At 51.0% G+C, this 57,671-nt stretch carries 49 protein-coding genes (2 of these 49 running past the window's edge); 7 read left to right on the forward strand and 42 right to left on the reverse strand.

What is annotated here, in order from left to right:
- A protein-coding gene (locus tag M2298_RS14425; RefSeq protein ID WP_173599031.1) for an L-threonylcarbamoyladenylate synthase crosses the window boundary here: on the reverse strand, positions 1-383 show its beginning. Its footprint begins 697 nt before the window's first position; 383 of the gene's 1,080 nt are visible here — the first part of the coding sequence; its start codon is at positions 381-383; its stop codon lies beyond the left edge, outside the window.
- 229 nt (positions 384-612) lie between these two features.
- Between M2298_RS14425 and M2298_RS14430 the strand changes: the two genes are divergently transcribed.
- A complete protein-coding gene (locus M2298_RS14430) occupies positions 613-1,407 on the forward strand; it encodes a DUF3298 and DUF4163 domain-containing protein (RefSeq protein WP_122962581.1) in 795 nt (264 codons plus the stop codon).
- Positions 1,408-1,469: 62 nt separating this feature from the next.
- Here M2298_RS14430 and spoIIR read toward each other — a convergent pair whose 3' ends face one another.
- The 15 genes from spoIIR to M2298_RS14505 all read right to left on the reverse strand — a co-directional run bounded on the left by spoIIR (position 1,470) and on the right by M2298_RS14505 (position 15,613).
- On the reverse strand, positions 1,470-2,312 hold the full coding sequence (spoIIR, locus tag M2298_RS14435; protein WP_280648650.1) for a stage II sporulation protein R: 843 nt from the start codon (positions 2,310-2,312) through the stop codon (positions 1,470-1,472).
- A gap of 138 nt (positions 2,313-2,450) precedes the next feature.
- Entirely contained in the window at positions 2,451-3,341 is an 891-nt protein-coding gene (gene prmC, locus M2298_RS14440; RefSeq protein WP_242773911.1) for a peptide chain release factor N(5)-glutamine methyltransferase, read from the reverse strand.
- Positions 3,325-4,401, reverse strand: coding sequence for a peptide chain release factor 1 (gene prfA, locus M2298_RS14445; protein ID WP_063228973.1), 1,077 nt, complete (start codon positions 4,399-4,401; stop codon positions 3,325-3,327). Before prfA ends, prmC begins: the two co-directional genes overlap by 17 nt.
- Before the next feature lie 170 nt (positions 4,402-4,571).
- Positions 4,572-5,072: a sporulation protein gene (locus tag M2298_RS14450; protein WP_122962578.1), complete on the reverse strand. Its 501-nt coding sequence runs from the start codon at positions 5,070-5,072 to the stop codon at positions 4,572-4,574.
- Between the two features lie 91 nt (positions 5,073-5,163).
- Entirely contained in the window at positions 5,164-5,739 is a 576-nt protein-coding gene (locus M2298_RS14455; protein ID WP_122962577.1) for a thymidine kinase, read from the reverse strand.
- Between the two features lie 30 nt (positions 5,740-5,769).
- Positions 5,770-7,227, reverse strand: coding sequence for a cryptochrome/photolyase family protein (locus M2298_RS14460; protein ID WP_280648651.1), 1,458 nt, complete (start codon positions 7,225-7,227; stop codon positions 5,770-5,772).
- 93 nt (positions 7,228-7,320) lie between these two features.
- On the reverse strand, positions 7,321-7,521 hold the full coding sequence (rpmE, locus tag M2298_RS14465; protein ID WP_005827805.1) for a 50S ribosomal protein L31: 201 nt from the start codon (positions 7,519-7,521) through the stop codon (positions 7,321-7,323).
- 104 nt (positions 7,522-7,625) lie between these two features.
- Entirely contained in the window at positions 7,626-8,891 is a 1,266-nt protein-coding gene (locus M2298_RS14470; RefSeq protein WP_122962575.1) for a radical SAM family protein, read from the reverse strand.
- Between the two features lie 70 nt (positions 8,892-8,961).
- Complete coding sequence (locus tag M2298_RS14475; protein WP_122962574.1) at positions 8,962-9,864, reverse strand: LysM peptidoglycan-binding domain-containing M23 family metallopeptidase; 903 nt, start codon at positions 9,862-9,864, stop codon at positions 8,962-8,964.
- Between the two features lie 69 nt (positions 9,865-9,933).
- A complete protein-coding gene (gene rho, locus M2298_RS14480) occupies positions 9,934-11,214 on the reverse strand; it encodes a transcription termination factor Rho (RefSeq protein WP_063228969.1) in 1,281 nt (426 codons plus the stop codon).
- A gap of 53 nt (positions 11,215-11,267) precedes the next feature.
- On the reverse strand, positions 11,268-12,230 hold the full coding sequence (gene glpX / locus M2298_RS14485) for a class II fructose-bisphosphatase (RefSeq protein ID WP_063228968.1): 963 nt from the start codon (positions 12,228-12,230) through the stop codon (positions 11,268-11,270).
- 28 nt (positions 12,231-12,258) lie between these two features.
- Positions 12,259-13,542 carry a UDP-N-acetylglucosamine 1-carboxyvinyltransferase gene (locus tag M2298_RS14490; RefSeq protein ID WP_122962573.1) on the reverse strand — a complete coding sequence of 428 codons (1,284 nt, stop codon included), beginning with the start codon at positions 13,540-13,542 and terminating at the stop codon, positions 12,259-12,261.
- A gap of 79 nt (positions 13,543-13,621) precedes the next feature.
- Positions 13,622-14,266: a fructose-6-phosphate aldolase gene (fsa, locus tag M2298_RS14495; protein WP_122962572.1), complete on the reverse strand. Its 645-nt coding sequence runs from the start codon at positions 14,264-14,266 to the stop codon at positions 13,622-13,624.
- Between the two features lie 14 nt (positions 14,267-14,280).
- Positions 14,281-15,135, reverse strand: coding sequence for a class II fructose-1,6-bisphosphate aldolase (gene fba, locus M2298_RS14500; protein ID WP_063228965.1), 855 nt, complete (start codon positions 15,133-15,135; stop codon positions 14,281-14,283).
- Between the two features lie 103 nt (positions 15,136-15,238).
- The gene (locus M2298_RS14505) at positions 15,239-15,613 is read right to left on the reverse strand and encodes a response regulator (protein ID WP_023555166.1); all 375 of its coding nucleotides are present in this window, start codon (positions 15,611-15,613) and stop codon (positions 15,239-15,241) included.
- 168 nt (positions 15,614-15,781) lie between these two features.
- On the opposite strand from M2298_RS14505, the gene M2298_RS14510 reads away from it, so the two are divergent.
- The gene (locus tag M2298_RS14510; RefSeq protein WP_063228964.1) at positions 15,782-16,576 is read left to right on the forward strand and encodes a lipid II flippase Amj family protein; all 795 of its coding nucleotides are present in this window, start codon (positions 15,782-15,784) and stop codon (positions 16,574-16,576) included.
- A gap of 58 nt (positions 16,577-16,634) precedes the next feature.
- Here the strand turns inward: M2298_RS14510 and M2298_RS14515 are convergent, their stop codons facing one another.
- Together M2298_RS14515 and rpoE are read right to left on the reverse strand one after the other, a co-directional pair.
- On the reverse strand, positions 16,635-18,236 hold the full coding sequence (locus M2298_RS14515; protein ID WP_122962571.1) for a CTP synthase: 1,602 nt from the start codon (positions 18,234-18,236) through the stop codon (positions 16,635-16,637).
- 208 nt (positions 18,237-18,444) lie between these two features.
- Positions 18,445-18,999, reverse strand: coding sequence for a DNA-directed RNA polymerase subunit delta (rpoE, locus tag M2298_RS14520; protein ID WP_122962570.1), 555 nt, complete (start codon positions 18,997-18,999; stop codon positions 18,445-18,447).
- A gap of 240 nt (positions 19,000-19,239) precedes the next feature.
- Between rpoE and M2298_RS14525 the strand changes: the two genes are divergently transcribed.
- From M2298_RS14525 to M2298_RS14535, 3 genes are all read left to right on the forward strand, one after another.
- Positions 19,240-19,782: a DUF1572 family protein gene (locus M2298_RS14525; RefSeq protein ID WP_173596358.1), complete on the forward strand. Its 543-nt coding sequence runs from the start codon at positions 19,240-19,242 to the stop codon at positions 19,780-19,782.
- 350 nt (positions 19,783-20,132) lie between these two features.
- Positions 20,133-20,810: a hypothetical protein gene (locus M2298_RS14530; protein ID WP_122962568.1), complete on the forward strand. Its 678-nt coding sequence runs from the start codon at positions 20,133-20,135 to the stop codon at positions 20,808-20,810.
- 106 nt (positions 20,811-20,916) lie between these two features.
- Complete coding sequence (locus M2298_RS14535; RefSeq protein ID WP_122962567.1) at positions 20,917-21,534, forward strand: hypothetical protein; 618 nt, start codon at positions 20,917-20,919, stop codon at positions 21,532-21,534.
- Positions 21,535-21,603: 69 nt separating this feature from the next.
- On the opposite strand, the gene icmF is transcribed toward M2298_RS14535, so the two are convergent.
- The 14 genes from icmF to speE all read right to left on the reverse strand — a co-directional run bounded on the left by icmF (position 21,604) and on the right by speE (position 39,971).
- Entirely contained in the window at positions 21,604-24,855 is a 3,252-nt protein-coding gene (gene icmF / locus M2298_RS14540) for a fused isobutyryl-CoA mutase/GTPase IcmF (protein ID WP_122962566.1), read from the reverse strand.
- Between the two features lie 33 nt (positions 24,856-24,888).
- Positions 24,889-25,521 (reverse strand): TetR/AcrR family transcriptional regulator, encoded by a 633-nt coding sequence (locus M2298_RS14545; RefSeq protein ID WP_063228957.1) that lies wholly within the window; start codon positions 25,519-25,521, stop codon positions 24,889-24,891.
- Positions 25,522-25,726: 205 nt separating this feature from the next.
- Positions 25,727-26,869, reverse strand: a complete 1,143-nt coding sequence (locus M2298_RS14550) for an acyl-CoA dehydrogenase (RefSeq protein ID WP_063228956.1) — start codon at positions 26,867-26,869, stop codon at positions 25,727-25,729.
- A gap of 72 nt (positions 26,870-26,941) precedes the next feature.
- The gene (locus tag M2298_RS14555) at positions 26,942-28,084 is read right to left on the reverse strand and encodes an acyl-CoA dehydrogenase (protein WP_173596356.1); all 1,143 of its coding nucleotides are present in this window, start codon (positions 28,082-28,084) and stop codon (positions 26,942-26,944) included.
- Positions 28,085-28,115: 31 nt separating this feature from the next.
- Complete coding sequence (locus M2298_RS14560) at positions 28,116-28,967, reverse strand: 3-hydroxybutyryl-CoA dehydrogenase (RefSeq protein ID WP_063228954.1); 852 nt, start codon at positions 28,965-28,967, stop codon at positions 28,116-28,118.
- Between the two features lie 12 nt (positions 28,968-28,979).
- The gene (locus M2298_RS14565) at positions 28,980-30,158 is read right to left on the reverse strand and encodes an acetyl-CoA C-acetyltransferase (RefSeq protein WP_173596355.1); all 1,179 of its coding nucleotides are present in this window, start codon (positions 30,156-30,158) and stop codon (positions 28,980-28,982) included.
- A 228-nt stretch (positions 30,159-30,386) separates the two neighbouring features.
- Positions 30,387-32,462 carry a heterodisulfide reductase-related iron-sulfur binding cluster gene (locus tag M2298_RS14570; protein ID WP_280648652.1) on the reverse strand — a complete coding sequence of 692 codons (2,076 nt, stop codon included), beginning with the start codon at positions 32,460-32,462 and terminating at the stop codon, positions 30,387-30,389.
- A gap of 278 nt (positions 32,463-32,740) precedes the next feature.
- Positions 32,741-34,099 (reverse strand): lysine 2,3-aminomutase, encoded by a 1,359-nt coding sequence (kamA, locus tag M2298_RS14575; protein WP_122962561.1) that lies wholly within the window; start codon positions 34,097-34,099, stop codon positions 32,741-32,743.
- 172 nt (positions 34,100-34,271) lie between these two features.
- A complete protein-coding gene (locus tag M2298_RS14580) occupies positions 34,272-35,708 on the reverse strand; it encodes a sigma-54 interaction domain-containing protein (RefSeq protein WP_122962660.1) in 1,437 nt (478 codons plus the stop codon).
- Positions 35,709-35,784: 76 nt separating this feature from the next.
- Positions 35,785-36,177, reverse strand: a complete 393-nt coding sequence (locus tag M2298_RS14585) for a hypothetical protein (RefSeq protein WP_122962560.1) — start codon at positions 36,175-36,177, stop codon at positions 35,785-35,787.
- A gap of 77 nt (positions 36,178-36,254) precedes the next feature.
- Positions 36,255-36,668: a YwiB family protein gene (locus M2298_RS14590; protein ID WP_242773876.1), complete on the reverse strand. Its 414-nt coding sequence runs from the start codon at positions 36,666-36,668 to the stop codon at positions 36,255-36,257.
- 62 nt (positions 36,669-36,730) lie between these two features.
- Positions 36,731-37,975, reverse strand: coding sequence for an MFS transporter (locus M2298_RS14595; protein WP_122962558.1), 1,245 nt, complete (start codon positions 37,973-37,975; stop codon positions 36,731-36,733).
- Positions 37,976-38,248: 273 nt separating this feature from the next.
- Positions 38,249-39,118: an agmatinase gene (gene speB / locus M2298_RS14600; protein ID WP_122962557.1), complete on the reverse strand. Its 870-nt coding sequence runs from the start codon at positions 39,116-39,118 to the stop codon at positions 38,249-38,251.
- 19 nt (positions 39,119-39,137) lie between these two features.
- A complete protein-coding gene (gene speE / locus M2298_RS14605; protein ID WP_063229042.1) occupies positions 39,138-39,971 on the reverse strand; it encodes a polyamine aminopropyltransferase in 834 nt (277 codons plus the stop codon).
- Between the two features lie 614 nt (positions 39,972-40,585).
- On the opposite strand from speE, the gene M2298_RS14610 reads away from it, so the two are divergent.
- Entirely contained in the window at positions 40,586-42,637 is a 2,052-nt protein-coding gene (locus M2298_RS14610; protein ID WP_280648653.1) for a transglycosylase domain-containing protein, read from the forward strand.
- A 72-nt stretch (positions 42,638-42,709) separates the two neighbouring features.
- Here the strand turns inward: M2298_RS14610 and M2298_RS14615 are convergent, their stop codons facing one another.
- The 9 genes from M2298_RS14615 to M2298_RS14655 all read right to left on the reverse strand — a co-directional run bounded on the left by M2298_RS14615 (position 42,710) and on the right by M2298_RS14655 (position 54,561).
- On the reverse strand, positions 42,710-42,964 hold the full coding sequence (locus M2298_RS14615) for a hypothetical protein (protein ID WP_122962555.1): 255 nt from the start codon (positions 42,962-42,964) through the stop codon (positions 42,710-42,712).
- A gap of 275 nt (positions 42,965-43,239) precedes the next feature.
- Entirely contained in the window at positions 43,240-43,737 is a 498-nt protein-coding gene (locus M2298_RS14620) for a YwhD family protein (RefSeq protein WP_122962554.1), read from the reverse strand.
- Between the two features lie 81 nt (positions 43,738-43,818).
- Positions 43,819-44,178 carry a hypothetical protein gene (locus M2298_RS14625; RefSeq protein ID WP_173596351.1) on the reverse strand — a complete coding sequence of 120 codons (360 nt, stop codon included), beginning with the start codon at positions 44,176-44,178 and terminating at the stop codon, positions 43,819-43,821.
- A 125-nt stretch (positions 44,179-44,303) separates the two neighbouring features.
- Positions 44,304-47,099 (reverse strand): lipase/acyltransferase domain-containing protein, encoded by a 2,796-nt coding sequence (locus M2298_RS14630; protein ID WP_280648654.1) that lies wholly within the window; start codon positions 47,097-47,099, stop codon positions 44,304-44,306.
- 67 nt (positions 47,100-47,166) lie between these two features.
- Complete coding sequence (locus M2298_RS14635) at positions 47,167-50,694, reverse strand: ABC transporter permease (protein ID WP_280648655.1); 3,528 nt, start codon at positions 50,692-50,694, stop codon at positions 47,167-47,169.
- Between the two features lie 480 nt (positions 50,695-51,174).
- Positions 51,175-52,086, reverse strand: a complete 912-nt coding sequence (locus M2298_RS14640) for an S-layer homology domain-containing protein (protein ID WP_280648656.1) — start codon at positions 52,084-52,086, stop codon at positions 51,175-51,177.
- A 37-nt stretch (positions 52,087-52,123) separates the two neighbouring features.
- Positions 52,124-52,510 (reverse strand): thioredoxin family protein, encoded by a 387-nt coding sequence (locus M2298_RS14645; RefSeq protein ID WP_280648657.1) that lies wholly within the window; start codon positions 52,508-52,510, stop codon positions 52,124-52,126.
- Between the two features lie 238 nt (positions 52,511-52,748).
- Entirely contained in the window at positions 52,749-53,273 is a 525-nt protein-coding gene (locus M2298_RS14650) for a YwgA family protein (protein ID WP_063228939.1), read from the reverse strand.
- Positions 53,266-54,561, reverse strand: a complete 1,296-nt coding sequence (locus tag M2298_RS14655; RefSeq protein ID WP_280648658.1) for an HD domain-containing protein — start codon at positions 54,559-54,561, stop codon at positions 53,266-53,268. The genes M2298_RS14650 and M2298_RS14655 overlap by 8 nt, the downstream gene beginning before the upstream one ends.
- Before the next feature lie 208 nt (positions 54,562-54,769).
- On the opposite strand from M2298_RS14655, the gene M2298_RS14660 reads away from it, so the two are divergent.
- Positions 54,770-55,630, forward strand: a complete 861-nt coding sequence (locus tag M2298_RS14660; RefSeq protein WP_280648659.1) for a CPBP family intramembrane glutamic endopeptidase — start codon at positions 54,770-54,772, stop codon at positions 55,628-55,630.
- A 107-nt stretch (positions 55,631-55,737) separates the two neighbouring features.
- Here the strand turns inward: M2298_RS14660 and M2298_RS14665 are convergent, their stop codons facing one another.
- Positions 55,738-57,671: the 3' portion of an efflux RND transporter permease subunit gene (locus M2298_RS14665; RefSeq protein WP_173596347.1), read on the reverse strand. Its footprint extends 1,177 nt past the window's final position; 1,934 of the gene's 3,111 nt are visible here — the last part of the coding sequence; the start codon falls outside the window, past its right edge; its stop codon occupies positions 55,738-55,740.

Raw genomic sequence — 57,671 nt, forward strand, 5'->3', positions numbered from 1 at the left:
CCGACAGAATCCAGGCCCGCTGTCACCAGGGAAGCAACGTGCTCGTTTTTCGGAACAATGACGGTGAGTGGCCCAGGCCAGAAGGCATCCATCAGCTTCTGTCCTTTTTCCGGCACTTCCCCGGCAACTGTGGACAGCTGCTGCCGTTCGCCAATATGCACGATCAGCGGATTGTCACTCGGCCTGCCTTTCGCTGCAAATATTTTCTCCACTGCTTCATTAGACAATGCATTGGCTCCCAGGCCATAGACCGTCTCTGTTGGAAAAGCGACAGCTTCCCCAGCGTGCAGCAACCGGGCTGCATCCACAATCTGTGTACAACTCTGGATGTTTTCCACATCGTTATCCACAGACCAGACTTTCGTCACTAAATTGATTTCCATCGTAAAAAAATCCTTTCTCTTGCTCGTTTCTTTGTAATGAGTGCCTTTAGTATAGTTGTGCCTCGAAAAGTTTTCAACAGCCTGTGGGTAACTTGTGAATAACTTCGGGAAAAGCCGTGGAAAACGTGTTTGTTACCATTTTTTAACCTCAACCGTCAAAATGATGTAGTAGAATGAATCCATAGAAACGCAGAACTCTTCCCTTACCTCGAAAGGATTGTGAATGAATATGACATTGCTTAAATCCGTTACTTCCAGCCTGCTCGGCACCGCTGTTCTGCTGACAGCAGTTGCTGCGCCTGTTTTGGCAGCTGCTCCTGCCGCGCCAGCGAAAGCTGCTCCTGTCGTTCAAACCAAACAACCTCAAGCTTCCGGTGTCGTATTCACACCGAAAACCATCACGGTGAAAACAAAAGAATTTGAAGGCAAAGTGACCATCCCGGTCATTAGCGGTTTGAAAGATAAAGCGTTCGAAGCCCAATTGAATGCGACCCTGCTCAAGCAAGCACAAACTGGCCTCGCTGACGGACAACAAGCTGGCAAGGAAGATGCCGCAGATGCCAAAAAATACGGCTGGGAACCTCGCCCGCATGCACTCGACATTTCCTATGAAGTGCATCAGGCTGGCAAGCTCGTATCCTTCTCTGTTCAAACCTATCTGTACACAGGCGGAGCGCATGGCATGACTGACGTGACTTACTACACAATCGACAACCAGCCTAAAGCCAAAACGCTCAAGCTCGGCGATTTGTTCCAGTCCAGCTACAACTACCGCAGCGTGATCAACCAACTGATCAGCCAGCAAATCAAAACACAGACAGATCGCGACGGCTTCAATCCGTACAGCTTCGAGAGCATTACGGATGACCAAGGCTTCTCTTTTGAAAACGGAAATCTCGTCATTCATTTCGGACAGTACGAAATTGCTCCGTATGCAGCGGGAATGCCTTCTTTCGCCATCCCGGCCCACCGCTATCAAAACTTGCTGAAACCGGAAATCCTCGCAGCCCTGACGCAAAAGTAAGCGGCTCGCCAGTCAAAACGACACCTTCGCTATAAGCGGGGTGTCGTTTTTTTAGGGAAAGCTCAGGAGAACCAGCTTTCCAGCTTTTCCAGGAGGTAGAACCGTACTTGTACTTGTGGAGCCGGATTTTGCTCGCTCATTTCTGGCGTCTTGTCCGCTTGTCCCTCGGCTTGGGCTTGCTCCAGCGCTTCGTCTTTACTGTTATTCTCTACGGCTACAGCATTTTGTGCGCCGGGCATTTGCGAAACTGCGCCAGTGTCAGCGCTGTCCAAACGTCTTTCCAAACGCTCCTGCCGCCAGTCTGTGCGCTCGATTTCTTTTTGATCAAGCTTGAACACCGAAGCCGGTTCTGACTTAGCCACGCTCTGCTCTGTTTCTTTTCCCGCTGCTGTCGTTGCCGCAGCAGCTTGTACAGCATCGCCGTTGGACATATCGATAAAGCAGAGCGGAGGGAAAAGTACGCACCACCAGTTTTGCCCTTTTGCCTCGCCGATCTGCACGCGGAGCGCTTCGTAGTTGCCAGCGGGATAGACGTACGAGCCGTACAGCTTCGTCGGAAACGGAACCTGACCGAAATCGACTACCGCTTTATAGGAAAAGCCGCGTTCACGAATCGTTTTGTCCACTACTTCCTGAAGGACAGGCAACTGGGATGCCACCATGTCCTGTGCTTGCTCAAACGATTTGATATCTTCCGCCCACGTGTTCATTTGCGCAATCAGCGCATCGCGCACTTCCCGCTTCAGCCACTGGTCAGCAACCGAGTCACTGTTGGCAATGATGCGCAGGCGAATCGATTCTTGAGGGATCGGACCATTATCCAGAACATTGGCCGACGTAAGCTGTCCCTCCCAGCACATCATCAACATGAACAGGCTAAATACGATCAACAACATCCGTTTCATTTTAACCGTCTCCCTCTCGACTGAGTCTTCCAAACCTTTTCTCTGTATAGCCTCAGTATGGACAGGGAGCCCCGGTTTCAAACGGTCGAATCACAAACATTCATACAATTTTAGCAAAACGGCGAGAGGAGCTTGCCGTTACCGCCTGACACCGATAACAACCCGCTCGATTCCCGCCAAATCCGGCACGATCCGCACCTCATCTATTACCCCTGATTCCCGCATCAAGGCAGCCACATCTTTTGCCTGATAAATCCCTACCTCGAAGGCGACAACCGCTTTGTCCTTGAGCAGTTCAGGCAGCGCCTCGCACAGTCGGCGATAGCAATCCAATCCGTCATCGCCCCCGTCCAGCGCCAAACGCGGCTCATGCAAGCGGACTTCTTCGTCCAGCTCGTCCACATCCCGACTCGGTATATACGGCGGATTGGAGACGAGGATGTCCACCTTTTCGCCAGCTATCAAAAGCGGTTGCACCAAATCCCCTTGCAAAAAGCGCACAGCAGCTCCCAGGCGTTCCGCGTTTTCTGTAGCAACTGCGGTAGCATCCGGGGATAAATCTACTGTCGTCACTTGCCAATCCGGCTTTTCCAGCGCGAGCGTGATGCAGATGGCGCCGCTGCCTGTCCCGATATCGGCAACAGTCAAACCCTCTTGCTCTGACCAAACAGTTGCGGCGGCCGCCAACACTTGCTCGACGAGTATCTCCGTCTCGGGACGAGGGATAAGAACGCCAGGACGAACGGCAAAAGAGCGCCCGTAAAACTCTTGCTCACCAAACATGTACTGCAACGGCTCGTGCGCACTTCTGCGCTGGCACAACTCATCCAGCTGCGCAAGCGTCTCTTTGGCAATCGGCTCCATCATCGAAATCAAATACTTCGTGCGATCCCAGCCCAAACAGTGGCGAATCATCAGTTCCGCTTCGAATACAGGGTCTTTTGCCCCTTTTTCCCGCAAAAAGGAAGAAGCCCGTGTCAGGGCTTCTCGAATCGTCGTGACATCAGACCAATCAAGCTGAGTGTGCATGGCTCTTCAAAAGCTCCGTTTGTTCATGCAAAATCAGGTTGTCGATCACTTCATCCAGTTCGCCTTCCAGCACCGATTCCAAACGGTGCAAAGTCAGACCGATGCGGTGGTCGGTCACGCGGCTTTGTGGATAGTTGTACGTGCGGATGCGCTCGCTGCGATCCCCGGTTCCCACCAGGCTTTTGCGCGTAGCGTCAGCTTCCGCATTTTGCTGCTGCATATAAAAGTCGTACAAGCGCGCGCGCAAAACGCGAAGCGCCTTGTCTTTATTGGAGTGCTGCGATTTTTCATCCTGACAGGAAACCATGATCCCCGTCGGAATGTGCGTAACGCGAACAGCCGATTTGGTCGTGTTGACGCTCTGGCCGCCAGCGCCGCTGGAGCAGAACGTATCGATGCGAATGTCTTTTTCGTGTACTTCCACTTCCACATCTTCCGCCTCAGGCAATACCAGTACAGTAGCGGTAGAAGTGTGAATACGTCCGCCGGATTCTGTCGCCGGAATGCGTTGCACGCGGTGTGCGCCGCTTTCGAACTTCATTTTGCTGTATGCGCCGCGACCGGACAGCGAAAAGACGATTTCCTTGTAGCCGCCGATGTCTGTCGGACTTGCTTCCAGCACTTCGATTTTAAAGCCGTGACGTTCAGCAAAGCGTGTGTACATGCGGAACAAAACAGCCGCAAACAGAGCTGCCTCATCGCCGCCTGCTGCGCCGCGCACTTCCACGATCACGTTTTTCTCGTCATTTGGATCTTTTGGCAGCAGGAGAATTTTCAGGCGTTCTTCCAGCTGTTCCTTGCGGGCAGACAATTCGCTGATTTCAAGCTTGACCATTTCGCGCATTTCATCGTCCAGCTTTTCTTCCAGCATGGCTTTGGCATCATCCATTTGACTCACAACTGATTTATATTCACGGTAGGTCGTCACTGTCTCTTCCAACGAAGACTGTTCCTTGGACAGTTCACGCAAGCGTTTTGTATCGCTGATGACGTCGGGGTCACATAGGAGATTCGTTACCTCTTCAAAACGCTCTTCAACTGCGGATAAGCGTGTAAACATTGTACTTCACCCCATCGCAAAGAATACTAAAAATCGATTATAACAGATAAATTATAGGAGGAAAGCGAAAATAAGTCAAAGCGCATTATTTGGCTGGAAATTTCTGCTTTTTGCGATGCAAAACAGGCCCGGCGATGCCGAGCCTTGCCATACCAGTTCCAGTCACACGATCAACGGTGAAAGCCCTCATTAGAGGTGACGTGGAAGTCATAGCGCGGGATTTTTTGCTGCAAAAGCGCAATAACTTGCTGCTCCACCGATCGCGCCTGACTCGCCGTAATGTTATGCACAAGGTCAAGAGTAACATATGCATTGCCGCCATTCAGTGTGATACGGGCGTTCTCGACGCCTTTTACCGACTTCGCCATCATTTCCATGTTGTTCATGTCGATTTGCGTATTGCGCACGTTGGACTGGCCGATGATCAAGTTCGGGTTTTGATTGCGCCCCATCAAAGTGTCACGATCGGCGGCAGGCGGCGCAGGATGGTGCAAAACTTCCCCGCTCCGCTCCCCTTTGATCGAAGCAGGGTGCTGACCGTCCAGCGCTTGCGTGTTGGAACCTTTTTCTTGAGTAGTATTGCGGCCGCCGCACCCGACAGTCAAGGCAGAAGAGAGGACGAGAATGCCCAGCACTGTCAGTGAGCTTTTCCCAAAAGACGTGATTCGCACGAAAAAGCCACCTCCTGTTTTGCTTAGTCTGCGCAGTGCCTTTTCGGCTCATGCACAGCGAAAAACAAGGGTGGCTTTTCCTGTTCGGCTTCTAGCGAGCTGCCGGAGGGTTGTAATAATGCTTGCGACAGACGCTGCTGTACGTGTCGTTGCCAGCGATCTCAATCGTCTCTCCGGAGTATACAGGTTGTCCATTTTTGAATTTGAGGATATGCGTCGCTTTTTTGTTGCAGTAAACGCACACCGTTTTGATCTCTTCCACCTTGTCCGCTTCACACAACAACGCGGCACTTCCCGGGAAAAGCTCGTTCTTGAAGTTTTTCAGCAAGCCGTAGACGATGACGGGGATTCCGAGCTGATCGACAATCGCCACCAGCTGGTCCACATGATGGCGGCTGATGAACTGCGCCTCGTCCACCAGTACACAGTGCGGTTTTACCGTTTCGGCCGCGACAATCTCATACAAATTGGTTTCCTCGCCAATCGGAATCGCTTCTCTGCTGATCCCTACCCGCGATGCCACTTTCCCCACGCCGTACCGATCATCGACCGCCGGCGTGAACACGACTACTTTTTTGCCGGATTGCTCGTAGTTGTGAGCGACCGTCAGCAACTGAATAGATTTGGAGGCATTCATTGCCCCGTAACGAAAATATAATTGTGCCACGTCTCTATCTCCCTTTTGCCTAGAACTGATTCATTTTCGCGTCCTGGCGTAGCTGTCTTTCGCCTCTTGAAACAACGACATCGCCAGCTTCCGTCTGCTCGCATGATCGACGCAAGGAACAGGATAATCCAGGCCGAGCCTGCATCCCGCCTGCTCCTGCACATGCTCAGGCATCTCCCAAGGCTTATGGATATATTGTAGAGGGACTTCGCTTAGAACGGGAAGATATTTTTTGACAAAAGTCCCGTCCGGATCGAATTTCTCGCCTTGCGCAACCGGATTGAAAATGCGGAAGTACGGCTGCGGGTCCGTCCCGGTAGAAGCGCTCCATTGCCAGCCGCCGATATTGGCCGCCTCGTCGAAGTCGACAAGCTGCTTCGCAAAATAGCGCATCCCCCACCGCCAATCCACCAGCAAATCCTTGGTCAAAAAAGAAGCCGCAATCATGCGCAGGCGGTTATGCATCCAGCCTGTTTCGTTCAGTTGCTTCATCGCTGCATCGACGATCGGATAGCCCGTCTCACCGTTACACCAAGCCGAAAACAGCGCTTCGTCATTTTCCCAGGCGACCGCTTCAAACTGCGGCAAATACGCGTGATCGGTCGTGTGCGGGTGATGATACAGCACTTGCTGATAAAACTCTCTCCAGACAAGCTCCGTGACAAACGCTTCCACGGAGGCGACTTCTTCTCCCCTGGCTTCCTCCATGGCCTCCAGCGCCTGGTGATACACCGTACGAATCGACAACGTGCCTGCATTCAAGGCAAAAGACAAGTGCGAAGTCGCATCCAGTCCGGGGAAATCGCGCCGTTCTTTATATCGATGCACAGCTTCGTGCATAAATTGCTGCAATCGCTCGCGAGCTGTCCGCTCTCCAAACAGAGCCGTCGCCCATTCACTGCCAACGGGACGTTTGCGCCCAAAAGCTTCGACCAAAGGAGCCGATTCCCCTGGCAAATCGGCCAGTCCTTCACACATTCGCCATGATGTCGGCTGTGGAAAAGGGCGGTCTTTCGGAAGGGTGAGCCACACCCGTTTATAAGGGGTAAACACCGCATACGGCGTCCGCTGCCTGGTTAAAATGTCGCCTGGCTCATGCATGAGCAAATCTTTGCAAGCATGAACGCGCATGCCTTGCCGCTCCAAAGCTTCCGTTACAGTCGCATCGCGTTTTCGCGCTTCGGGAGTGTATGCGCGATTGTAAAAGACTTTGTCTGCCCCCGTCTCGCGAGCGACCTGACAAAGCACGTCAGCCGGATTCCCCCGGCGAATCAGGAGCCTCCCGCCAGCTTCTTGCAAGCTGCCCGCCAGGTTGTCCACAGCCGATAAAAACGCATGCGATCGCTTGTCTGCAACCGCGTCAGGCTGGCAAAAGGCATCGTCCATAATGAACAACGGGACAACCGGTTCGCCCGTAAGCGCTGCCGTATGTAAAGCCGCGTGGTCGTGCAAACGCAGATCGCGCCGAAACCAGATGATGGCTGTCATCGATTGCCCCCCCTTGCTGTCCGTGATAATTTTGTTCCAGAAAAAGACAAAACCAGGCAGATCGCTCTACCTGGTTGCTCCAATCCCGTCTGATTAGGACAGATTGTATTTGCGTTTGAAACGGTCTACACGGCCGCCAGCATCCACGAATTTTTGTTTTCCAGTGAAGAAAGGATGGCAGTTGGAGCAGATCTCCACTTTCAACGCTTGTTTCACGGAACCGGATTCAAATTCGTTACCGCATGCACATGTAACAGTTACTACGTTGTACTTAGGATGAATACCTTGTTTCATCTCACTACACCTCTTTCCGCCCTGAATCGTTTGCCGAAACAGAGTTATATAAACACATAAAAGATAGTAGCATGCTGTCAGCTGAAATGCAACAGGTTGACCGATCAGGCCATGTTTTTCCTGCGGCGCAGTTCTGCCGGCGGAATGTGCGTAAACGATCCGATTACGACATCCGGCAGTTCTTCCTGATAAATCTCAATCGCCTGCTTCATTCCGAAGACTTCGCCCCGCGCTTTTGGAATCATCGCCAGGTAGCTTTCCGGATCGATGTTCAGGTTGCGCATTTGAATCAGCTTGATTCCCGTCCGGCGAATGAAGTTGATCATCGCTTCCATCTCTTCTTCGCGGTCGAACACGCCCGGGAAGCACAAGTAGTTGATCGAGGTGTACACGCCCTTGGAAGCAGCGTATTCGGCCGATCGGGCTACATTTTCCAGCGTGTAGTTGCGCGGACGATAGTAAGCGTTGTAATGCTCGTCAATCGCACTGATAATGCTGACACGCATCAAGTCCAGTCCGGCGTCCACAATCCCTTTGATGTGATCGGTCAAGCCAGCATTGGTATTGATGTTGATGAAGCCCATGTCTGTCGTCTCCCGCACACGACGCATGGCTGGCACAATAATTCCTGCCATGGTGGACGGCTCGCCCTCGCAGCCTTGACCGAAGCTGATGATGCTTTCCGGTGTTTGCAGGTGGTGCAGCATCACTTCGACCAGCTCGTCCTCTGTCGGCTTGAAGTTCATCCGTGTCTGTGGAGACGGGAAGCCGCTGTCGTCAGGTTGCTCGGAAATACAGCCATAGCAACCCGCATTACAGGTGTAGGAGACAGGCAGACTGCCTTCCCAGCGGTTGAAAAAGTTATTGGAGGCGGTCAAGCACTCGTACTCCAGCGCACAGTGAGACAGGTGATTCAAAATCCGGTTTTGCGGAAACAGCTCCAACGTCTTTTCCACACGCTGTCTCAACTCATCCATCGGGAAATTGAGCGGGTCCCATTTGTAAATATCGTCACTCGCTCTGCCTGCCACCCAAAAACGATTGTCTTTCCACACCACTGCCGAATAGCCGAACAGCGGCAGCTTGCTCTCCCGGTTTGTTTTCACATAGCCAGGCAGCAAAAGACGGGTAATTCCTTGTGGAACAAGCGCTCCAACCGCTGTACAGCCGTCGAGCTTGATCATTTCGCCCGTATCGGGGTCCATCCCGATCGGCACCGTATCTGGCAAACTGACCAACGTCGCTCCTTCCGGCAGCGGAATCAGTTCTTCTTCCAGAATTTCTGTCAATATATCGCCGTTGCGCGCCACCGAGAACAATCCCGGGTGGTCGTAAACATTGCCGTTTTCATCTGCGTATACTAAATACATGGGAAAATCGCCTCGCTTCTTTGCTTTGCCCATTGTAACGCATTGAAAAAGCAATGTAAATTGTGAAGGGTTACCTGCCGAGATACGGGAGCGGGTTGATCGGCACATCGTCCTGTCTGACTTCAAAGTGCAGGTGATACCCGGTCGAATCGCCCGTCTGACCCATGTAGCCGAGGACGTCGCCCGCTTCTACGCTTTGGCCGGACGTGACCAAAATCGTGCGCATATGGGCGTAAAAAGTTTGCAAACCGTCTCCGTGGTCCAGTACGACCATCCGCCCGTACCCGGATCGATTGGCGCCCGCCTCGACCACCTTCCCTGCTTTCGCTGCCAAAATCGGCGTTTTGGCCTCCTGCTCGTTCCACAAATCCACACCTTTGTGCACCTTGCCCCAGCGTGTTCCGAAGCCGCTTGTAATCGTCGCTCCCTCTACAGGCCAATCCATTCGGCCGCGAATCCGCGCCACTACTTGCCTGCTTGCCGCCTGGGTGGTGTTCCGCTTTTGCTGCAGCTCTTCTGCCTGCATCGGCGGCCCTCCGGCAACAGGAATGTACACAACCTGTCCCACATACAGGTTGTCCGACAGCCATTTTAACAGCGGATTGCGATCCAGCAACAATTCCTTGCTGACTCCATACCTTCTTGCTATGTAATCGATCGTCTCTCCTTGCTTCACCATATGGGTCACTTCATCTTTGGCAATAACCAGCTTCATCCCGACCGAAAGCAGACCCGGATTGCTGATTTGATTCGTCTCTACCAGCTTTTTCAGCGTAAGGCCATACCGCTCGGCAATTCCAGACAGAGTGTCTCCTTCGCGGACAGAGTACACCATCGCATTGCTTTTAGCCGAAGGCGCTTGCTTGGTCAAACCTGCGTAAGGATTGAACGCTTGAAACAGCGCTTGCTCCACGACAACCTTTTTCGCTTCAACCTGGCTCTCAATGGGCGCAGGAACATGCACATACTCCACAGATTCTCTCCTCCTTTTTCCTCCAACTCTCTTACGGTATGCAAAACAGGCAAAAAAAATGACGGCGAGTCATGAACTCACCGTCGTGCCAGCAGCTTTTCCCCGTCCTTGTTGCTTCGTTTCCAGGGTCTGCAAAAATTCTTCGTTTGTTTTCGTGTCCGCAAGCTTCTTGATGAACGAGTCGACAAATTCGTTCGTTTCGTTCATGTTCTTGCGGATCATCCACAGCTTATCCAGCTCTTCTTTGGTCAGCAGCAGTTCCTCGCGACGCGTTCCCGAACGGCGAATGTCGATCGCCGGGAAAATGCGGCGTTCAGCCAGCTTGCGATCCAGATGAAGCTCCATGTTGCCCGTTCCTTTGAACTCCTCATAGATCACATCGTCCATGCGCGAGCCTGTCTCGACCAAAGCTGTAGCCAAAATCGTCAGGCTGCCGCCCTCTTCGATATTGCGTGCCGAACCGAAAAAGCGCTTGGGACGGTGGAACGCAGCCGGATCGATACCGCCGGACAATGTACGGCCGCTTGGCGGAATCACCAAGTTGTAGGCGCGTGCGAGCCGGGTAATGGAATCCAGCAGGATCACAACATCTTTTTTGTGTTCGACCAAACGTTTTGCCCGCTCCAGCACAAGCTCTGCCACTTTGATGTGATTTTCCGGCAGCTCGTCAAAAGTCGAAGCTACCACTTCTCCCTTGACGGAACGCTGCATATCGGTTACCTCTTCCGGACGCTCGTCGATGAGCAAAACAAACAGATGAATATCCGGCCGGCTTTCCGTAATACTGTTGGCAATTTCTTTCAGCAGCATGGTTTTACCCGCTTTCGGCGGGGCGACGATCAATCCACGCTGTCCGAGTCCAACAGGGGCAAGAAGATCCATCAGGCGGGTGGAAACTCGCTCTGGCGCAGTTTCCAGCACTAGCTTGGTTTGAGGATACAGCGGTGTTAAAGCGGGGAAATGCAGACGCTCCGAAGCAGTCTCAGGGTCTTCTCCGTTCACTGCCTCTACTTGCAACAACCCAAAGTAACGCTCGTTTTCTTTTGGCGGCCTCGCCTTGCCCGACACCACATCCCCCATGCGCAGATCAAAACGGCGAATCTGCGACTGGGAGATGTAGATGTCTTCCGAGCTTGGGAGATAGTTGATCGGACGGAGGAAGCCGTAGCCCTCCGGCAAGATTTCCAGCACGCCCTCCATAAACATCAGGCCATCCCGCTCTGCCCGTGCCCGAAGTATCGCGAAGATCAATTCCTTCTTCTTCAGCTGGGAGTAATACGGGATGTGGTACTCTTTGGCCAGTTTATAGAGATCGGTCAGTTTCTTCTCTTCTAGTTCAGAAAGTAACATACATCCACCACTCTTTATTTACTCTTGAAAGTTCATCTGTCTAAACTCGTTTCTTACAAGCCGAGCGAAGGCTTGCGTTCCAGGCGGTGGTTCCCTTCGATGAAGCGTACCGTTCCCGTTTTTGCACGCATAACAACAGAATGCGTCGTGGCACGGGTTCCTTGAAAACGAACCCCTTTCAGCAATTCGCCATCTGTTACGCCAGTTGCTGCAAAAATGGCGTCGTCACCCTTGACCAAATCATCCATGAACAATACTTGGTGCGGGTTGGTCAGCCCCATTTTAACACAACGTTGAATTTCTTCTTCGCTTTGCGGCAGCAGCTTGCCCTGGATTTCTCCTCCGAGGCATTTCAAGGCAACCGCAGCCAGCACGCCCTCTGGTGCTCCGCCAGAACCGAACAAAATGTCTACACCCGTATCAGGGAATGCCGTATTGATCGCCGCAGCCACATCGCCGTCCGAAATGAGGCGGATGCGCGCGCCAGCCTCGCGAATTTCGTGAATGATGCGGGAATGGCGGTCACGGTCGAGGACAATCGCGACCAGGTCGCTGATATCTTTGCCTTGTGCCGCAGCTACTGCTTTCAGGTTGTCGCGGATCGGAGCGTTGATGTCTACTTTCCCGACCGCTTTTGGCCCTACTGCCATTTTCTCCATATACATGTCAGGAGCATGCAGCAAATTTCCGCGATCGGCAATGGCAATGACAGAAATCGCGCCCCATGTCCCTTTTGCGAGAATATTGGTTCCTTCCAACGGGTCGACAGCCACATCTACCGCTGGCGCTACTCCTTGACCGAGGCGCTCGCCGATATAAAGCATCGGAGCTTCGTCCATTTCGCCTTCCCCGATTACAACTACGCCATCCATCGGAACTTTTTCAAATTCCTTGCGCATGGCAGTCGTTGCCGCATCGTCAGCCTCATCTTTTCGTCCTAACCCCATCCAACTGGCGGAAGCCAAAGCAGCCGCTTCGGTTACACGCACCAGTTCCAGTGTCAAACTGCGCTCCATTCTGGAAGACTCCTCTCCTGATGATTGGTTAACGTTGTGGGCTTTCCGTGTGCTGCAAGCCTACCCGAATCACGTCGGCACCGAGCGTTTGCAGCTTGCCCACCAAATTTTCATAACCACGGTCGATATGCTCAAGACCTTCCAGCTCGGTCGTGCCGCTCGTTGCCAACCCGGCGATAAACAGCGCCGCTCCTGCCCGCAGATCAGAAGCCACGACTTTCGCTCCGTTCAGCTTGCTGCCGCCTTCGATCACAGCCGAGCGTCCTTCTACCTTCAGTGTCGCCCCCATGCGCCGCAATTCATCCACATGGCGAAAACGCGAGCTGTAAATATTGTCTGTGACGATGCTCGATCCTTTGGCAAGAGTCAGAAGCGTTGTGATCGGCTGCTGCAAGTCTGTAGGAAAACCCGGATACGGACTTGTCTTCACATCGATAGAACGGTAAGAATCCCGGCCCATCACCTGAATGCAATCGTCCATTTCCATCACTTGTGCGCCAATCTCACGCAACTTGGCGGTCAGCGACTCCAGATGCTTCGGAATCACGTTTTCCACCAGCACGTTGCCATTCGTAGCCGCTGCCGCGATCATGTAGGTGCCGGCTTCAATCCGGTCCGGAATAATCGTATGACGGCAACCCCGCAGACGCTCCACGCCCTGGACGCGAATGACGTCCGTACCCGCGCCTTTGATGTTTGCTCCCATATTGTTGAGCAGAGTCGCCACATCGACGATCTCCGGCTCACGGGCAGCGTTTTCAATAATGGTCACGCCATCTGCCTTGGAGGCAGCAAGCATGATGTTGATCGTAGCTCCTACGCTGACGAGATCAAGGTATATTCTCGCACCTTGCAGACGACCGCGCTTGGCCCGGATGGTCATCACGCCGTTTTTGTTCTCGACCTCGGCGCCCATCGCTTCAAAGCCTTTGATATGCAAATCGACAGGTCTTGGCCCCAAATCGCATCCGCCAGGCAATCCTACCTGTGCCTCTCCGAATTTGGCAAGCAAGGCTCCCCACAAATAGTAAGAGGCGCGCAGCTTTTTGATTCTGCCGTTAGGCATGAGCATCAGCTTCATCAAGCGCCCGTCGATTTCCATCCAGTCTTCTTCGAACAGCACGTCAGCTCCCATTTCCCGCAGGAGCTCGTGATAGATATCTACATCCTGAATACGGGGCAGATTTTCAATAACAACAGGTCCATCCGCCAACAATGCGGCAGGAATCAGTGCGACTGCGCTGTTTTTTGCTCCGCTGATGGTCACCGTTCCCGCTAGCGGTTTTCCACCATTGATGATCAGCTTATCCATGCATCGCTCTCCTCAGGTGTAATCGGGAAAGAAGCACCTTCCCCAATGAGAAAGGTGCTTGAACTTTCGGTACGTGTCCTTATTTTTGCATGCTTGCCCAGTCAGCGAGGAACTTCTCCAAACCGCTGTCTGTCAATGGGTGAGCAATCAGTTGCTTGAATACTTTTGCCGGAATGGTAGCGAAGTGCGAACCACGGCGAGCGGCTTCTGTCACATGAACAGGGTGACGAACAGATGCTGCGATGATTTCCGTATCGATGCCATGCACAGAGAAAATCTCTGCGATGTCTTCGATCAGCTGCATGCCGTCTTGACCGATATCGTCCAGACGTCCCAGGAACGGAGACACGAAGCTTGCACCTGCGCGAGCAGCAAGCAGCGCCTGGTTAGCGGAAAACACCAGCGTTACGTTCGTTCTGATCTTGCGCTTGGCAAAATACTTGGTTGCCTTCAGACCTTCAGCCGTCATCGGCAGCTTGATCACGATGTTTTTGGAGAGAGAAGCCAGCTTTTCGCCTTCTTCAATCATCCCTTTGGCATCGGTGCTGATGACTTCCGCACTGATCGGTCCATCTACGATATCGATGATCTCTTTGAGGGTTTCGACAAAGTCACGGCCTTCTTTTGCAACAAGAGAAGGGTTCGTCGTTACTCCAGCCAAAACGCCCCATTCGTGAATCTCGCGAATTTCATCTACATTTGCCGTATCAATCAAAAAACGCATGATTATCCTCCTAGTTACGCGCGGTTGCTACTTCCGAACAGGCGCATTTTTCCTTTTACGACTTCCTTGATCGCATCGCGAGCAGGACCCAGGTATTTGCGCGGATCGATTTCGTTAGGTTTCGCAGCCAACGCTTTGCGAACCGTTTCGGTGCATGCGACTTGGCTTTCTGTATTTACGTTGATTTTTCCTACGCCCAGTCTGATCGATTCCACAATCGCATCGTCTGGTACGCCGGAACCACCGTGCAGCACGATTGGCGCTCCGATGTTGCTTGCTACTTTTTCGATAATGTCGTAGCGAATTTTTGGCACGCCTTTGTACATGCCGTGAGCTGTTCCCACTGCAATGGCTACGTAGTCTACTTTTGTTTCTTCCCAGAAGCGGATCGCTTCTTCCGGATTCGCCAGAGTAGCGTCTTCCTCGTCAACAGACAGGTCGTCCTCTACCCCGCCGATGGTACCGAGTTCACCTTCTACAGAAACGCCTACAGCGTGAGCAGCCTCAACAACCTGTTTGGTCAAGCGAAGGTTATCTTCAAACGAATGGTGGGAACCATCGAACATAACCGAAGAAAATCCTGCGCGAATGCACTTCATGACAATGTCAAAGTTGCTGCCGTGATCCAGGTGCAGCGCAACAGGTACTCCTGCGCGTTCTGCCGCCACTTTTGCAATGGCTACCGTGTAATCAAGACCCATGTATTTAAGCGCTCCCTCGGAAACACCAAAAATCACAGGCGATTTTTCTTCCATCGCAGCTTCCGTAATCGCTTGAGTAAACTCGAGATTGTTCAGGTTAAATTGTCCGACGGCGTATTTATGCAATTTGACGTCTTCGGTAAAAGCGGTCATAGGTACCAGTGGCATTTGGGAAATCCTCCTCTGCTAACTTCAATCACGTGGCTTATTATATCACAGACAGGCGTATGTTAACAGGTACGCTTGTCCCCACGAAGACTTGTCCAAAGCACTAGCAGGCAAGCTGCTGCTGAACAGCCATTCGCAATTCGTCGATATCAAACGGTTTGGTGAAATGGGTAAGCGCTCCCAGTTGCGTCGCTTCCTTGATCATGTCCAGTTCGCCATAAGCGGTCATCATGATTACCTTGATTTCCTGATTGATCTTCTTGATATGCTTCAAAATCTCAATCCCGTCCATGCCTGGAATCTTCATGTCGAGAATGACCAGATCAGGCGATTCTTTTTCCACAATCTCCAGGGCCATCTTCCCGTTTGCAGCCTGGAATGTTTTGTATCCCTCTTTGCCCAGTACCTCGTACAACAAAATGCGAATCCCATACTGGTCATCGACAACCAGTACCTTTTTATCATGTTTGTCGAACACGGTTACTCCCCCCTGACGAATCCATTTCCTTAATTAATTATGGTTTCGCCTAAAATCAGGAAACTCCTGCCCGTTTTGCGCTTCGTCTATTGAAAATTTCCCGCAGTGTCCATTTCGAGTATAATTAGGAATACCATTTTTGCACTACGCAAGGAGCCGAAAAACAAGATGGATGCGCTCTGGTTGATTTGCCTGTTAACGTTTGTTATCCATACGACAGAGACACTTTCCTACGCCATTCGCTTCGCTGGCGTACAAACAGGGAGAATCGCGGTCGCCCTGTCGCTTGTCGGCATTACGCTGCTTCTCTCCCGCACCTCCAACCTGATCCAAGGTCCGTTCACTGGCGGACTGATGGATCAGGCTGCCATGCTGCACACCGATCCGAGCTGGCAGCTGCATTTGATTATCGTCGCCTCCTCAGTAGGGACGCTGGCAGCCATCGTGCTGTTTCCTACGTTTGTCCAAATTTCCAAGCGGGTGATTTCCCATCTGGAATTGGCCGGCTCGATCCCGCAAATGCTGCGCACAGCCGTCACGGTAGACAGCATCCGCCGCGTCCGGCACCACGTGCGAATCCCGAGTTGGCAAGGCATCTCCCGCTTTCGCATCAAAGGCATCCCCAAACGCCTTTTGCTGCTCAACTGCCTGGGGACAGCCATCTATACCAGCAGCGTGCTCTCCGTGCTGTATGCAACCCTTTTGACGCCTGACTACAAAGCAACCGTACTGATGTCTTCCGGCATGATCAACGGCTTTGCGACGATCTTCATGACCATTCTGGTCGACCCGCAGGTTGCCCTTTTGACCGAAAAGGCTATGCAGGGAAAAGCGACGCAGGAGTCCATTCGCGACATGTATTTGTGGCTGATGATTTCCCGCTTTTTCGGAACCGTTCTGGCGCAGCTTCTGCTTGTTCCCGCCGCTTATTGGGTAGCCTGGCTATCGCCGCTCTTTCATTGAAAACAGAAAAGACGCGCCGACGATTGATTTCGCCGGGGCGTCTTTTTTATGCAAACATTTATCGATTCAGGTTCAGGGAAGCTTTGACGAAGTCGCGGAACAATGGCTGCGGACGGTTCGGACGGGAAGTGAACTCCGGATGGAACTGGGTAGCCACATACCAAGGATGGTCTGGAACTTCCACGATTTCCACCAGGCGGCCATCCGGCGACGTACCTGCAAAGCGCAGGCCCAATTGAGCCAGTTGCTCGCGATATTCGTTGTTGACTTCATAACGGTGACGGTGGCGCTCATACACCAGTGTGCTGCCGTAAGCAGCTTCAGTCAGCGTGCCTTCTTCCACTTTGGAAGGTCCGATGCCAAGACGCATGGTTCCGCCTTTGTCCTCGATTTCCTTTTGTTCTGGCAAAAGGTCGATAACTGGATAAGCTGTTTCCGGGTTGATCTCGGAGCTGTTGGCACCATCCATGCCTGCCACGTGACGGGCAAACTCGATAACCGCGATTTGCATACCGAGGCAAATTCCGAGGAACGGCACCTTGTTTTCGCGAGCGTAACGGGTAGCGATGATTTTTCCTTCGATGCCGCGATCGCCGAAGCCGCCTGGCACCAGCACGCCGTTCACATCGCCCAGCATCTCGGCTACGTTTTCAGGCGTAACTTCTTCTGCGTGCACCCATTTGATTTCCACTTTGGAATCATTCGCATAACCGCCGTGGTACAGCGCTTCTGCTACAGACAAATAAGCGTCGTGCAGCTCTACGTATTTCCCGACGATCGCAATAGTGGTGGTCTTGGACAAGTTTTTGATTTTGCCAACCAGCGATTTCCACTCCGTCATGTCTGCTTCCTGGCAAGCCAGACCGAGATGGCGGCACACGTAGTCATCCAGACCTTGGGCTTGCAGTTGCAGCGGAACATCGTACAGTGTCTCGGCGTCTACGCACTCCACAACCGCGTTTTTGTCGATGTCACAGAACAGCGCCAGCTTGTCCTTCATTTCTTGTGTCATAGGCTGTTCGGTACGAGTTACGATAACGGTTGGCTGGATGCCCAGGCTGCGCAGTTCTTTCACGCTGTGTTGGGTTGGCTTTGTTTTCATTTCGCCAGCTGCCTTGATGTAAGGAACAAGAGTCACGTGAATGTACATGACGTTTTCACGGCCAATGTCGCTCTTGATTTGACGAATCGCTTCCAGGAACGGCAAGCTCTCGATATCCCCTACAGTTCCACCGATCTCGGTAATGACCACATCGGCTCCTGTTTCACGGCCAGCGCGGAAAATGCGGTCTTTGATCTCGTTGGTGATGTGCGGAATCACTTGAACAGTTCCACCCAGATAGTCTCCACGACGTTCTTTGGCGATGACGGTTGAGTAGATTTTTCCAGTCGTTACGTTGGAGTTCGCGCTCAGGTTGATGTCGATAAAGCGCTCATAGTGTCCCAGGTCCAGGTCGGTTTCCGCTCCATCATCCGTTACGAACACTTCACCATGTTGATACGGGCTCATTGTCCCTGGGTCAACGTTGATGTACGGATCGCACTTCTGGATCGTTACCTTCAAGCCCCTATTTTTCAGGAGTCGGCCCAGAGAAGCCGCTGTAATTCCTTTTCCCAACGAGGATACGACCCCGCCTGTCACAAAAATATACTTCGTCATCGTTAACGTCCCCTCTTTCCCTAACCCTTTAGTAGTAGTAAAAAACGTATGAAGACGGCTCCCAAAAAAAGAAAAACAAAAGCGAGTCCTATCCCTTCATGCAATGGGGTAGGGGCACTTTTGTTTTATAGTTTCCCTTATTTAATCCTTCTTCATGTGAAGCCCAAGGAGTATTTTATCTGTCCCTCAAGCGGAAGTCAAGGACTTATCACTTATCCTCTTCATCTTCCAACTCTTCGTCAGCTTCCTCTTCTTCAAGCTCCTCGTCGAACAGCTCGTCTTCCTCTTCTTCGAGCTCCTCTTCGTCGATTTCAGCATCGATCTCTTCATCCTCGATCTCTGCATCCTCATCAACAAATTCTTCTTCGTCTTCGAAAATGACAACATCGTCGTCTTCGTAATCCTCAACCACTTCGTCTTCGGTGTCGTAATCGTCGAAGTCGTCCTCGAGGATAATTTTTTTCTTTTTGGTTCCGCCGCCTTCTTGCGTCTCTTCAACTGTGTCAGTCGGGTACCAGCGCTTCAATCCCCACACGTTGTCGCCAAGGCATACAAAACGGCCGTCAATGTTAATTTCTGTGTATACTTGCGCGATGATTGCCATGAGTTGTTCGTTTGTCATGTTACGAACGGTAACCAGTTCATCCATCAGCTCGCGGAAGTTGTAAGTGCGGTTGGTTTCACGCAAAATTTCATACGCAATATCAACCAACGCCATCTCGCTCAGTTTCTCGGGATCAATATGAGCAAACAATTGACTCACCCAGGGCACGTCCTTTCCATTAGAAAACTATTGGGTTCAATACCGACCTCGCCCTTTTCTGGTGGACGCAGGCTTTGCATAGGCAATACATAAATGAAGTCCATTTCCTTTTTCGCATGTCGTTCAACATACGAAGGCTAACATACAGTATTCCTTATTTTAGCCGAAAATGCAAGGCTTTCAAACAAGGTGTAACCATTTTCATGTAAGATCAAATAGATAAAGAAAGGAGTGAAGCGAATGGAATGGGCACAGGAGTTTCTTTCATGTACGACAGACAAGTTTTTCGATGTGAAAAAACTCGGGGAAAAGACGATCGAACAGCTCTCCCTGGAGCAGCTTCAGCAAGCACCTTCCAGCGAGTCCAACAGCATTGCAATCATCGTCAAACATCTGTCAGGCAACATGGTAGCCAGATGGACCGATCTGTTCGGAAGCGATGGCGAAAAACCCGGCCGCAATCGCGACCAGGAATTTGAAGGCGGCTTCGCTACGAAAGAGGACCTGATCGCCTGTTGGGAGACAGGCTGGCAAGTTCTGTTTGCCGCTCTGGCCGCGCTTTCGCATGACGACCTGATGAAAACAGTCACGATCCGAAACGAGCCTCACTCCGTCATGAAAGCCATCCAGCGCCAGCTCTCTCACTACTCCTACCACGTCGGACAAATCGTTTACCTCGGGAAACAGTTGCAAAACGAGCATTGGGTGAGTTTGAGTATTCCCCGCGGGAGATCGGTTGAGTATAACCAAGAAGTTTTTCGGCGGCATTCTAGTGAGGGGTAGAGCTGTTGCGATAATTTTATAACAGTCCCCTCAAGATTCGCTAAAACAATGAAGCATTCCATGCATTAAGCTCAACTATATCGCTAAACCAAAACGAACCTTGGAAAAGATTCTAGAGGTTCGTTTTGCATATTTATAGACGCTTCGTCACCGCCGATATCAAGAGACGATCCTTATGATTAGTTCCCTCAGGAACATCCACACCCCCTTTCCATCGTCGTCAATTACGATATTAGAAAACACGCCGACATTAATTGTAAATATTTTCCTTGTATTTTCGATAATCATATTGTTATTTTACAAAAAATGGTTTATGGTTAAATAGATTCCAAAATATGGGAGGGTATATAATGTTTAGAAAGAAAACATTTGTCACACTTTTGACTACCGTTCTATCACTAACCGCCTTCTCCTCTGTCAGCTTCGCTGAAGGGAATGTAAGATACTATTCTGATTCCGAGATTCAAAAAATTGCTCAAGAGCAAACAAATAACGAATGGCAAAGTAATTTTGGCAAATCTTCCAAAAACATTGCTCCTAGATCAGACTCGATGTATAAAGAATGGCCAGTGAGTTACGTCCCTAGCTATACTGAAAACAAGAGGGACGCATTTGAAATTGCTGAATTTTCCTTTGACACCCGAGATGAAGCTGGTTCTACAACAGAATTAACGGTTTCCTATAATGAATCGTCAACGGTGCAATGGACAATTTCAGGAGGACTTTCTGCTAAAGCAGAGTTTAACGTTATAGCGGTTGAGGTGGAAGCAAGCGTTAATGGAAGCGTAGCCAGAGCTTCCTCTACATCTGAGGGGATCGGCGCTAGCAAAAAATACAATTTGTATACTGGCAGAACTGGCTCTATTAAAATTTATGCCCACGGTGTTCGAACAGGCGGGGCTGTAAAATACAAGTGGCAAGACGTTTCCGGTAATTCCGGATTTAAAACTAGAACAGTAAATGCAAGATTGCCTTACAGTGAATACGACACTGGTAAGATTCATTTCGGAAAAGTAACGTATGATTGAAAAATAAAAAACAAGAGTAGAAGTTCAGCTTCTACTCTTGTTTTGCATGTCAGCAAAGAACTTCGTTATTGCAGAATCATTTACTTTCTCTGAAAGGAATCGTTGTATGAAAATGAACAGCATTGTTATCAAATGTGTTCTGGCAGTTGCCGGACTACTGTTACTGTGGCAGATTGGTATTCTCACGCTCGGAAAAGAACCAGAAAAGCAGTTGTCATATGAACAGTTTGTCAGCAGAGTTAACGGTGCCATGGATCATTTGTCCCAAACGTATAAAACAATCAAGCCTACTGCTCAACACTACACCATTTATCCGGGAAATCCAGAAATGAAATGGTCGAAAAACAAGGTAGACGCGATTGATGACGACTTATCGAAAGCCTTAACAAAAGAAATATTTATAGAAGATGGGGATATCCTGACAAAAGTCGGCTTTTATTACCATCCGTGGGTATCGGAGAAGCATTATGCCAGCGTAAACAGGATCGACAGCACAACCGGCAAAAGGCTGGGGTCTGAAATGACTTTCCCTTCTGTTTACAGCAACAGCTTTACAGCCAATGGTCTATTTATTCAGGTGACAACGTTTCGAGTTTTGCCTGCCTTACCCCAACATGCCAAACTATCCGATAAAGAGATGGAAACAAAAATGATCACCAGGAATGGCGAAATTACCTCCACCCTTCAAAAATACATTCTCGATTTCATGGAATCCGCCCCTTAAACAACCAAAACAAGGACCGCCTCTATACAAAGGTGGCCCTTGTTTCGTTTTTGCGCTCCAAACTTGCCGCTACATGTTTCTCCGATACTGACCGCCGACTTCATACAAAGCGGCGCTGATCTGTCCGAGCGAAGCGACCTTCACCGTTTCCATCAGTTCGGCGAAGATGTTTTCGCCCGCCATCGCTACTTCCTGCAAGCGGCGCAACGCCTGTGGAGCTACATCGCGATGGCGCTCCTGGAACGCTCTCAGGTTGATGATTTGCTGTTCTTTTTCTTCCTCGGTCGCCCGCGCCAGTTCGATCTCGTAGTCGTCCTCGGAAGCGTTCGGATTGATGAAAGTATTCACGCCAATAATCGGCAGCTCGCCTGTGTGCTTTTTCATCTCGTAATACATCGATTCATCCTGGATTTTGCCGCGCTGGTACTGCGTCTCCATCGCTCCCAGCACGCCGCCGCGAGAACTGATCCGTTCAAATTCCTGCATCACGGACTCTTCGACCAGATCCGTCAGCTCCTCAATAATAAACGCGCCTTGCAACGGGTTTTCATTTTTCGCGAGGCCCATTTCCTTGTTGATGATCATCTGGATCGCCATAGCCCGGCGTACAGAGTTCTCTGTCGGGGTCGTAATCGCCTCGTCGTAGGCATTGGTATGCAGCGAATTGCAGTTGTCGTAAATCGCAATCAGCGCTTGCAGCGTCGTTCTGATATCGTTGAAATCCATTTCCTGTGCGTGCAAGGAGCGTCCGGATGTTTGAATGTGATATTTCAGCTTTTGGCTGCGTTCATTCCCGCCGTAGCGGTTTTTCATCACGGTTGCCCAGATGCGGCGAGCGACCCGGCCGATGACCGTATACTCGGGGTCCAGTCCATTAGAAAAGAAGAACGACAGATTCGGCGCAAAGTCATCAATGTGCATGCCTCTGCTCAAGTAATACTCCACATACGTAAACCCGTTCGCCAGCGTAAACGCCAGCTGGGTAATCGGATTCGCCCCCGCCTCCGCGATATGGTAGCCGGAAATCGACACGGAGTAGTAGTTGCGCACCTTTTGATCGATGAAATACTGCTGGATGTCGCCCATCATTCGCAGCGCAAATTCAGTCGAGAAGATACATGTGTTTTGTCCCTGATCTTCTTTCAAAATATCCGCTTGGACCGTGCCGCGAACCGTCGACAGCGTATACGCCTTGATTTGTTTGGCTTCTTCCTCGGTAGGCTGGCGCCCTTCCTTTTGGACAAACTTCTCGATCTGCTGCTCGATGGCCGTATTCATGAACATCGCCAAAATCATCGGAGCAGGACCGTTGATCGTCATCGAAACCGATGTGCTCGGCGCACACAAGTCGAAGCCGGCATACAGCTTTTTCATGTCGTCGAGCGTGCAGATGCTCACGCCGCTCGTTCCGATTTTCCCGTAAATATCCGGACGATAATCCGGATCTTCCCCATACAAGGTCACCGAGTCAAAAGCCGTACTCAGCCGCTTCGCTTCGTCATTTTGGGACAAGAAGTGAAAACGGCGGTTCGTGCGCTCAGGCGTACCTTCGCCCGCAAATTGCCGCTTCGGATCTTCTCCCTCGCGTTTGAACGGAAATACCCCAGCTGTATAAGGGAACTCGCCTGGTACGTTTTCCTTCAGCGACCATTTCAAAATCTCGCCCCAGTCATGGAAGTCCGGCACGGCTACTTTCGAAATGCGAGTACCTGACAGCGATTCGCTGAACAGCTTCGTGACGATTTCCTTGTCGCGAATGCGAGTGACAAACTGGTCCTGTCTGTACGCTTCCTTGAGCTTGGGCCAGTTGTCGAGCACTTTGCGGCATTCGGGATGCAGCTTTTCCTCGAACAGCTTGATTTGCTTGTCGAGTACCGCGATCAATTCGGTTACTGCTTCGTCCTTGGCTGCAAGCAGCGTTTCCTTGGCGCCGTGCAGCTGATACAGCTTGCGGGCGATAGCGGACTGCTCATCGGTGTACGCCTGGTATTGGCGGACCGTATTCGCAATCTCTTGCAAATAGTTGATTCTTTCTGTCGGAATCAACGAAGTTTTGTGAATTTTCACAGGAGTAGTATCCAAATTCTCAACAGACCAGTCCACATTCGTCTTTTGCACAATTTTATGCATCAGAGCAGCAAACAGCACATTTGTGCCCGGGTCGTTGAACTGGCTGGCAATCGTACCGTAAACCGGGACCTGCTCGTCAGGCAAATCGAATAGCTGATGATTGCGACGATACTGCTTCCGCACTTCCCGCAAAGCATCTTCCGAGCCTTTGCGTTCGAACTTGTTGATCGCGATCACGTCCGCAAAATCGAGCATGTCGATCTTTTCCAACTGCGATGGCGCACCAAATTCACTGGTCATGACGTACATGGAAACATCGCACACTTCCGTCACCTGCGCATCGCCCTGACCGATCCCGCTCGTCTCCACGATGATCAAGTCAAATTGTGCGGCACGCGTTACTTGAATGGCATCTTTCAACGCCGCCGACAGCTCCATGCCTGACTTTCGCGTCGCCAAACTGCGCATGTAGACGCGTGGCGTGTTGTTGGCATTCATCCGTATCCGGTCGCCCAACAACGCTCCACCCGATTTTTGCTTGGATGGATCGACAGACAGAATCGCGACTGTTTTTTCCGGATACGTACGGATAAAGCGGCGAACAAGCTCATCCGTCAGCGAGCTTTTTCCGGCTCCACCTGTACCTGTGATCCCGAGCACCGGAATCGACTCTGGGGCTTCCAGCACGCTTGCTTGCAACGGTTCCTTCCACTCTGGCTGATCCACCGCATACTCCGCGACAGAGATCAGTCGGGCGACCGCCTTGTGATTCTGCTCGCGCAAGCCCTTTACTTCGTCTTCCAACTGTTTGACGGTCGGAAAATCGCTGTTTCTGATCATGTCGTTGATCATGCCTTGCAAGCCCAAACGCCTGCCGTCATCCGGCGAGTAAATTTTACAGACGCCGTATTCCTCCAGCTCGCGAATCTCGCGTGGAACGATTACTCCACCGCCGCCCCCGAAGACACGGATATGCTCCGCTCCCCGCTCGCGCAAAAGATCAATCACGTATTTGAAATATTCCACATGGCCGCCCTGATAAGAGCTGATGGCAATGCCCTGCACATCCTCCTGGATGGCAGCAGTCACGATGTCATCGACCGAGCGATTGTGACCAAGATGGATCACTTCCACTCCCGATGACTGCAAAATACGGCGCATGATATTGATCGAGGCGTCGTGACCGTCATACAAGCTGGCAGCGGTCACAAAACGCACCTTGTTTTGCGGACGATACACTTCGGTTTCCATCGTTCCACTCTCCCCGAGATTCAAGTAAATGACTTAGTCGGAGACACTGATTTCACGAAGCAACAGCGTAATCTGCTTTTCGGTGAACTCCTCCAACGTATAGTGCTTGTGCAGAGCCCAGCGACGGAACACCCACATTTCGCCCAGCACCATGATATTGTCAGCCATCAGCTTGACATGCTTCTCATCAATGCGCAGCGAACCGTCGGCAATCCCTTTTTGCAGGATCTCCACAAAAATTTGGGCAATCTCTTCTTCACGTCCGAGAACGTAACGAAGCGTTTCTTTCGGCAGCGACTTCGACTCCTGATAAATGAGCAGGACGCGGTCGCTCATCTGATCCATCACGCGGATCAAGCTTTTGAGTGCGAGCTTCAAAATTTTCAAGCCTGTGCCGTTAAAATTGATCGCTTCGCGCAAACGCGTCTCCATCTCGGCATGAATCGCATCGCAAACGAGATAAAGCACGTCTTCCTTCGATTCGATGTACTCGTACAAGGTGCCGATACTGAACCCGGAAGCCCGGGCGATCTCCCTCGTCGTCGTTTTGTGAAAACCTTTATTAATGAAGAGATGAACGGCAGCTTCAATAATCTGCTCCCGGCGTTTTTCAATCAACTTCGGGTCCTTTACCAAGGACGGTATGGTTTTTCTTCTTTCGGACACAACAAATCCACCCTTCCAACCGACTGAGCGTTTAGTCAGACACTTTCAGGAAAAGAAAGGCGCAAACGCTCATTGACGATCTTTTCGCAAACAATTATACGCGAGTAAGAGCGCAAAGCCAAACCTTTCTTTTCCACAGGCCTTATCAAAAAATCTTTTTGCGTTCAGCTAGTTGGAACAATCGTGGTTGTCGGTAATGATTTCTCTATTCTTTTAGCAGGTAGTTGCTGATTACTACGCGCTGGATTTCATTAGTGCCCTCATAAATTTGCGTGATTTTCGCATCCCTCATGAAGCGCTCGACAGGGTACTCACGGGTGTAGCCGTACCCGCCAAATACTTGCACTGCTTCGGTCGTAACCTCCATCGCGATATCGCCCGCGAATACTTTGGACATGGCAGATGCTTTTCCGTAAGGCAGGCCCTGGTCTTCCAGCCATGCAGCCTGATACGTGAGCAAGCGAGCGGCTTCGATTTTGGTTGCCATGTCAGCCAGCTTGAACTGGATGGCTTGCAAGGACGCGATCGGCTTCCCGAACTGGTTGCGTTCTTTGGCATAAGCAAGGGCGTGCTCGAAAGCTCCCTGCGCGATGCCAACCGCTTGGGCAGCGATTCCGTTTCGTCCGCCGTCCAGCGTCATCATGGCGATTTTGAAGCCTTGACCTTCCTCGCCGAGCCTATTCTCTACAGGAACTCGTACATCTTCAAAATTCACCGCCAAAGTTGGCGAGGAACGAATGCCCAGCTTTTTCTCCTTTTTGCCCATCGTGAAGCCGTCCATGCCTTTTTCCACGATGAAGGCGGTAACTCCCTTGTGTTTCAGCTCAGGGCTGGTTACGGCAAAAACGATGTAAATCTCTGCTTCACCCGCATTGGTGATGAAAATTTTGCTGCCGTTCAAAATGTAGTGGTCGCCATCGCGCACAGCAGTTGTACGCATTCCTGCGGAGTCGGAGCCTGAGCCTGGCTCAGTCAAACAGTAAGCTCCCATTTTTTTGCCTTCTGCCAATGGACGCAAAAACTTTTGTTTCTGCTCTTCTGTGCCAAACTTGTAAATCGGCCAGCTTGCCAGCGATACTTGTGCGGACAAAGTTACGCCGATCGACGCATCCACACGGGAGAGTTCTTCGACTGCAATGACGTAGCTCAAGTAGTCCGCGCCAGCGCCTCCGTATTCTTCCGGCCAAGGGATGCCCGTCAAGCCAAGCTCTGCCATCTGTTCAAAAATGGATCTGTCGAAGCGCTCTTCCTCATCGCGCTCGGCTGCTGTCGGAGCCACCTGGTTTTCTGCGAAATCGCGGATCATTTTACGCATCATGTCATGTTCTTCCGTGAGCTGGAAATTCATTTTTTTCACTCCCCCATGTGTTTTCGCCTGTTTTAGTCAGCCCAGTAACCGGGCGGCACAAAAGGCTTTTATTTAGTCAGCAAGCAAATGCTTGGCGATTACGATTCGTTGAATTTCGTTGGTACCCTCATAAATCTGCGTAACTTTGGCATCCCGGAACAGACGCTCAACCGGATATTCTCTGGTGTAGCCGTACCCGCCAAACACTTGTACCGCTTCTGTCGCCAGCTCCATCGCCGTATCCGTAGCGAACCGTTTTGCCATCGACGCTTCCATGCCGCAGGCGATTCCCTGGCTGCGCAGTGATGCTGCGCGATACACCAACAGTCTCGCTGCTTCCGCTTTTGTCGCCATGTCCGCGAGCTTGAACCCGATAGCTTGTTGCTTGGCGATCGGTTGTCCGAACTGCTTGCGTTCTTTTGCGTACTCTGTCGCGTAATGGACAGCAGCCTCGGCGATCCCCAACGCTTGCGCAGCGATTCCGATTCTGCCCGTGTCCAGGTTCGCCATCGCAATACAGAAGCCGTCTCCCTCTTGCCCCAACAGGTTGGCAGCAGGTACGCGAGCGTTGTCAAGCACCAGTTCAGTCGTGTAGGAGCCGTGCAGCCCCATTTTCTTTTCCTTTTTGCCGACGATAAAGCCCGGCGTATCTTTCTCCACGATGAAAGCGGAAATTCCTTTGCTTCCCTTGCTGGCATCCGTGACCGCAAAAGTGATGTACGTATCCGCTTCGCCGCCGTTTGTAATGAACACTTTGTTGCCGTTCAGGATGTATTCATCCCCGCTTCGCACCGCTGTCGTTCTGATGCTACTGGCATCGGACCCGGCATGCGGCTCGGTCAGGGCAAAAGCGCCGAGATATTCGCCACGAGCCAGCTTTGCCACGTACTTGCGCTTCTGCTCCTCCGTTCCGAAGTAAAGAATCGGATTCGTTCCTACAGAGGTGTGCACGGACAAAATGACTCCCACTGTCGCGCTCACTTTGGAAATCTCGTGAATCGCCAAAATGTAGGAGACAAAATCGGCTCCGGCGCCTCCCCATTCTTCAGCGATCGGTATTCCCATCAGCCCCATCTCGCCCATCTTTTTGAGAATCTGGCGGGGAAACTCATCCTTTTCCTCCATAACCGGAACAAACGGCGCAATTTCTTTTTGCGCAAAGTCGCGTACCATGCGGCGCATCATCTCTTGCTCATCGTTCAATCGAAAATCCATGTCCGTCCTACCTTTCTGCCGAATCCTTCAGTTAGTTGTACACGTAGAATCCTCGACCGGATTTTTTGCCTAGCCATCCCGCTTTTACGTATTTGCGAAGCAGCGGGCAAGGACGATATTTGGAATCGCCGAAGCCTTCGTGCAGCACCTCCATGATGTAGAGGCACGTATCAAGACCGATAAAGTCAGCCAACTGGAGCGGACCCATCGGATGGTTCATGCCCAGCTTCATCACTTCGTCGATCGCTTCTGGCGTTGCCACGCCCTCATACACGCAATAGATCGCTTCGTTGAGCATCGGCATCAGCACCCGATTGGACACGAAGCCCGGGAAATCATTTACGCTTACTGGCACCTTGCCCATTTGCTTCGACAAATCTTCGGTCAGCTGGTATACCTCGTCTGCTGTTTGCAGCCCGCGAATAATTTCGACCAGCTTCATCACAGGTACAGGATTCATGAAATGCATCCCGATCACTTTTTCCGGCCGCTTCGTCACTGCGGCAATTTCGGTGATGGGAAGAGAGGACGTGTTGCTCGCCAAAATCGCATGCGGCGGACATACCTCATCCAGTTTGGAAAAGATCGCTGTTTTCACCGCCATATTTTCGGTGACAGCTTCTATAACAAAATCAGCATTCGCCGCGTCTGCCAAATCGGTCGACAGGACGAGCCGGGATAAGATCGCCTGTTTGTCGTCTTCGCTCAGTTTGCCTTTTTCCACGTTGCGCGACAAGTTTTTCGTGATCGTCGCCAGACCGCGCTCCACAAACGGCTGCTGCACGTCGTTCAAATAAACGCGAAAGCCTGCCTGTGCTGCTACCTGGGCAATGCCGCTGCCCATCTGCCCTGCTCCGATGACCATTATCGTTTGTACGTTCATGTAAAAGGCCCCCTACTCCACTTTAATCAGGATAGCGTCTCCCTGTGCGGCACCGCTGCAAATCGCCGCAATCCCTAGTCCGCCACCGCGTCTTTTTAACTCGTATGCGAGGTGCATGATAATTCGTGCTCCACTCGCTCCAATCGGGTGACCGAGCGCGATCGCTCCCCCGTTTACATTTACTTTCTCGTCGTCCCAACCGACGATTTTGCCGCTGGTCAAGGTCACGGCTGCAAACGCTTCGTTCACTTCAAACAAAGCGATTTCGTCCAGCGAAACCCCTGTTTTTTCGAGCAGCTTGTTGATGGCCAGCCCTGGTGTCGTTGCAATGTAAGGCGCTTCTGCTCCTACGTGCGCATGTCCGAGAATCGTAGCGAGCGGCTTGATGCCCAGCTCCTCGGCCTTGGCATCGGACATCAGCACCATCGCTGCTGCTCCGTCATTAATGCCAGGCGCGTTGCCTGCCGTAATCGTTCCGTCCTTTTTGTAGACTGGCGGCAGTTTCGCCAGACCTTCCCTGGTCGTATCCGGGCGTGGTCCTTCGTCTTTTGTCACTTGCAGCGGCTCCCCTTTTTTCTGAGGAATGGAGACGGCTACGATCTCCTCGTCAAAAAGTCCGTTCTCGACCGCTCTCGCCGTTCTCTGCTGGCTGCGCAGCGCCCAATCGTCCTGCGCTTCACGCGATATTCCGTACTCTTCAGCCACGTTGCTGCCGTGAACAGCCATCGGCACCTGATCAAACGGACAAGTGAGGCCATCGTACATCATGAGATCGCGTACAGTCGCATCTCCCATTCTCATGCCATCACGCGCCGCCGGAAGCGCATAAGGCGCATTGCTCATGCTCTCCATGCCGCCAGCAACGATAATCTCCCCGTCGCCTGCGCGAATGATTTGGTCGCCCATCGTGACAGCCCGCATCCCGGAGGCGCACACCTTGTTGATCGTCTCGCTCGCCACGTCCCATGGCAGTCCGGCCTTGCGTGCTGCCTGCCGGGAAGGAACCTGTCCTGCTCCCGCCTGAATGACCATGCCCATGATCACTTCGTCGACTTGATCGCCGGAAATGCCGGAGCGCTCCAAAGCTTCCTTGATCACGATTGCACCGAGGTCTACCGCAGACAACGCTTTCAGGGAACCGCCAAACTTGCCAAACGGGGTACGTGCCGCCCCAACTATCACCGTTTTCATCGCATGCCCTCCATTCTTATGACCGAGCGTTCGTTCATTTTCTGCTATCTTCATTTTGCCGTCTTCAACCCGATTAGTCAATGAATTATTAGAAAAGTTGGGCTATGTTAAAGCTTCTGACGCCCGTGTTTGCTACCCTTATCCCGACGAAAAAAGAACAGCCTGACTTCTTTTCCTAATCAGGCTGTTCGGGGTTCCCAAAAGAACACTTCTCGTCTTCGTCGCTTGTCAGATCGCGTCCGCCAAAATCTCCGCCACATCGCGCGTTTTGACGTCGTCTTCTTTTTCCTTGGTTTTGATTCCGTCGTTCATCATGGTCAGGCAGTACGGGCAGGCGCTGGCAATCGCGGTCGGGTTGACCTCCAATGCTTGCTCGGTACGCGCCACGTTGACACGCGAGCCTTCATGCTCCTCCATCCACATCAGGCCGCCGCCTGCTCCACAGCACATGCTGTCACAGCCGCTGCGCTTCATTTCCACCACTTCGACGCCAGGGATTGCTTCCAAGATGACACGCGGCTTGTCGTAAATCTCGTTGTAGCGACCCAAATAGCAGGAATCGTGATACGTAATCCGCTCCTTGACTTCCTTCGTCGGTTTCAAGCGGCCTTCGTTCACCCACTGGGCGAGCAACTCGGAATGGTGGTACACTTCCGCGGTCAATCCAAACTCCGGATATTCGTTTTTGAACGTATTGTACGCGTGCGGGTCGCAGGTGACGATCTTCTTCACTTCGTAGCCTTCGAACAACGCGATGTTTTCTTGTGCCAGTTGCTGGAACAAAAATTCGTTTCCGATGCGGCGCGCCGTATCTCCCGAGTTCTTTTCCTCATTCCCCAGGATGGCGAACTTGACGCCCGCTTCGTGCATGAGCTTCACAAAAGCATGCGAGATTTTTTGGCTGCGCAGATCAAACGAGCCCATGGAGCCGACCCAGAACAAATATTCAAATTCCTCGACCTGCTTGACGGTCGGCACCTCGTATTGACCATTCAGACCTTCAATCCATTTCATCCGGTCCTTGCGGTTGATTCCCCAAGGGTTGCCCTGGCGCTCGATATTGTTCAGGGCGCGCTGCGCTTCGGCTGGCATGCTTCCTTCGGTCATCACGAGATAGCGGCGCATGTCGATGATTTTATCCACGTGCTCGTTCATCACCGGACATTGGTCTTCACAGTTGCGACAGGTTGTACAAGCCCACAGCTCCTGCTCGGTAATGACATCGCCAATCAGGTTTTTCTCGTAAATGGACGTCGCGCCCTCGGCTGTGGCTGCCACTTCCGAAGCTTGCACAGCGATCTGGTTGGCAGTCGTTTGCGAAAAAGCAAAGCTTGGCATCCACGGCGTACGAGATGTCACAGCGGCTCCCTTTTCCGTCAGATGGTCGCGCATTTTCGTAATCAAGTCCATCGGCGAGAGCATTTTTCCGGTTCCCGCTGCCGGGCACATATTCGTACAGCGCCCGCACTCTACACAGGCGTACAAGTCGATCAGCTGTGTTTGCGTGAAGTCTTCGATCTTGCCCACGCCGAATACTTCCTGTGTCTCGTCCTCGAAGTTGATGCTCGACAGCTTTCCTGGCGGATCGAGCTTTTTGAACCAGACGTTAACCGGAGCAAACAGCAAGTGAGCGTGTTTGGACTGCGGCACGTAGACGGCAAAGCCCAACAAAATGATCAGATGCGCCCACCAGAAAATATAAAAGAGAACCGCTCCGCCCGTACTGCCTACCCCGATGGCGGAAAAGGCCATTGCCAAGACGGAGGAGATCGGAGCAAAGCCAGATGCTTCATGCCCGAGCCAAATTTGCTCAAAAGCCAGGGAGAGCAATACAGTCGCCATCAGAGAGAAGATCAGCAGCAGGACAATCCCTGACTTGAAGCCGCGCTTCAGCCGTTTCAACTTCTCGATATAGCGACGGTAAAAAGCGTATCCGACAGCAGCCAAAATCAGAAAAGTGGTGATTTCCTGCATGAGCGAAAAGTATTTGTGAGCGCTGCCAAAAGGTAGCTCGAAGCCCGTCGATAGCCCTTTGATCACCAGCTCGATCGCGCCGAATTGCAGCGTGATGAATCCGTAGAACATCACGACGTGCATAATCCCGCTTTTCTTGTCCTTCAACAGCTTCTTGTGGAAAATGACGTTGTCCAGCATCAGGTTGATGCGTGCGCCAAAGTCATTTTTCACATCCGGCTTTTTGCCCAGCTTGATGAACAAATATCTGCTGTACACAACATGTCCGGCCAGATACAGCCCGTAAGCGAGCACCAGGAAAAAAGCGATCAGATTGATAAGTGCCAGCATGTTTCTACTCCCCCACTTTCACGAGTTGTCTTTACTTTCTATCTTATCAGAATCGAAAAGAAAAATGAATGACTATTCAGTCTGTAAGTTTGATTTTTTCAAACAATGCAATAATACTGACTGAACGTTCGCTCATATTACTGTAATCCGATCTTATCACAGAAGCGGGAAATGAACCATCCTGCAAATAAAATTGGCAATATTCTCACCCTCATGCTCACGAAAAAGAAACAGCTGCCCGTTCAATCAGGCAGCTGCTAACACTTTGTTTTTCACGTTTATTTGCCAGACGCTTCTTTTGCTTCTGCAGGCGTCTGTTCTTTTTTCGCTTTTTGCTCCAGACGCACGTCTGCCAGCGACTTGACTTTGGTGGCCTTGATGCGCTTGTTGCGCGGCAGATCGGTCGGCTCCAGGTTGTCGACTTCATCCTGCATGAGGGCCGCGATACCGACAGCTTTGCCTTTTGCCGCTGTGCAGTATTCGCAATTTTCCTCGTCATGCTCATGGTAGGTCTTAGGCTCCGGATACGATGTGATTACGCCTTCGAAGTTGCGCAGCACCACTTTATCGGACGCTTGCGAAATAATGTAGTTCGGGCTGACCGGGATTTTTCCGCCACCGTGCGGAGCGTCCACCACAAAGGTAGGGACAGCATAGCCGGAGGTATGGCCGCGCAGGTGTTCAATAATTTCAATCCCTTTGCTGACAGGAGCGCGGAAGTGGCCGATTCCTTCAGACAGGTCGCACTGATAGATGTAGTACGGACGGACGCGAATTTTGACCAGGTCTTGCACCAGCTTTTTCATCGTGTTGGCACAGTCGTTGATTCCCGCGAGAATCACAGCCTGGTTGCCCAGCGGAACGCCCGCATTTGCCAGCATTTCGCAAGCTTGCTTCGCTTCCGGTGTAATTTCTTTTGGATGGTTGAAGTGCGTATTCAGCCATACCGGATGATACTTTTTCAGGATGTTGCACAGGTTTTCCGTAATGCGCTGCGGGAATACGACTGGCGCGCGGGTTCCGATACGGATGATTTCTACGTGCGGAATGTCGCGCAAGCTGCTGATGATGTATTCCAGAACGCGGTCGTTGATCAACAGGCCGTCTCCGCCAGAGAGAAGCACGTCACGCACTTCCGGTCTGCTGCGGATGTAATCGATACAGGCGTCGAGCTGTTTCTTCGGCACGCCCATGCCGATCTGGCCGGAGAAGCGGCGACGCGTGCAATAGCGGCAATACATGGAGCACTGGTTCGTCACAAGGAAGAGCACACGGTCTGGATAACGGTGAGTCAAACCGGGAACAGGAGAATCGGTATCCTCATGCAACGGGTCTTCCATGTCGTACTTTGTCCGAACCATTTCGGAAGACAGCGGAACGGATTGCATGCGCACCGGATCTTTTGGATCATCGACGTCCATCAACGAAGCGTAGTACGGCGTAATATTCAAAGGAATGGTTTGCGTGGAAATACGCACGCCCTCTTCCTCTTCCGGCGTCAGGTTGATTACTTGCTTCAAATCATCTACCGTTTTAATGGTGTGGGTCAGCTGCCACATCCAGTCATTCCATTTTTCTTCCGGAACATCCTTCCAAAGTTCAATCGAACGCCAGTCACGTCTTGTCGCTACTGTCATCTGTGTCACATCTCCTCTCGTCTGTAGTGAACCATCATGCGTTTCACTCGACCAAGTAAAGATGCAAGGGTCGTGCCAATCAAATCAAAAAATTTAGAAAATAGGAAATAGAGCGTTTTGTAAGCGTTTCTTTCCCTTTAAACCAATGAAAGCGCTGCCGAAATTTCGGCATTCAACAGGGCGGGATCATTCGTTGCGAAAGCTTGTATTGCAGCGTTTGCCTTGGGATGCCCAAAAGCTTCGCTGCCCGCAGTACATTGCCATCCGTCTGTTTCAGCGCGTCCCCGATGATCCGCTCTTCCAGTTCCCGCAGAATCTCGGGCAGCGTACAGCCTTCTCTGTCCGCAAGCAACGAGATTGGGATTGGTTCAGGCGTTGAAGGGCTTTGCAGCATATCCGGCTGCACTCGCTCCAGCATATGCGCTGGCAAATGCTCCATCATGATCATGTCATCCTCCACCATGTTCATCGCTGCCTCCACCACATGCTCCAGTTCCCTGACGTTCCCCGGCCAGTCGTAGCGCGCGAAAAGCTGGGCTACTTCCGGGCTAATGCCGCGCACGTTCATGCCGAACACCCGGTTGAACTTGGCCAAAAAATGCTCGACCAGCAAGTCGACATCTTCTCTGCGCTCGCGCAACGGCGGCAAGGAAAAGGAGACGACGTTGATCCGGTAATACAGGTCGGTTCGCATCAAACCTCGCTCGACAAGCAGTTGCGGAGCTTCGTTGACAGCAGCGATCACCCGCACATCCACTTTGACCGACTGACTGCCGCCGATCCGCCTGATTTGCCCATCCTGTAGCACGCGCAGCATTTTTGCCTGCAAATCGAGCGGCATGCTGTTCAGTTCATCCAAAAACAGCGTTCCGCCATCCGCCAGCTCAAACAGTCCCGGCCGATCGTCTGCCCCTGTGAAGCTGCCTTTCACCGTGCCAAACAGCAGGCTTTCCAGCAATGACGCTGGCAGCGCCGCACAGTTTTGCGCGATAAACGGCTTGCTGCTGCGCAGTGACGCGTGGTGAATCGATTGCACAAACAGCTCCTTGCCAGTTCCCGTCTCGCCGTAAATCAGCACGGGTGAAGTCGTGCGCGCGGCCTTTTTCGCCCGTTCCTTCAAGTGATTCATCTGCTCGCTCTTGGTCAAAATGTCTTCGAAGTGGAAAGCAACCTCATCCGCCCCCCGTTTGGCGCGCTTTGGCTTGCTGATTTTCGCCTGCAAGTCAACCAACCGCTCCGACAGCTCTTTCAGCTTGCCGATATCTTTTGCGACCTCAACCGCTCCGACCAGCCTTTTGCCTACTCGGACCGGGAGCGTCGTGTTAATCGTCTCTACGCGCATTCCTTTCCAGTTTTTATACGTCTGTGTCTGATCGTAGATGGCTTCTCCGTTCTCAATGACACGCAGCAGCGTGCTCGAATGCCGGTCGAGCGAAGGAAACACCTCCAATAAAGGCTTCCCCAGCACCTCTTCTGGCGTCAACCCGTCCAGTCTTGCCGCGACGTGGTTGTAGAAAATCGTGATTCCTTCCGCATCGACCACATGAATCCCTTCATCAATGGCCCCCAGTATTGCCTGCAACATTTCTACCGTATCAGACAACGGCATGCTGGCCTCCACCCCTTTCAACCTTGCTGCCAAAAAACCATCACTATGCCGAAAATTCGGCAAAATCAACATCATCCTATCGATTTCGCGCTACTTGTACCGAGAGCATGACGGTGTAAAGCAAATGTCCACATATCCATATGCAAAATGCTGTCCACGTTATCGGAACTTTGCTTAAGAGACTAAACGGCAAGAAGGCGACTGCAAATCCAAGCATCCAGTACAGCAAATAACGGGTCCTTTTGCCGCGATCTTCACGAGGGTAAAAATACATCAGAAAAAAAGCAATGATCACACTGATCAAAAGATGGAGCAAAAGCTCCGCGATTGACGGCAAGTTTTCCATGCCCGGGACATAACTGACGTCGATCAGTACAGGAAACGTACTGGTGTCGAACAAGCCGTCTCCCAGCGCGAGAAAAGCTGCCAAACCCAGACCGGCAATAAGGCCATTCACGAGTACGAACATGCTTGAACCCTCCTTCCAACTCCTGCCGCGAGTTCCTTCTATTGTACGTGCAAAAAACCGCCCTTGCAAAGAGCGGCTTATTTTCCTAACTCCATTTTCAGTTCGTGCTCGCCAGCGTACTGCTCGTTCATCCACGTTTGATAAAAAATTTCCACCTGTACCGGGGCGTCTTCCGCATAGCGGATACGCAGCTTGCTCGTATGTGTCTCCATGGCGAACGGCCCGTACGGACTCTGGTAAGTGGAATGCGTGCTTGCCCCTTTTTCAAAGTGCTGTCTCGTCGAAACGCCACCCTGGCGCACCAGCGTAACAGCGCTGTCCGTCAGTTTGAGGGTTGTACTGACTTCTCCCGCGCCTTCCAGTTGTTCTTTATATGTCAAATACCAGGCAGATGCTTTTTGCACAAGCTTTCCTTTGTACTCATGCCTCGTTTCATCCCATTCTCCGTCGACGCGATGTCTGGCTGACAGCTTCAGTTGTACTTCTTTCATGACGCTCTCCACACTCCACGATTTCTGCTTGCTTGTCGGACAATCATCCATTCATTTTACGATCATCCTTCTTGAGTTGCAACCGCTGCCTGGTCCTTTGCGTCCGCCAAAAGGAAGCGCATGGTCGCGGCAACACCAACCGCCGCGAGCAAAAGCAATCCCGCCAGGACAAGGTAGCCCATGCCTGCTCCTGTGTAGTCAATCATGACTGTAAACACGCCGATCAGCACCAAACGCATCATCATGCCGAGCGAGTTGAAAAAGCTCATTACCCGCCCCATAAACTGTTTCGGGATCACGGTCATGTAGAGAGATTGGCGGATGAGGCGAACAGAGGCATTGCTCCAGCCGTAAAACATATAGGCTCCGATCAAAGCCCAGCCGTACGGCAAGGCCACCATGACGACGATCATGACAGCGAACAGCAGCGTGTTTGCCACCATCGCAGCCAACTGCCCCATTTTGCGTACGACCACAGAGACGAGTATACCTGCCGCTACCGCTCCCAAAGCATAGGCCATCTCCCCGAACGAGAAGACCGAGACATCTGCTTGCAAAGTTTGGCTGACGTAAACAGGCTTCAGCAAATTGCTCGCCATCACAGCGATAAATGGCATCAAGGCACATATACCGAAGACGAGAAAGCCCTTTTTCTCCTTGATGTAGCTCCAGCTTTGCCCGAACTGGCTGATCCACGATACGCCCTGGCTCAGCTTGGCCTCGCCTTCCAATGTAAACGTATATTTCATCGTGGAAAGCAGACAAAATGCAAACAGGTACGTCAGAGCATTGAACAAAACGACAGTGGAAAGTCCGAATTTGCCCAGCAACAGCCCGGAAAACGCACCTGCGAGAACGGACGCCGTCTGTCCCTCGATTTCCAGCAAACTGTTAATGTCGTTGTAATGTTTCGGTTTGAACGTCTCCTGAACCAAGGCCGATTGGGCCGGATAATGAATCTGGTACATGAAGGTCGTAACCAGGTAAATCGTGATCAGCATCCATTCCTGATACTCTCCGAAAAAGCCCCAGACAGCCAAAACTCCCAACACGCCAAAACCGATCAAGTTTTCAACGAGCAGCATTTTTTTGCGGGAATAACGATCAATCAGCGTCCCGATATAAGGCCCGATAAAAAACATCAACACAGCCGAGACGAACATGGTCGAACCCAACAGCTGGGCCGAACCTGTGGTTTCCACTAGATACCAGGCAATCCCGATCATCGTCATGCCTTGACCGAAGCCGGAAAAAAGATTGGAGAAAAACAGCTTGCGAAACTCAGCATGCGCAAAAACTTCTCTCATGGATAACAACTCCCTCGATAATGCTTCGGCAACTTTTTATTCTCTATGCCAATTTTATCTAATTTTATAAACTTAGTAAATAAAAATGTTTTTAAAGTGCAAATGAATGTCCTGCTCCTGCTCAGGGAGTGTATTACACGTTACGTTACGTTACGTTACGCGACGCGCGAAAATTTTCTGCATCCATTCAGGTTCAGATAAGAAAAGGTGCGAGCAACGCCATACAAAAGCCTCCGGTACTTTGTGAGTTCCGGAGGCTTGTCGTTGTATCGATTATTTTACAAAGCTGAGCAGCAGCTCGCGCACGATTTTGGATGCCACGATTTGCGTCATCTCGCTGTGGTCGTACACAGGAGCCACTTCCACCAGGTCGCAGCCAATCACATTAGCGCCATTTTGCGCCATGAAGTGAATCGTGTCCAGCAGCTCGCGGGAAGTGATGCCGCCTGCTTCTGTTGTACCTGTGCCAGGTGCGTGCGCAGGGTCGAGAACATCGATGTCGATGCTCAGATAGATCGGACGGTTGCCGATCGTCGGCAGCACTTGCTTCACAGGCTCCAAAACATCGTACTTGTACAGGTGCATGTTTTCTTTTGCCCACTCAAACTCTTCTCTCATTCCGCTGCGAATCCCGAACGAGTAGACGTTTTTGCCGCCAATCAGGTTGCACACCTTTTTGATTGGCGTGGAGTGGGAATACTGGTATCCTTCGTAGTTGTCGCGCAGGTCGGTATGCGCGTCAAAGTGGAATACCACCATGTCCTTGTACTTTTCGTATACAGCTTGGAATACCGGCCAGGAAACGAGATGCTCGCCGCCCAGTCCCAGAGGGAATTTGCCGTCTTCCAACACTTTTGCCACGAAGGTGCGAATCGCATCAAGGCTGCCTTCCACGTTGCCAAAAGGAAGCGGAATATCGCCAGCATCAAAATACTTGATGTCTTCGAGCAGTCTGTCCAAATACGGGCTGTACTCTTCGAGACCGATCGATACTTCGCGAATGCGGGCAGGGCCGAAACGGGAACCTGGGCGGAAGCTGACCGTCCAGTCCATCGGCATGCCGTAAATGACTGCTTGGCTTTCTTCATAGCTTCCGTGGCTGCGGATGAAGACATTGCCGGAATATGCTTCGTCAAAACGCATAAAGGTTGTCCTCCTCCGATTAGTCGCGGGTCAGCTCAGCCACAAAGTTAGGCAGTTTGAAAGCAGCGTGGTGAACTTCCGCATTGTAGTATTTGGTGCCCAGGTCTTTGATTTTTGCAGGATCTACTTCCAGCGGATCATGTTGTTTGGAAGCGATGGTGAAGCTCCACAGACCGGATGGATAAGTAGGGATGCTGCAAGTGTACAGACGGGTTACCGGGAAGATCGATTTCAGGTCTTTGAACACGCGCTTGATCAGATCGCGGTTGAACCATGGAGATTCTGTTTGCGCAACCATGATGCCGTCTGGTTTCAACGCATCGTGAATGCCTTGGTAGAAGCCTTTTTCAAACAGACCTACCGCTGGGCCAACTGGCTCTGTAGAGTCAACCATGATCACATCGTATTCGCCTTTGTGGTCATGAATATGTTTGATGCCATCGATTACTTGCACATCGACACGCGGGTTGCCTGTCAGTGCGCTCGCAATTTCCGGGAAATATTTTTTGCAGGATTCAATTACGCCACCGTCGATTTCAGCCAGAACTGCTTTTTCCACAGCTGCATGCTTCACGATCTCACGGATTGCCCCACCGTCGCCGCCACCGACAACCAGAACCTTTTTCGGGTTTGGATGCGTATTGAGAGCGATGTGAGAAATCATTTCGTGGTATACAAACTCATCGACATCGGTGGTCATAACCATGCCATCGAGTACTAACATGCGACCAAACTGCTTGGTAGTAATGACATCGATTTGTTGAAACTCGGATTTCTCACTGTATAGGGTATCAGTAATTTTCGTTGTTATCCCGTGATTTTCCGTTTGTTTTTCGGTGTACCACAATTCCATATTCATGGTTATGTAACCTCCTTCAATTAACCGCATGAAAATACAATATAACAAGAAAATTATAGTAGCTGCCAATCAAAAAGCAAGTTTTTTTTCTGGACAGGCCAAAAACCCGTCCTCGCGCTCGTTTTTCATGCGACAGGCAAGTTTATCCAGTACACAGCTGACCCATACTAGAAGTATCATTTGTGTCCCTTAGTATGTCCCGTTTTTTGTGGAAACGTCGCGCTGTTTTTTTATGTCAGAGGACGTGGCTGCTTTTGCTGCTCAGAGCGGATTTTGCGAAAAAACTCGGCAAGGGTTATGACGGTGGAGGTGTCGTTTTCGCTTGTTGTCAAACAGCTATTTCGTTTCTGTGAAAAGACGCGGCGGGGGCTTGACGGCAGATGTGGCGCTTTCGCTTGTCAAACAGCTATTTCGTTTCTGTGAAAAGACGCGGCGGGGGCTTGACGGCAGATGTGGCGCTTTCGCTTGTCACACAACCGTCCCCGTTTCTGCGAAAAACGTCTTTTGGGACGTAAAACGCTTGCGACCAACGCTTTTCTCCCCCAAAGAGCGGGGAGACTGTCACGACTATTTTGTTCGTTCAAACAATAGAAAGGAGGAGAGGCAAAATGGAAGTCATTCGTGACCCTTCCCTGTTGCGTTATCTTCGCTGGGCCAAGAAATTTGTAAAATTTTCCATACTCAGCCTTTTATGCTTATCTTTTGCCATCTTGCTCTTGATCTTGTACTTGCGTTCGCAACCGCTTCCTGAAACATTCGTCAAGCAGACGACAACGATTTACGCAGCTACCGGAGACGTGCTGGACACGATGCACCGGGGGGAAAATCGCATTTCCGTGCCCATTCAGGAAATATCGCCTGCCCTCATCAACGCAACGATCGCGATCGAGGATCGTTCATTTCGGGAGCATTATGGCTTTGACTGGAAACGGCTGGCCATGGCTGCCTACGTCGATGTGATCAACATGGACATGCGCCAGGGAGCCAGTACGATTACCCAACAGCTGGCACGAAATCTGTATTTAAGCCTGGATAAAACATGGGAGCGAAAAATCAAGGAAGCCTTGCTCGCGATTCAACTGGAGCTGAATTACAGCAAAGATGAAATTTTGGAAATGTACATGAACCAGATTTACTATGGTCATTCTGCCTACGGAGTTCAGGCTGCCGCCCAAACGTATTTCGGCAAGGACGCCAAAAACTTGTCTCTGGCGGAAAGCGCCATGCTGGCCGGGATTCCCAAAGGACCGACCTATTACTCTCCTTTTGTTGATTTTGAGCGGGCAAAATCGCGGCAGAAGCTGATTCTCGAAGCCATGGAACGCGATGGCATGCTCACGGCAAAAGAAGTAGAAACGGCTTATGCGGAACCAATCAAACTAAAGGAGCGCGCTACGGAAAACGTAACCGAACAAGCGCCTTACTTCCGTGATTACATCGCAAGTCTAGTCAAAAACAAGTACGGCATCGACGAAGAAAAATTCATCCATGGCGGTTTGAAAATCCACACCACGCTTGATCCGGTGATGCAAAAAAAGGCAGAGGAAATCATCGCTTCCACACTGCCGAAAGACAATCCGAATTTGCAGGTCGCATTGGTCGCCATGGACCCTGCTACCGGGTACATCAAAGCGATGGTAGGCGGACGCGACTATAAAACAAGCCAGTACAATCGCGTGCTGGGCAAAAGACAGCCCGGCTCCTCCTTCAAGCCGATCATGTATTTGGCGGCCTTGCAAAACGGCTACACGCCGCTGACGATGATGAAAAGCGAGCCGACGGTCTTCACCTATGACCATAACAAGCAATATATCCCGAGCAATTTCGGCGGACGATATGCGAACGCGATGATCAACATGCGCGATGCGATCAAGACTTCTGACAACATTTACGCGGTCAAAACGATTGATTTTCTCAGCCCGCAAAAAGTCGTCGAGCAGGCGAAAAGCTTGGGAATCAGCAGTCCTTTGCAAGCTGTTCCTTCTCTCGCCCTCGGCACTTCCCCCGTCTCACCTCTGGAGTTGAATGCAGCCTACGCGGCTATCGTCAACAAAGGAGAAGCGGTTGAGCCAATCGCGATTACATCGATTGAAGACAGCGAAGGAAACGTTTTGGTGCAAGAAACTACGCAGAAAACACGGGTGGCCGATCCTGTCGCCTCTGCTCTGTTGGTGAATATGATGCAAGGCGTGTTTGAACGCGGCGGAACCGGATTCCGCGTCGCCAATGAATTGAATCGGCCAGTTGCCGGAAAGACGGGGTCGACCGACTATGACGCTTGGCTAAGCGGTTTTACCCCTCAGTTAGTCTCCACGGTGTGGGTAGGCTACGACAAAAATCAAAAGGTGGACGATGTAAAGGAAGGGTATTTGTCCAAAAAAGTGTGGGCGAGCTTTATGGAGAGCGCACTGAAAGGCCAGCCTCCCGCCCTCTTCGATATGCCCGCCGGAGTGGTTTCCGTCTACATCGATCCAGCGTCAGGAAAGTTGGCTACCGAACATTGCCCGACTCCACAGCTGTTTTACTTTGCCAGTGGCACGGAGCCACAAGATTACTGCACAGATCATCTGCCTCCCAACCAAACACCTACGCCGCTGCCTGCGCCCGACTCTTCGACGTTCTGGCAACGGATGGGCAGCTGGTGGAAGCCGGATCAATAACCGATAACGAAAAAAGGACGCGCTCGCAAAGAGTACGTCCTTTTTTGTTTCATCATTTCAATGGCTGGCTCATCACTTTAATGATTGGCTGTCTCCGCCGCCTACGATGCCATCTCCGTCGGTGAAGACGTGATCGTTGACGATACTAATCATCCCGGCCTGATCGAGCTGTTCCAATACTTCAAACAAGCTTTCCCGCTTGCCTGCCGGGAGCTTGCGGATAAAGTTGTTGATTTCAGCAGGTTCCACATGCGTCCGAAAATGAACCCCGCCGTGTTTCACAAAATGATCCTGGGATTGCTCCTGTTCACGCGGATCTTCATTCATGAGTACCGCCCCTTCCGTCAGACAGTTTGGGTCGAGCCTCTTTAGTGTGCCGCTATCAGCGCAAACCATGACCAGTAAAAAAATCTTCTATCGGCAATCACCGGATCATCATGTTCACAATTTGCCTGAACGCAAACAGGGAAAGAGTGACGGCTCTTTCCCTGTTTGTTGACCCAGTGTACATGTACACAGATATGGAAATAAGTTTACCTGACTTCAATTCTGGTAACAATTGATTTCACAATTTGTTCACAGACCGTTCACGATTTCCAGCTTTAGGACAAATTTTGTTTTAATTCCTCCGTGGAATTATCGAACATGGCTGCATTATTTTCGATCAGCAATTTTTTCAAAGCAGCTTTTTCTTTGTCGCCAAGCTCGGTCAACATGATCCGGCGCTTCATGGAATAGTCCATACGATTCACATGATCCGCCAAAATTTTGTAGCCACGGCGCGCTTCCCGATCGATTTCCATGTAACAAGCAGTCGCCCCTGCGTAATACGGGCCATTTTCATTGCGGTCAACGGTTACCCACACCACCCAGTACGGCTTGCCGTTCGGTACTTCTTCTTTGTTCATCGTCCATTTGATGCCTTTTTCAATCGAGCTTTTTGCATGCAGCGCCCCCATGTCGATGTAGGCTTCATCTCCATCGATGATGACGGACGATACAGCCCCCAGATCGAGTACCCCTTGGCCGAATCCGCCATGAACGTCCGTTTTGCCGCTCATGATGGTAAAGCCGCCTTTTTTGTTATCGAAAATATCCATTTACACGCCCTCCAGACACATATTCTCCTTTCTTTATTCTACTCGGAAACCTACAGTGACGCAATTTGCCCATGTGCCCGGTTATTTTTTTGCTTCGTGCCCCTCTGCTTCTTCGTCAAGCGGCTCCCCGTCCTCGGTCGGCTTTTTACGATATCGCTTCATGAGCTTGTCGAACAGCCACATGATCAAAGTCAGCAGCAACGCAGAGTGAATCGCCATCGCTGCCTTGATGATCAGGAGCGATCCCAGCATCGTATCGGAAGGCACGGCAATCATGTAGTACAAAAAACAGCCAAGAAACGCTGCGCCGAACGTCAACCATCCCCGAAATCCGTAAACCGCCCGCAGGTAGCCTGTTACAAGCAACCCGATAATCGGTCCGCCCAACTCAATCGAGTACATAAACGGGCCGAGGAACAGCCAGATAAACAGATTGTCCATATTTTCGTCCTTCCTGCCTTAGGTGCTTTGGGCGCTCTATTGGAAGTCTTGATCAAGCGATTTTATGGATTCACAAATCCAGACTTCCGCCTATTTATTCATTCATCTATTCATGTATCCCATTTTCAGCTTTCCTCCGGCGCTTCGTTTAAGCCATTTCCGTCCAGGCGATACCGCCTGCCGCTTTCCCCATCTTCTTGTGAATCTTCGGACGAAAAGCGCTTGATGAAAAGCTTCGTCGCTGGCTCGTTTGAAGCTGGCGTTGGAGGTTCAAATTCCAGTTCTTCTTGATCGAGCACATGGATTACGACGATGTTGCCATGGTATTCAATCGACAAATCTTCCACCACTTCTTTTGCATTCGCATCGAGCTTGATCGACTTTCCATTTTTCAGCAACGTCAACTCTGGAAAAGTCCCGTCTTCCTTGGAAATAATGTAGTACAAATACTTGGCGCTTTTGCCCCCGAGCTGGTTGCGTAGACCAGGCTGAACTTCCTCGTTGCCCTTCAGCAATTGCGTCACTTGTTTCATGACTTCCGGATTGGCAGGCAGCTTGGCATGTTCGCCAGCTACATAGTACCTTTTTTTCATATCCTTTTGAGCATAGTTCGCGCTGATGTACGGAACGGTGCCATCTCCAAGACCATTGTCGTAATAAGGGACCCATTCATTGTGGTACGCATCAAAGTAGTAGCCGAGAAACGTAGTTTGACCCGTACCAACAATCGCATACTGGGGTACATTGATCGTCTTTTTGTCCCACTTTTCATGGAGTGCTCCTCCCTGCTTGACCAGCGGAGTGTAGTCGAGACGAATTTTTTTATCTTGCAAAAAGTCTTGATAGCTGTAAGGTTCGTTGCGATTTTTCTTTAAGAAACCCACCGTTTCAAAATACTTTTTGGAAGGCAGCAGTTCATAAACAGCCGGTGCGTATTCCGAGATGATTTTTCCTGTCTCTTCATCCAGCCATGGGATGGAAAAGTTGTACCCGTATTTGATTGCCTGATACGCTCGCGGAGAGCCGAGAAATGGCGTTCCCATGTAGACAATGCGCTTGACTTTTGACTGGTACGACACATTTGAGAGCAACGTTTCCCTCGTAAGCAAACCACCCATGCTGTGCGCGACCAGCTGAACTTGCCTCGCCCCCGATCGTTCCAGCGCAGTATCTATTTTTTGTTTGAGGAAAGCTGCGTTTTTCGTGCTGCTGTATCGCCAGTCATACGGCATCGCAAAGATAGTCTTGTGCTTTTTGTAGCCAGCTCTCTCCAATTCTTTGACCATGCTGTAATACTGTTCGGTCATGTCACGCACAGGGCTCAGCGGAGAGTAAGAGAGATACTCAATCGCGCTGAATCCTTCATCGTCAGGTTCTGGATAGATGGATGCTCCCGCCTGCCATGGGCGCACTTCTACGCTGTTTGTTGTCGTCGGCTCCAACGACAGCAAGCGCCGATGTCTGGGGTCATTGATTCCGACCAAACTGTCTCCAAGACCAAGCCATATTTCCGAAGCTTGACCGCCCTCCTCGGCCATGAGGCGTGACCCGCCAATTCCCGGAATCAATATGACCGGAATGGTCTTTGCTGCTATCTCCAGCTTGTAAGAATTAGGCGTGAAATCGGATCGCTTGCTCGCCATGACTTTAATGATGTAGTTGCCCGGATCGACGTTCATGATGATTTGTTCGTTGGCATTCCTCGGCTTCTCTGATCGGGACAGTACCTTCCCCTGCTCGTCCTGTACATACAAGTCGATGTCCATCCCGGCCGGAATTTCTTTGAGATCAATGGTAAAAGTCGAGGCAAGCGAGAACGAGTAGCGATAATAATCGACGTCCGTACTGGCGTGCAAATTTCCGTCCACAGAAGCTGTAAAATTGGCTGGCAGCTCGTACGCTTCTTCGAGCGTATTGTTCGGCTCGTACTCGTCCACTTTTGCTTCTGTCTGATCAGCCAGAAAATCCACCCGCAGTCGATAGTAAAAATCTTTATGGTGAGACTCCATATGTCCTTTTACCATGACATAGTACCACTGGTCTTTTTCCAGGCCGATTCCTTCCACACTTTCATCGTGCTCTCCCGCAAGTTCAGAACGCCCCAGCTCGTTATGCTCATTGTCAAATACGTATACGTGATAGTCCTGGCCCGGAGGAACCTCACGCAAGGAAACATTCATTCGTCCATGCTTCGTGCCTTTTACTTTCCAGTAATCGACGTCGCCTGCTGTGCCAATTTTCCCCCTGCCATCCTTGGCGTCAAACAGCCAATCCGCTTTTTCCTTGGTATTGTTAGGCTCCAGTTCAAAAATCACTTCTCTGCTGCGCAATTCGGCTTCTTGTGGCTTGCCGCTTTCGGCAAAATCTTTGTAAAACGCTTGTGCCAGCTCAGCCAGTGACCTATCAGAAACGTCTGTGTCCGGCTCCTCTATCTCTGACTCATCCGGTTCTCCAGTCTGGTGCATCTCAGCTTCTTCTGACGCGGGGATTAACTCCAGCAGGTCTTTCCCGTCCTCAACGTACCTGTCCCAAGATGCACGCCTCAACCCCAACACAGCCTCATAAGATACATCTAGATCAGCCAAATCCAGTTGCCAGCTTGCCAACAACTCTTCGTCGTCCCGATCTGTCAGACTGATGATCAGCGGGCGATTGCCAGCAGGCTTAACAACAGCGGAAATGCGATCATCGTTGCGGAAGGCCCGGCTTTTTCGCTCCCCTTCCTGAACGACAGCCAGCTCGACCTGCTCTGAAGCTGCTGACAATTGCGCCTGAAAGTGTATCTCTCCCTCTTCCACCCAAGCCCACGCCGTTTCAACGAATAAACGATGCTCTTTTGCCCACCCGGTTCCGCCAGCATTCACCCAGCATATCGCAAGCATAATCAACAAATAGAACAGGCGCTTGGCCGTTGTCATCATCGTGATCCCCCTTGTCTTCTTTCTACTTCAAACAGTAAAAAAAGACAGATAAGGGCTGCAAATATATTTACTGAGTGCTGTGGTTGCGGATACCTTGGCGTTCCCAAGCGTTGGCAATGATTCGGAAAGGCACCCGGTAATCTGCATGCTCATGACCTTGTCCTGTCGTTTTGTTCCAGTAGGAAAAACCTTTGTTCACACCAAACCGGAACTGAACCTGGTAGTAAACCTCATAAGAAGCCCCTTTTTCAAATCCGTACTGCTTGTCTCCCATCAAAGGAGTATCTACCCCTGTCTCACGCTGCCCCAACTTGGCAACCGCATAGGAAGGACCACCCCATCGCTGGCTGGAAATAGCGCGCAAATCGAGCAAAGACTGCAATGACGTCTGCCTTCGTCCAGTCTCAGATATCCACGCCTTGGCCGAGGCGATGAGGGGAAACTGTCCGCTGACCGGGTGACGATGTCGATCCTGCAGCTCCACGCGCGCCAAGATCCGCTCTCCAGCGTAAAAATCGAGAGGTGTACTGTCCGGATAGCGGTCACGCCCGTGGTACTCAGCCCATTCGGCTGTATGAAGGACAGAGCTTGTCGCATTCGGTTCAAACACTTCAAAAAGCCGCTCTCCGCCTTTGACCGTGATCGTATAACGGCCTGTCATGGTGCTGCCGGCTTGTTGTGCCTCGCACGTCTCGTTGTCATCCTCGTCTTTGGTGCACACGTCATAGCTCAAGGCAAAGTCAATTTTATAGTTCATCGTGATGACAAAACCGTTCATTTCCGCTTTGTATTTCTGATTTTGCAATACTTGTCTCCATGTCGTTTGAGTCGGAACGGTCGTCCCTGTATAAACAAACTCCCCACCCATGGAAGTGCTGGCAACCTGCCATTGTTCAGGTACGCCGGGTCCCGTTACTTGCAAATCCAACATGGCAGGTGTGTAGACAGCCAAACTTTTTGCATCGGCGATCCAGCCCGGATTTGCTGTCACTTTGACGTTCTTGATCTCCTCTCCACTGACCGACTTTTCAAGCTGCTGCGTGTAATCTAATATTTTTTGATTGATTTGCTGCTGCGTCTTTTGATAGCCTTCATTGATTTTCGTCTGATCAATCACGACGCGAATTTTGGCTGGCTCTCTCTCCCATACGCCATCTGCATGCACCGGAAGCTTTTGCAATTGGCGTCCATCGCTGTCGTAAATCTCCAGTCCAATCTCCCCGCCTTCGTAATCCTCTCCGCCTCCCGGGGGCTGCGGAATGTTTCCGCCGACGATTTTTACAGGCCATTTTGCCCGGTTGTCTGCCCAGTTCGTTTCATTTTCCGGCTGATTTTGGGCCGGGTTCAAATGGGCAATAAAATCCTCGGATTTTTGCGGGTATTGCGTTGGAACCTTGATCGTACGCACCTCGCCCGGCTTAAATCCGTCTACATCGAGCATCGTTTCTTTCGCCGAGCTGTCCCATCTCACTGCCAGCTTTGTATCATGCTTGAGTTTGCCTGCATTTTTAATTTGAAACGTAATGACGCCTGTTGTCCCAGCTGCTTGCGGCTGTTTGGGAGCAATCGCGAAACTCTCTTTGAGAATGAGCAAATTTTCCTTGTCGATCGTATCCGCTCCTTCAATCTCAATGAAAATATAACCGTCACACGTCTCGTTGGACTCGCCATAAAACGCCACCATGTACAAACCTGGCAACACTTCGTCTGTCACATCATCATCCGGGAGACGTATCCAGTGACTTTCAACCGGAAGCTTATCAGAAGGCAAGCTCCGGCCGTCCCGCGAAAACTTCCACTCCAAAGAAACCGGGTCCAGCCATTGCGTGTTCATTTTCGTGTCCTCGGATGTAAACAACATCAGATCGTACCGCTTGTCAGGAAAATCAGACGCTTGAAGCCGAATGGTTTCCCCGCGTTGTATCGGCCTTGTCCATGCCTCTTGACCAGAGAGCGTTTCCATACTGATCAGCATTTTGTAACATCTGCCATAGCCTTGAACAGTAAAGACAAATTCGCGGATGCATCCGGTTTCGGAAATGAAAACCAGTTTGATTTGCTCTCCCACTTCGATGTCTTCGGGCAACACAACGGCTTGCTGCTCACTCGCCCCTAGTTTTTGGCCGAGCGGCTTTTTCTCATTGTTTCTCTCCACATACCAGGTTCCCGAGCTGCTGGCAGCCACTCGCATGTGAGTCTGGTATCCTTCTGGCGTCAGCGTAAAGTTTTCCTTGTAAAACGGAATGAATTTGAAATCAGAAAAGCTCTCCCCGCCCGGCGGGAACTGCGAAGGTTGCTCCCCGTATCTTTTGAAACGTATTCGTTCCTGTTCTGCGATTGAGCAGCTGATGTCGCGAATTTTGATCGTAATTTGCCAGTCGCACTCCGGCCTGTCTCTCCAGAGTGCCTGATTATAGTTCAGTTTCACGCGATATGTTTTTCCCTTGTCCAAAGTCACACCCTCGCCAACCTCATCTGTATAGGGAAGCCGAAATGTATCGGAATTATAAGTAACCCATCCTGCGCGGTCGCCCTTGTCTCGCCTGGGCAATGTCTCAACAGTCCCGTCAGGCTTTGTCACATCCCATAAAATGGACGCCGGGTTGACTTCTCCGGCTGCGTCCCGATAAGTGGACTTGAACCTGATCTCCTCTCCCGGAGACAATTCAATGGTTGCACCGCTTTGCAGCACTTTGCCGTTCACCATAACGATTGGGCATTGATCGACTCCCTGACCCCCTCTTTTGACGGCAATGCTTTTTTCCCAACATTCTGTTTTGTCTTCGCTCGTATAGGCAATTTTGAATGTGCCAGATTCAGGTGCTTCCGTGATGCCAACTTTGCGATTGTTGCCACTTCCCGTTTGCATAGCGACACCATTTTTCGTAAACGAACCAGGCTTTTTCGCCGTGGCGATAATCGTGGCATACTTCTCGACAGTGATAGTCTCTCCCTGATCGGCTACCCCCAGCAGCTCTCTGACTGTCTTCTCTTCTTCAATGCGCAAGTCCATCGTCGTGCGTTTGCAGCCGACAGGTTCCGGGTCAACAGGAGGCTTCGGGTCGATCGGCGACGCGTCTCCTACTGTGAATTGGTACGTGTAAGGAGTCGATACGTTGATGCTGGGCGAGCCTTGGCGGGAGCGGTGGTGCCTGTCGGTTATCGTCAGTGTTACCTCGTAGAGACCCGCTTCCACTGGCTTGTATTGGTAGCTGTTTGTCCATACAAATGGCTTCGGGATGCTAGTTTCGCTAACAGCAGGCACGTACCCGCTCTGATCGCGAATTTCTTCGTTGGTCACAAAGGAGTGGTAACCTCGCCCGGTAGTTTTGTTGACAACTGACAAACTCCAAACAAGAATGCCACGGTCATAGTAAGAATAGTCCGTGGCATTCGCCGAAATGGTCACCTGTTCGTTGACCTCGTATTTGGTTTTGTTAGTGCTGACTTGTCCAGTCGGTTGAGGGGTGGTGCGGAAATGGCCTACGGATATGTAGCCATTCCCGTTTGGTTCGAGATTGTCTCCAATGGTGTAGCCGGCTCCGCCGGAGGCTGTGGCTAGTTCGGCTAGGTTGTAGGCTTGGTAGGATATCATACTGGGGTTTGTGATGTTATTGACAGTCCGGCTGTAAACATTGAACCCCCCACCTAATATAAATCCTGGATTGCCATTAAATCTTTGTATCCAATACACAGATTCATCAAAATCTCTATTTGGCTCATTTGGTGAAGGTGCGTATACATAGTACCATCCACGATCAGCTTTTTCATGCAAATCTGCAAAACCAATAACATCTCTTGCATCTCGAATTCCATTAATTTCAATTTTGGAGTTTGTTGCTCCTAAGTTCGCAGTAATCCCTTCTATAGTTAATTCATCAAACTGTTTTAAAGGCCCAATTTTTTTATCTGCGTTAATTACTCCTAGAACTATTCCTCGATTTACAGGCGTTGCTGCAAACAAACTAGGAACAAGGACATCAAACGATAAATAGATAAACAAATACAACACAACAATAATTCTTTTCCATATTTTTTTATTTCGAGCAAAACTCATGGCATGCTCCTTTTTTGTTTACAGAGAGAATTGCTTATTCTTTATCTCTCTTTTTAAAGTGGGTATATCATAGTAAACGATTCCTGCGTCAGTAGAGTCCAGATTATTTCTGATAGATAAAACAAACGTTGTTTTAACAGAGTTAACTTCTACTTGAAAGCTCTCTCCATTTAGAAAGCCCCTTCTCCCGTCATCAGAAGTAACAAAGCTAACCCTTATAGTAAACTGTGTATCTCCTTTCGGCACCTTGCCAATAACCTTTCCATTTAGTATTTTCAAACTTTGTTCAAATTCATTTCTCCACTTCGTCCCCAACTCTAGCTGCCACTTATCCTGCCACAAATACCTCAAAATTTTCGCGGCATCCCCACGTGTCACAGGTAAATCCTCTCGGAACTTCGCTTGTCCCTTCGGTGCGGGCTCCATCCATCCCCATGTGACTAAAGCTCCAGTGTTGGTATAGCCTTTCATTTTCTCCCCCCGAAACGGCTTCCACGCATTAAACACCAGCAGCGCCGCCTCTTCCTTCGTCAACAGCTTGTTCGGATTGACGGGCACATTCGCCAAAATTCCTGCCTTTTGTGCGCGCTCGTAGATGTCTTTGGCCCAATGGCCCGCAGCGAGTGCTGGTACAGACTCTTTTTCGCTTACTTGCCGGATCGCTACCAGACTGGCTACAAATTGCGATTGGGTAACAGTTTGCTCAGGGTGAAACTTTCCGTCGGGATACTTCCAGAGGTAGCCTTTTTGCAGGCCGTGCGAAATGGCATCTTTGGCGGGATGATTGGCATAATCAGAGGCAGGTGCGGATTTTGCTGCTGCTTCCGCTACATGTAGACGAAGAACTTCGCTTTCGCTGCCACCGTTTTGCACCACCGCGATCCCCACTAACAACAGACTTGTCCACAACGTTTTTCCAATCAGTTTCACGCCTATCCCCTCCCTATTACCAGACATTTTACCTATTTTATCCATTTATCGAAAGATCCCGCTCCAGGTTTCTTTGCAAAAAGCTTCGCAGCAACGCCTCCGGCACGTCCCCCTCCAGCTTGTCGATGACCCGCTCCCCGTCTACGATAAAAACCGTGGGCGTCGCCTGCGCTCCCAAACGCATGGCTTCATCCAACTCCCGGTCCCTCTGGATGTCCAGTCGTGCCACCCATTCCTGTGGATAATCTTTTGCCACCTTTTCAAACGTGGGCGTAAACGTTGTGCAATATCCACAACTGTTGCTGAAAACGTAGATAATCTTCGCTTCCTTCGTCCCAAACCCACTAGCCCATCCAATCAACGCGCCAAGCAAAATAGCGCCGCCAAGCACACTCCACCACCATCCGTGCCGAACTCTCTTCATTTTCTTCGCTCCCTCCACACGGGCTAAATTGAAAACGGACTGACTATGTTTTTGTCAAAGAACGATGCCCGTATTATGCGGCGTCATTGTGAGACAAAAAAAGCCGACCCGCTTTGTGGTCGACTTGACAGACAGTTCCCTGATTTAAAAACCCGCGAAAAAAGACAAAAAAAATGACGTACCACAACTGTTGGAAGTTCGTACGCCGTGCTGGTTCGTTTATGCAAAACATTTTACATCAGTTCAATTCCGTGCCGTCTCCGTGCATCAAAGAACGCAGTTCCTCGATAAAAGCCTGTCCCTTCCGGATTTCTTCCTCGGAATAGCGCTGTTTGCTCTTAAAAGTAAAAATTTTGCCCTTCATTTCTTCGTAGGGCAAATGGTTGAAGTACAAGATAGTGGATACCAGTTCAAGAAAACGGGAGTTCTCTTCGTTCATGCGCAAGATGGCTCGCTCTCCCAAGCCAAAGTCGACCTCGTGAAACCGGAGGAAATCTCGCCCCGTTTCGTTAAGCGAGTAGCGGTACATGTGAATGGCGCCCTTGCTCTCCACCTGCTCATCCAGAAGCCCCATGTTGCACAACTCATCTACCCTGAGTGTCAGCTCTTCCGAATACGGACCGTACATGTGAAACTCGTAGCGCTCATCGAAATCCATCTCCAGATGTTTTCCTATGTACACCATTTTCTGCAATTTTTTTCGCCCGCTCACTTCGCCGACAATTTCGATCAGACGAATGATCTTGGCGTGACGATTAAGCATCCTCCATCACTCCCAGACGTTCTCGAATCTTCCGGGATAGCTCCCCCGGCAAAGCCATGACTTTATCCAATGGAAAGTACAATTTGTAGTCAAATCGGCGCTTTCCGCTAATGGCCTGTACAATCTCAGACTTCTGCGACAGTTCTACCAGCTCGCCGGAAGGCATCTGGAGCATGATCGGAATCCGCTCCTCTTCTTCTCCGGCACGGTAAAAATCATACGGAAGATCGGAGGTCGTGTCTACCTCCAAATAATACATCGGGTCGATCCCTGCCTCAATGAACTGTTCTTTCAGTTCTGCCAGCAAGCGAAAATCTCTTGGATTATATTCGACGTATTTGAAGAGATTCCTGTCCAAAAAACGGGCGCACAAATCTTTCAAAATAGCGTCTTCTTCCTTGCGCCAAAGCTGCATGTAGAACAAAATCACCGATTCATCCAGCGCCAAATAATCGGCCACCTCCACCTTTTCCGTCAAAAAAGGAAGCAGCATGACAGGCTCCTGGGAAAACTTGTACCCTGTGGCAAACAGCCATTTGGCCCGCTGAAAAATTTTGCAAAGCACAACTTCCGCGCTGCGCGTCACCGGATGGAAATATACTTGCCAATACATTTGATAGCGCGACATGATGTAGTCCTCAACCGCGTGCATGCCGCTGAACTTGAAAACAATGCCGTCCTCCTGCGGTCGCATGACTCGCAAAATGCGCTCGATCTCAAAGTTTCCGTAATTCACACCCGTGTAGTAGGCATCTCGCAGCAAATAGTCCATGCGGTCTGCGTCCAGCTGGCTGGAAATGAGGCTGACAATCAGCTTGTTGTCGTACGTTTTGTTGATCACTTCTGCCAGCTTTTTCGGGAACTCCTCATCGAAACAGCGCAAAATCCGGTTGATTTGCGTATCGCCGAGCAAGATTGCCCGCGTCCAGTCCTCGTGGTGGTACTTGAACACCTTTTCAAAGGAATGCGAAAACGGCCCATGTCCGACATCGTGGAGCAAAGCAGCACACAAGCAGAGCAGCTTTTCCTCGTACGTCAGTTGAATCCGGCCTTCAAACGTCTCCAAAATTCGCCGCATCAGCTCGTACACGCCAAGCGAATGGTTAAACCGGCTGTGCTCTCCACCGTGAAAGGTAAAAAAGCTGGTGCCCAGTTGCTTGACCCGGCGCAGACGTTGAAATTCTGGCGAGTTGATCAAGTCCCATATGAATTTGTCCCGCACATGGACATAGCGGTGGACAGGGTCTTTGAATACCTTTTCTTCATGAAGAAGCTGGGGCTGTTGCATCCTGGACACTCCCTTCCTGTTTGCGTTCTCTCTCTATATTTCTCTGCGTACAGTATCGTCTCACTCTATCATATCACACGTCTGGACGTGTTTCTTGTCACAAGCAAACTCTTAAAAGAATCTGAAGAATGTGCCTTTAGTATAGACCAATCATTGGATAAATAGGAGGATTAAAGAAAATAATCTTGAACAATGTGAGGGTCGCAACATGATGAAAAACGCTTTTCGCTTGATGTCCGCCAATCCGTTACCTGGCAGTTTGCTGCTGATTGTACTTTTGCTGCCGTTGATCGTCTCCTGGGGGCAATTCATCGAGTCAGGCTTTTGGCAAGAAACCATATCCGTAACGCTCCTGTTCTGGCCAAAATCAGCGTGGAAGCTGGCTGTTCCACTCCCTGGCTGGTTTATTTTTGCTGTCTTTACGCTCGTATACACGCTGAGCATGATTCGTCTGGCACAAAAACGCAGCCTGGTCGAAGCGTTTCTGTTCATTCTGGCCGGATTTTTGCTGGCAAAAGCGGGCGGTGCGGCATTTCAGGCAATCAGCGGCTGGTCGAAACTACAGCCAATCGGTTCACAGGAGCTGGCAGGCAAAGCAAACCTGCTCGTGTTTGCCACCTGGCACAATCCTCTGTGGGAAGAGCTGGTCTTTCGCGGCATCCCGTTGCTGTTGCTCGCTCTCCTCTATTCCCGAAAAGAGTGGCCCGGGTATGCCAAATGGCTTTACCTCATCGTTCCGTCGCTCCTGTTCGCTTGTTATCACGTGCCCGGGCATGGACTCGGCACCCTGTTTGAATCTTTTCTGATCGGAGTCCTCTGGGCCTTTGCCGCCTTGCGCTGGGGGTTGGGCGCGCCGATCGTCCTGCACATTTTTGCAGATGCCATGCTAGTCCCGACGTTGCCACTGATGAAAAACATGCCGTTGCATGAAATTCCCTGGCTAGTAGAGTACGGCTGGCTGTTCCAGTCGCTTTCCGCTCTTTGCGCACTCTTGCTGGCCGTGTCGATTCCAATGCTTTTGTTCAGCGGTTGGCGCAGAGCGAAAAGGACACAGGCATCTGAGCTATAACCGATGCCCTCCTGCCCCGCTTGCTTTTGCTTTTGCACGCTTCATAAAAAAAGCAGCGGCACGCTCTTCGCCCAATCGCGCGAGAGACTGCCGCTGCTGTTATTTCCTTACATCATTTCTGCCTCCGGACCGTACAAGTCCGGACGTTTTGCCGCTTTTTTCGCCTGCTTTTTCAATTTGCGCTGAGTCAATACCGTGTAGAAGGACGGCACGACAATCAGTGTCAAAAGCGTTGAGAACAACAGGCCGGAAATAATCGTCACCGCGAGCGGCTTGAACAGGACGTCACCGGAAATAGCCAGTGGCATGAGGCCAGCTACGGCGGTAAACGAGGTCAACAAAATCGGTCTCAATCGTGCCTCGCCTGCTGAAATGACCGCTTGCTTCAACTCTACCCCCGCGTGGCGCGCCTCTTCGATGAACTCGATGAACACGATGCCGTTGCGCACGACGATTCCCGACAGCGAAATCACGCCCATCATCGTCATGAAGCCGAGCGGCGTTTGCGTCACGAACAATCCAATCAGACTGCCTGCGACCGCCAAGTAGACGGTACTCATCACCAGCACCGGAATCGTCAGCGAGTAAAACTGCATCGCAATCAAAATCAGGATCAGGAATACTACGATAATGGAGAGTTTGCCCATATCGATAAAGATGTCCGTCTGCTCGGAAGTTTCTCCGCCGATGTCGATGCGATAGCCTTCTGGCAAAGACATGCTGTTGAGCAAAGGCTGGATTTCCGTCATCACTTCTGTAGCCGTGCGATTTTTCACATCGGCCGAGATCGTAACGCTGCGCGACAAATCGCGGTGCGGGATCGCCTGTGTGCTGAACGTAGGCTTAACTTCTGCAAGCTGCGACAGCGGAATCAGCTCGCCGCGCGCATTGGCGATGCTGAGTCGTTGGAACAACAGCGCCGGGTCTTCGTTGCCTTTTTGCAGGAACATCTTGATGTCGACAAGCTCATCGCCCGTGTCAAACTCGCTGACGGTAATGCCTTCGCTGACCAGTCGCAGCGTCGTGGACAAATCGGTGTAATTGACCAATTTTTGCTCCATTAGCTCTTTGTTGACGACAAATTCGAGCGTGTAGCGCTCTACGCCGAAATTATCCTGCACGTCAAAAGTTCCGGAAATCCCCGCGACCTTGTCTTTGATTTGCGCAGACAGGGAACGGAGCGTTTCAATATCTTCGCCGTAGACGCGGATGACTACCGGCTTGCCGACAGGCGGCCCCGCCTCTAACTGCTTAGGCAAGACAGTCGCTTCCGGGTACAGCTTCTTGAACTCTTCTGTCCAAGGCTCCAATATGGTTTCAACTTTCGTTTCTTTCTCATTGAAATGCACGACGAGCTGACCGACAGTGATACCGCTTCCCGCATCGGTATCTCCACCAAACATCTTCGGTGCGCTGCTCCCGGCATAGGAAGCGACAGATTCAATGCCATGCTGCTTCATAGCCCAATCGGATACGCCGCGCACGACTCGGTCTGTCTCTTCCAGACTGCTTCCCACTGGCATGCGAATATCGACCAAAAATTGCGGACGGTCATCGTTCGGGAACAACTGGACAGGCGTAAGCGGAACCAAACCGTAAGCAGCCGTCCCGATCAAAACGCCAATCATCCCGGCCATAAGCGGACGCTTGAGAATTTTGGGCATCAGCTTGCCGGCGTACCAGCCTGTCAGCTGTGTCAGTTGCTTGCCCAACAGTCCAGCCGGTTTGCGGTATCCTTCGACACCTGATTTTCGCCGCGTCTCGTACCACTGACGGAAAATCGGGATAATGGTCAAAGACATCACCATGGACGCGAGCATCGTCAATGAAATAATCGCGGGTACAGGGCGAATGAATTGACCTGCGTTCCCATTCAAAAACATCAGCGGAGCAAAGGAAGCAATCGTCGCCAAAGTCGCCGTTACGATGGAAATGGACACTTCCTTGGCGCCGTTGACCGCTGCTGCCAGCGGCTTTTCGCCCAACACGGACAGGCGGCGTTCGATGTTGTCATTGACCACCACAGCATCATCGACCAAAA

The sequence above is a fragment of the Brevibacillus sp. 1238 genome (genome assembly GCF_029892995.1).
GTDB classification, from domain to species: Bacteria; Bacillota; Bacilli; order Brevibacillales; family Brevibacillaceae; genus Brevibacillus; species Brevibacillus parabrevis.

Bases quoted from the DNA above. Each gene is read 5' to 3' on its own strand.
- rho (WP_063228969.1), bottom strand. From the start codon at position 11,214: ATGTTACTTTCTGAACTAGAAGAGAAGAAACTGACCGATCTCTATAAA.
- M2298_RS14630 (WP_280648654.1), bottom strand. From the start codon at position 47,099: ATGATGACAACGGCCAAGCGCCTGTTCTATTTGTTGATTATGCTTGCG.
- M2298_RS14590 (WP_242773876.1), bottom strand. From the start codon at position 36,668: ATGAAAGAAGTACAACTGAAGCTGTCAGCCAGACATCGCGTCGACGGA.
- spoIIR (WP_280648650.1), bottom strand. From the start codon at position 2,312: ATGAAACGGATGTTGTTGATCGTATTTAGCCTGTTCATGTTGATGATG.
- kamA (WP_122962561.1), bottom strand. From the start codon at position 34,099: ATGACAGTAGCGACAAGACGTGACTGGCGTTCGATTGAACTTTGGAAG.
- M2298_RS14550 (WP_063228956.1), bottom strand. From the start codon at position 26,869: ATGAATTTCCAGCTCACGGAAGAACATGACATGATGCGTAAAATGATC.
- M2298_RS14430 (WP_122962581.1), top strand. From the start codon at position 613: ATGACATTGCTTAAATCCGTTACTTCCAGCCTGCTCGGCACCGCTGTT.
- M2298_RS14635 (WP_280648655.1), bottom strand. From the start codon at position 50,694: ATGATATCCTACCAAGCCTACAACCTAGCCGAACTAGCCACAGCCTCC.
- M2298_RS14560 (WP_063228954.1), bottom strand. From the start codon at position 28,967: ATGAACGTACAAACGATAATGGTCATCGGAGCAGGGCAGATGGGCAGC.
- M2298_RS14460 (WP_280648651.1), bottom strand. From the start codon at position 7,227: ATGACAGCCATCATCTGGTTTCGGCGCGATCTGCGTTTGCACGACCAC.
- M2298_RS14650 (WP_063228939.1), bottom strand. From the start codon at position 53,273: ATGCTTAATCGTCACGCCAAGATCATTCGTCTGATCGAAATTGTCGGC.
- M2298_RS14595 (WP_122962558.1), bottom strand. From the start codon at position 37,975: ATGAGAGAAGTTTTTGCGCATGCTGAGTTTCGCAAGCTGTTTTTCTCC.
- M2298_RS14565 (WP_173596355.1), bottom strand. From the start codon at position 30,158: ATGAAAACGGTGATAGTTGGGGCGGCACGTACCCCGTTTGGCAAGTTT.
- fsa (WP_122962572.1), bottom strand. From the start codon at position 14,266: ATGCGTTTTTTGATTGATACGGCAAATGTAGATGAAATTCGCGAGATT.
- M2298_RS14530 (WP_122962568.1), top strand. From the start codon at position 20,133: ATGTTTAGAAAGAAAACATTTGTCACACTTTTGACTACCGTTCTATCA.
- M2298_RS14525 (WP_173596358.1), top strand. From the start codon at position 19,240: ATGGAATGGGCACAGGAGTTTCTTTCATGTACGACAGACAAGTTTTTC.
- M2298_RS14620 (WP_122962554.1), bottom strand. From the start codon at position 43,737: ATGGATATTTTCGATAACAAAAAAGGCGGCTTTACCATCATGAGCGGC.
- M2298_RS14515 (WP_122962571.1), bottom strand. From the start codon at position 18,236: ATGACGAAGTATATTTTTGTGACAGGCGGGGTCGTATCCTCGTTGGGA.
- M2298_RS14655 (WP_280648658.1), bottom strand. From the start codon at position 54,561: ATGCAACAGCCCCAGCTTCTTCATGAAGAAAAGGTATTCAAAGACCCT.
- prmC (WP_242773911.1), bottom strand. From the start codon at position 3,341: ATGCACACTCAGCTTGATTGGTCTGATGTCACGACGATTCGAGAAGCC.
- M2298_RS14610 (WP_280648653.1), top strand. From the start codon at position 40,586: ATGGAAGTCATTCGTGACCCTTCCCTGTTGCGTTATCTTCGCTGGGCC.
- M2298_RS14510 (WP_063228964.1), top strand. From the start codon at position 15,782: ATGGATGCGCTCTGGTTGATTTGCCTGTTAACGTTTGTTATCCATACG.
- fba (WP_063228965.1), bottom strand. From the start codon at position 15,135: ATGCCACTGGTACCTATGACCGCTTTTACCGAAGACGTCAAATTGCAT.
- M2298_RS14625 (WP_173596351.1), bottom strand. From the start codon at position 44,178: ATGGACAATCTGTTTATCTGGCTGTTCCTCGGCCCGTTTATGTACTCG.
- M2298_RS14555 (WP_173596356.1), bottom strand. From the start codon at position 28,084: ATGGATTTTCGATTGAACGATGAGCAAGAGATGATGCGCCGCATGGTA.
- icmF (WP_122962566.1), bottom strand. From the start codon at position 24,855: ATGGAAACCGAAGTGTATCGTCCGCAAAACAAGGTGCGTTTTGTGACC.
- M2298_RS14570 (WP_280648652.1), bottom strand. From the start codon at position 32,462: ATGCTGGCACTTATCAATCTGATCGCTTTTTTCCTGGTGCTCGCTTAC.
- M2298_RS14470 (WP_122962575.1), bottom strand. From the start codon at position 8,891: ATGTATTTAGTATACGCAGATGAAAACGGCAATGTTTACGACCACCCG.
- M2298_RS14585 (WP_122962560.1), bottom strand. From the start codon at position 36,177: ATGTTCGTACTCGTGAATGGCCTTATTGCCGGTCTGGGTTTGGCAGCT.
- speB (WP_122962557.1), bottom strand. From the start codon at position 39,118: ATGCGTTTTGACGAAGCATATTCCGGCAATGTCTTCATCCGCAGCCAC.
- M2298_RS14535 (WP_122962567.1), top strand. From the start codon at position 20,917: ATGAAAATGAACAGCATTGTTATCAAATGTGTTCTGGCAGTTGCCGGA.
- speE (WP_063229042.1), bottom strand. From the start codon at position 39,971: ATGGAATTGTGGTACACCGAAAAACAAACGGAAAATCACGGGATAACA.
- glpX (WP_063228968.1), bottom strand. From the start codon at position 12,230: ATGGAGCGCAGTTTGACACTGGAACTGGTGCGTGTAACCGAAGCGGCT.
- M2298_RS14615 (WP_122962555.1), bottom strand. From the start codon at position 42,964: ATGAATGAAGATCCGCGTGAACAGGAGCAATCCCAGGATCATTTTGTG.
- M2298_RS14490 (WP_122962573.1), bottom strand. From the start codon at position 13,542: ATGGATAAGCTGATCATCAATGGTGGAAAACCGCTAGCGGGAACGGTG.
- prfA (WP_063228973.1), bottom strand. From the start codon at position 4,401: ATGTTTACACGCTTATCCGCAGTTGAAGAGCGTTTTGAAGAGGTAACG.
- rpmE (WP_005827805.1), bottom strand. From the start codon at position 7,521: ATGAAACAAGGTATTCATCCTAAGTACAACGTAGTAACTGTTACATGT.
- M2298_RS14645 (WP_280648657.1), bottom strand. From the start codon at position 52,510: ATGAAGAGAGTTCGGCACGGATGGTGGTGGAGTGTGCTTGGCGGCGCT.
- M2298_RS14580 (WP_122962660.1), bottom strand. From the start codon at position 35,708: ATGCCGTTGTCTGATACGGTAGAAATGTTGCAGGCAATACTGGGGGCC.
- M2298_RS14660 (WP_280648659.1), top strand. From the start codon at position 54,770: ATGATGAAAAACGCTTTTCGCTTGATGTCCGCCAATCCGTTACCTGGC.